The following is a 55,169-nucleotide window of genomic DNA, read 5'->3' as shown; positions in this document are numbered from 1 at the left end:
TGAGGCCGTTCATGTCCTTCGGATTGTGACTGCCGGTGATCATGACGCCGCCGTCGACGCCGAAGCGGAAGAAGCTCCAGTAGAGCATGGGCGTGGTCACCGTGCCGAGGTCGATGACGTCGACGCCGCAGGAGCGCAGGCCTTCGATGGCGGCGGCGCGGATCCGCTCGGTGGACAGGCGTACGTCGCCGCCTACGGTGGCTTTGAGGATACCGGCGCGTTTCAAATACGTGCCGTAGGCGCGCGCGACCGCCCGCACGTTTTCGTCGGTCAGTTCGCTCTCGGCTTCGCCGCGGATGTCGTACTCGCGAAAAATGCGGGAAGGAACCGGGATCATGATGGATTTTTCCTTCTTTCTGGATGGTCTGATCGGGAATGCCGTCTCATATTTCAAGTCCATTATATCGTCTCGGGGAAGCTTCGACAATCGGATCGAAGCGGGGTTCCCTTTTTCCGCCGGAAAATTTATAATGAAAAACATTTTCCGGCGGAGGTGCTGAGGTCATGCTTGGCGGTTTTCTGTTGATCCTGCCCATCATGTGCTGCATCATGACGGGGTGGGGGTTGAAGCGCGTGGGGATCTTGAACGACGAGGGCGGCTCGCAGATGGGGCGCGTTGTTTTTTATGTGGCCGCGCCCTGCCTGGTTTTCCGCATCACGCTGTCGGTCAGCGCCCGCGATCTTGGCGACGTCAATTTCGTCCTTGCGCTGTACGGCGGCTACTTGGGCATGATCTTCTGCGCCTGGCTGAGCGAGCGTTTTCGGCGCGGCGACGCGCGGCGCAAAGCTGCCTCGGTGATGATGGCGATCCGCTCGAACAACATGTTTATGGGCATGCCGGCTGTGGTCATGCTTTGGGGCGAAGGCGCGCTCGAATATTACGGGCGCTTCATGGCGCTTTCCGTGGCGGGTTTTGAAATTTTTTCTGCCGTCAGCGGTCTGATCGTGCTTCACGGCGGGCTGAGAAAGGATTCCCTGCGGCGCGTTTTCCGTTCGCTGAGCCGTAATCCCGTGGTGCTCAGCATCGTGTTGGGAGCGCTTTGGAATGTGGGCGTCGGCCTGCCTCTGCCGCGCTGGCTCGACCTGTCGCTGAAGATTCTCGGCGACCTCGGCACCGGGCTGGCGCTGATAACGCTGGGCATGAAGCTCAAGCCCGGCGAGCTGCGGCGCGATCTGCTTCAGGTCTGGCCCGACATGATCGTACGTCTGATCATTTCGCCGCTGATCCTCGCGCTGGGTTTTAGATTTTTCCCGTCTCAGCCCGAGATGGTGAAAACCTGCATCCTCGTCATGGCCATGCCGGTGGCCATGAACACGTTTCCAATGGCCGAAGCCATGGGCATGGACGGCGATTATACGGCCCGCGCCGTCATGGTCAGCACGATGCTGTCGGTGCTGACGCTGCCGCTGGTGATCCGTTTCCTGTTATGAGTCTAAAAAAAGGCGGCTCCGCGAAAAGGAGGCTGGCGGTTACGCTCCGATTCGGGTAAAATGAGTGACAGCATTCCGAGGAATGAAAGTTCCGGGAAGGAGACCTTCTAAAATGAAAGACATCGAGCACGCGTCGATCAACGGGGTGGAAATCCACAATCTGGCCGAGCGGGACAACGACGAGAGCCTTCTGTATTCCGGCGAGCTGTGGCTTGAAGGGAAACCGGCCGGCAGTTTCAGGGAGCTGAACGAGGACGAGATGCAGCTCGACATCGCCCCCGAGTTCGAACAGACGATGAACGAACGCATCGCTTCCTATCTTCAGGCGCTGACGGAGGACGAGGAAGGCGCGGAGAGCGAAGGCGAACTGTCCAGCGAGATCTTCTTCGAGGACCTGATCGAGCTGGAACTGTACCTCCAGGCTTTCAAGGACGGCGTCAAGGAAGGCTACGGCTGCCTGCTCGTCAATTACACCGACGAGGGCGTGGACGTTTTCAGCGTGGAGAGCGAGGACGAGGTGGAAAACATCGCCCGTGAGAACAACCTCACCGACTTCCAGACCTTTTACGAACCCGAACACTTCATCATCAACTGCTAAGCCGCGGATCGAAAAAGGATCCCCGCTCCGGAGGAAATTTTTATCCTCCGGAGCGGGGATCCTTTCGTTTCGCCGCGGCCGTTTTCCCGCCGCGTTTTTTCTCGGCCGCCCCGATGCGTCGCGGCGCCGGGCGCGGCTTCATGCCGCCGTTGAAATAGGCTTCGCTGCGGTCGCTTTCGAAACCGTCGGCCATGGGTGTTCGCCTCCTTTGCACGAAGATTTCTCACTCGCGCTGCGCCGATTATTGTATGACACGGTATAATAAAAGGCAAAATGCGCGCGGTACGATTTCGCCGCGCAGACCTGTCTGTGAGGAGGCTGGGAGATGTTTAACGTGTTTTTCCCCGACGGAAAGAGCGTGCCGTGCGACGCGCCGACAAGCGGCGAGGAACTGTTGCGCCGCTTGGGCGGCTCGCAAAGCGGCGTGCCGGTGGTGGCGTGGCACGTCAATCATTATCTGCGTCCGCTGAACTGGATCGTGGACAAGAACGCCCGGATCAGCTGGGTCGACTTGGCCTCGGCGGAGGGCGTGAGCGTCTTTCAGAGCTCGCTGAGCTTCGTGCTGACCATTGCCGCCCGTCGCGTGCTGGGGCGCGGGCTGCGCGTTACCCATTCCATTTCCGAAGGCACGTTCTGGGAGCTTATGCCCCGTCCGGGGGAACGGCTTAACGGCGAAGACGAGGAAATCCCCGCGGACAAGGTCAGCGCCATCGCCGCGGAGATGGAACGGATCATCGCCGCCGATTTGCCCATCCGCGCCGAGATGACGCCGATCGACGAAGCGCGGCGTTTTTTCGAAGAACACGAGCGCCCCGACAAGGCGAAACTGCTGGCTCATATGTGGTCCGATCTGCCCGTGGAGATGGCCTGCTGCGACGGCGAGCGCGACCACTTCTATTCGCCGATGGTTCCTTCCACCGGCTATCTTCGTCCTTACAAGCTTTCGAAACTGACGCCGGGCGTCGTGCTGCGCTTCCCGGTCGCGCTGAGCCGCGGCGGGCTGCCCGAATACCGGCCTTCGCACAAGCTTTCGACGGTATTTCTCGACTACGCCGACTGGATGCGCAAGCTCCACGTCGTCAATCTCGTGGAGATCTGCGAAGCGGTGGCGCGCGACGGCGGCAAGGAACTGATCCTCATGTCCGAAGCGCTTCACGCCCAGAAGGTCGCCGAGGTGACGCAGGATTTTTTGAGCGTCCCCGAGCGCCGCGTCATCACCATCGCCGGCCCGTCGGGCTCCGGCAAGACGACCACGTCGCACAAGCTGCGCATCCAGCTGGAAGTGGCCGGCCGGCGCCCCGTGGCGATCTCGCTGGACGACTACTTCGTGGACCGCGACAAGTGCCCGCTCGACGAGGACGGCAAGCGCGACTTCGAGGCGGTCGAGGCGGTGGACACCGAGCTGTTGAACGAGCACATCCATGCGCTGCTGACGGGAAAAACGGTACGGCTGCCGCGCTTCGACTTTTACGAGGGGCGTCGCATGGCCGGAGCCGAACTGAAACTGGAAAAGGACGACGTGCTGATCCTCGAGGGACTCCACGGGCTCAACGACAAAGTGCTGGCGGCGATCCCTCCGCAGGCGCGCTACGGCGTGTTCCTCTCGCCGTTGACCAGCCTCTGCCTCGACCAGCATTCCCGCACCAGTACGACCGACCTGCGCCTGCTGCGGCGCTTGATCCGCGACAACCGCACCCGCGGCAACTCGCCCGAGGCGACGCTGAACCGCTGGCCCTCGGTGGTACGCGGCGCGGCAAGATATATCTTCCCCTATCAGAAGAACGCCGACGTGATGTTCAACTCGTCGCTGATCTACGAGCTGCCGGTGATGAAACCTTATGCCGAAAACTTGCTGCGCTCCGTCGGCGAGGAATCGCCCCAGCGCGGCGAGGCGATGCGGCTGCTGCGCATGCTGCGCTTCGTGCCGGCCATGGATCCCCGTCTGGTGCCCAGCAATTCGCTGCTGCGCGAGTTCATCGGCGGCAGCATCATCGAGATCTGAGGCGCCCGTCATGGCTCGGGTCACGATGGCCGACGTGGCGCTCGAGGCGGGCGTCAACAAAGGCACCGTCAGCCGCGCGCTGAGGGGCGACCGGCGCATTTCCGCGGAGACGCGCGGTCGCGTCTGGAAAGCGGCAAAAAAACTGGGCTACGAACTGGACGCGGTGGCCAGCGGACTTTCCAGCAAACGCACCGGCGTCATCGGCGTGGTGCTGGAATGCATGGACGCGCCGTGGACGGGCGAGTTCCTGAGCGCGGTATCCGGCGTGCTGTCGCGCTGCAAGATGGAGCTGCTCCTTTTTGAGGGCGGCAGCGCCTCGCTGGCCGCCAACGTGCTGCGTCGCGTCGAAGGGCGCAAGGCCGACGGACTGATCTGGTTCGGCGCGCAGGCGCGGGAGCTCGGCGCGTTGGAAATCCCCGTGGTCTGCATCGGACCATCGGCGTGCGCAGGCCAATTCAGCGTGGCGCTGGAGCGCGAGAGCGTCTCGGCGCGGGTCCGCGCGCTGGCGGGGCGTCGTCCCGTGCGCTATCGCGGCGGTCCGGCGGCCGTGATGGAGTTCCTGGCGGAACTGGAAACGGAAATGGGCGACGGCGAACCGTTCGTGATCTGGGACGGGGCGAAGAATTCGCCCGACGGCGAACGCCCCGACCTGCTCTGCGGCGACGAACGGCTGGCGCGTCTGCTGCGCGCCAACTGCTTGCGCGTGCCGGTCAGAGAACTGGGCGTGCTGGCGGCGCGCGTGCTGACCAACGCGATCCGCGGCAGCGGCGTGCGTCCGGCGGTGACGCTGGTCAAAACGACGCTCGTTTCCACGGCTGGCGAGCTGATTCTCGGATAAAACGGCGTAAAAGTGGTATGATGGGGCCGTTGAGTTTTTATTTGGGGAGGCTTGTGTTATGAGCGAGACGTGTAATGGTTCGTGCAGCAGCTGCTCGTCGGCCGGAAACTGCAATAAGATCCCCGGCCCGACGCGGCAGGGCGTCGGCCGCATCATCGCCGTCGGCAGCGGCAAGGGCGGCGTCGGCAAAAGCACCGTGTCGGCGCTGCTGGCGGTGGCGCTGAACCGCGCCGGCTACCGCGTCGGCGTGCTCGACGCCGACGTCACCGGTCCTTCGATCCCGAAACTGCTGGGCATCGATCGGCCGCCGTACGTGGAGAACAACAAGATCCAAATGCCTGCCACGGCCAATGGCATCAAAGTGCTTTCCGTCAATCTGCTGCTCAAGGACGACGGCGCGCCCGTCGTCTGGCGCGGTCCGCTGATCAGCGGCACCATCAAGCAGTTCTGGGAAGACGGCGCTTGGGGCGGGCTCGACTTCGCCGTCATCGATCTGCCGCCGGGGACCGCCGACGCGCCGCTGACGGTCATGCAAAGCATCCAGGTCGACGGCATCCTGGCCGTGACCATGCCGCAGGGGCTGTCGACGATGATCGTGCAGAAGCAGATCAATCTCGGCAAGATGATGAACGTGCCGCTGCTCGGCCTGGTGGAGAACATGTCCTACGCGGTGTGCCCGCACTGCGGCGAGCGCTGGGACCTTTTCGGCTCGTCGCACCGCGAGGAGATCGAGAAGCTTTTCAGCCTCAAGACGTTGGCGCGCATTCCCGTCGATCAGAAGCTGACCGAGCTCGGCGACGCGGGACGTCTCGAGGAATACGAAAACGACGAGCTCATGCAGGCTCTGACCGCCGCAGCCGTCGGCGTGAAGGGCCGCGTGTGACCGATTTTTGAACGGGGAGGCCGGACTTCTTTTTTTGTCGATGAAAAAGAAGCCCGGCCTTTTTTGCCCGCGCGGTTCGGCGCGCGATCGTCGTATTTCCTGAAAGATATCGCCGCGAACGCGGCGGCGCCAAGAAAAAATAGGAAATGTTCCACGTGGAACGTCTTTTCGCCCTCGAAAACGGCGGCGGACGGACCGTTCACGCGGCGCGGATTTTTTTGTTATAATGGGCCGTCTTTCAGAAAAAAACGAGAATTCCGCGCCTGCAAAACGCAGGGAGAGTCATGGATTTTCCCCCTGCGTGAAAAAGGCATTGGAGGGAAGAATTTTGAATCGTGGAGACGTGGTCCTCAGACCGACGCCGGAATGCCGCCTGCCGGCCGAGCGCGAGGGCGCGCCGCGGCTGATCGAGATCGGCTTCGGCAACGGCGATTTTCTCGTCGACCTCGCGCAGAAACGCCCGGAAGCGCTGGTTTACGGCGTGGAAGTTTCCCACATGTGCCTCGAAAAAGCGCTGTCGCGCGTCGCGCGCCTGAAGCTGGGGAACGTGCGCCTGCTGTGCGGCGACGCGCGCTTCCTCGTGCGCGAGTGTTTCGCCGATAACTCGGTGGAGCGCATCTACATGAGTTTTCCCTGCCCCTGGCCGAAGGAGCGCCATGCGCGCCGCCGCGTCACCTCGGAAGGTTTTTCCGCTCTGTTGGCCTCGGTGCTGAAGATCGGCGGCGTCTTTGAGATGGCCACCGACGAAGCCTGGTACGCCGACGAGGTCGAACGGATCCTCGGCTCGCACGCGGCGCTGAAGCTGGCCGAGCGCCGCCTCAATTTCCGGCGCGGCATCACCACCAAGTACGAGCGCAAATGGCTGGACATGGGCAAGGACATTCATCATCTTTACATCGAGAAAACGGCGCCCTGGAGCGTGCCGCGAATGGTGGAAGGGAGCGTGGAGGACATGCACGTAAGAATCGCGCCGGCGGTGCTGGTCGATCTTGAACTTCTCGACCGGACGGTGACCGGCCGGACGGGCAGCGCGCAGGGGCGCCATGGCGAGGATTCGCACTGGGCTTTCCGCGGCGGTTTTTGCGCCGCCGACGGCACGCTGCTGGAGGAGACGATCTGCACCGACTCCGGCTACGAACAGAAGTTCTACGTCAAAATCGTCAGTAAGCCGGAGTGTACGCTGGTCAAGCTGGACGGCGTCTTCGCCCCGTTTCTGACGCCGGCGGTGCGCTTCGCCGTCGAGGATGCGGCGCGGAGGATCCGGGAACAGTGAAAGAGGTCAGGCCGACCGCCGGCAAGACGCTGGGGGCGCTGTTCAGTATCCTCGGGCCGCTGTCGGGCATGAGCTTTCTCGATCTGTTCTCCGGCACCGGGCGGGTGGCGAAGGAGGCGCGCGCCCGCGGCGCGTCGATCGTCACGGTGGAGCTGCTGCGCGACCGGGCGGCGGAGATCCGCCGCGCGCTGGGCGCGGAAAATCATACCGCCCTCTGCATGGACGTGCGCAGGGCGCTGAATTGGCTGGAAAAGCGCGGGCTGAGCTTCGACGTGATCTTCGCCGATCCGCCCTATGAGATGAAGTGGATGAGCGAGCTGCCGCGGCTCCTCGGCGCTCATGCCGGACTGTTGAAGCCCGGCGGCACGGTGATCCTCGAGCGCGCCGGGCGCGAGCCGCTTGACCTGGATGATTCGCCCTGGGAGCTGGCGGACGAGCGGCGCTACGGCGTTTCGGTGCTCGATTTCCTCAAACTGAAGGAGGTCTCCGATGTACAGGCATAAGGCGGTCTATCCCGGTTCCTTCGACCCGATCACGAACGGCCACGTGTTCATCGCCGAACGCGCGGCGGCGCTGTTCGACGAGGTCGAGGTCTCCGTGTTGATCAATCCCGACAAAAAAGGAGCCTTCGCGATCGACGAACGGGTCGACATGGCTCGCGAGGCTCTCAAACACCTTTCCAACGTCACGGTGAATTCCTTCTCCGGGCTGCTGGTGGATTTTCTGCGCCAGCGCAAAAGCAGTATCGTCATCCGCGGTCTGCGGGCGCTGTCCGACTTCGAGTACGAGTTTCAGATGGCGCTGATGAACCGTCAGCTGGCGCCGGAGATCGAAACGCTGTTCATCGTCACCGACGCCAAATATTCGTTTCTTTCCAGCCATACCATCAAGGACGTGTTCCAGCTCGGCGGCGAAGTGCGCAACCTCGTGCCGCCCTATGTGTACCGCCGTCTGGTGGAGCGCTTTCACAGCGGCGCCAAAGCCGGCGCCGGTCTGGTGAGAAGCTAGCCGTTCAGGACCAGCGGCACGGCTTTTTTCTCGCGCTCCCAGTCGGGGCGGGGCACAAGACTTTCCCACAGCGCCGCGCCGCGGAATTCCAGCGTCATGATCTTTTGGGCGTAGTCGTCGCCGCGCAATCCCGCGGGTTTCGTGATCACCGGCAGCGCACTCTTTTTGCGCATCAGGCGCAGCAGCTCGCGGCCGCGGTCGTTCATCGCCAGCGGACGGATGTAGGCGGGGCCGCGGCGCTGAAAGAGCTGGTTGTCCGCTTCGCCGACGTTCAGCAGCAGCCCCATGAGCTGACGGCGGACGCGCGTGCGCGGATAGCGGCGCGTGGCGACTCGTTCGGCCAGTTCTTCGAAACTTTCGCAGCGCGGATACTGGTCGAAAAAACGGTTTTCGATGCCCTCGCTCATGTCGGCGTATCGCGCCAGCTCCGCTTTCGCGGCGCGCATGAGCAGCAGCCGCAGCGCCAGCCAAAGCGGCTTCCAATCGAGGCAGCAGCGTCCGGCGGCGATATTTCCCCGAAGAATCGCCGCGCTTTTGTCCGGCATGGCGCGGTACGCGCGCTCCGTCCGCCCGTCCAGAAGCGCTTCGCGGATCCCCGTAGCGCTCATGATCTCGCCTTCGCTGCGGTCATGGTATCCAGTTCCGACGCGCCGCACCGGCAGCAGTTCGAATTCGGCCTGCTGGCGCAGCGCCGCCTCCGCGTAAGCGAGGGCCAGCGTGTTGTTGGGCTTGCCCAGCAGCGCGCCGGCGCCGGGACAAAGCCGTTCGGCCGCCTCAGCTCTCGCCTGGGCGTAAGAAGAACCTTTTTTTAAGAAATCCTGTAAAACAGCCTTGAAAGCCGGGGGTTCCTGGACTAAAATAGCAGAGATTGCGCCGAGCAGATCCGTTTCGTCTTCCATGCCGAAGGAAATGGCCTCGACGACGCCCGTCGCTTTCAGCAGCGCCACGGCGCCGCCGGCGAAAACGCCGGCGTTGTTGCAGGAAAACGGCAGCGGCAGCTCGATCGCCAGATCGACGCCGCAGTGCACCGCGGCACGGGCGCGTTCCCATTTGTCCTGCAGCGCGGGCACGCCCCGCTGCAGGAAATTCGACGACAAAACGGAGATAACGGCCGCGCCGGCGTTTCTTTTTTTTATCTCCTCGATCTGGTACCGATGGCCCCGATGAAAGGGATTGTATTCGGCGACGATGCCGATGATTTTTCTCATGATGGTGATTCTCCTCTGAATTTGCCCGCGGCGCAGGGGATGAGTGACAGTTTGGATATACGACAGAGCGTCAAAAACGTCAAGGAGGTTTTTTGTAATGAAGATTCTCGTTATTAACTGCGGCAGCTCCTCTCTGAAGTATCAGGTCTTCGACATGGACAACGAGTCCGTGCTTGCCAAAGGTCTGGTCGAGCGCATCGGCATCGACGGTTCCCGCCTCAAGCACACCAAGATCGGCATGGACGCGGTGGTCACCGAGACCGCGATCCCCGATCACAAGGTCGCCGTCGATCTCGTCCTCAAGTCGCTGCTCGACGCCAAAGTCGGCGTGCTCAAGAGCCTTGACGAACTGGGGGCCGTCGGGCACCGCGTCGTCCACGGCGGCGAGGAGTTCGCCGGCTCCGTAAAAATCACGCCCGCTGTGATGGACGCTCTGAAACGTTGTGCCCCCCTTGCGCCTCTTCACAATCCCGCCAACATCATCGGCATCGAGGCGATCACGGCAGCGTTGCCTTCGGTCCCTCAGGTCGGCGTTTTCGACACGGCGTTCCATCAGACCATGCCCGACTACGTTTTCCGCTATGCCGTGCCTGAGAGATATTACAAGGAAGACCACGTGCGCCGTTACGGTTTCCACGGCACCAGCCACCGCTTCGTATCGTCCCGCTGCGCCGAAATTCTCGGCCGTCCCATCGAAGATCTGAAGATCATCACCTGCCATCTCGGCAACGGCAGTTCGCTGGCGGCCGTCGACCACGGCAAGGTCGTCGACACCTCCATGGGCTTCACGCCGCTTCCCGGCGTCGTCATGGGCACTCGCTGCGGCGACCTGGATCCGAGCGTTGTCACCTTTATCGCCCAGAAGGAAGGCGCCGAGAAAACCGACAAGATCCTCAACAAGGAGAGCGGTCTGCTCGGCGTCTCCGGCGTTTCCGCCGACCTTCGCGACGTCGAAGAAGGCATGAACAAGGGCGACGCTAAGTGCGCGCTGGCTTATAAAATGCTGACCTACAGCGTCAAAAAGTACATCGGCGCTTACGCGGCGGCCATGGGCGGCGTTGACGCCATCGTCTTCACGGCCGGTATCGGCGAGAACAGCGCCACGACTCGCCAGATGGTCACCGAAGGACTTGGATTCCTGGGCGTGAAGATGGATTATTCCAAGAATAATTTCCGCGGCGAGGAACGCGTCATCAGCGCTCCCGATTCCAAGGTCAAAGTCATCGTTATTCCCACCAACGAAGAGCTGGTCATCGCCCGCGACACCAAGAAGATGGCTTTCTGAGCGGGGACCAGGAGCGGAGAGAGCAAGACCTATGGCACTGACCGAACGGCCGGCGGACTGGCGTTTCGTTGTGCCTTTGCCGGACGCGAAAGATTCGCAGCTCAGGCTCTCCCAAATCTGGACGTTGGATCTGAAAGAGCCCCTGTCCTGCGGCGCTCAGGAATTCTCCTTCACCGGTCCTGTCAAAGTCACCGTGGAAACGCAGCGGACCCCTGAGGGGGCCGACGTTTTGATCGGAATTAGTGGAGAAGTTGCTACCGAATGCCGTAGATGTTGCGCGCCTTTGACGGTTGCAATTCGGCAGGAATTCATGTATTCTTACGTCTTGCAGTCGGAAGATGTTGGGAAAGTACAGGAAGAAGAGGAATTATTCTACGATTCCAACAGGGTCGTTCTGCCCGTTACGTGGCTCGGCGGCAGCGTTGACGTGACCGATCTCGTGTGGGAATGCCTTGTGGTGGCTTTGCCGCTTTACGCGACGTGCCCTGAGGGATGCATTGAGATCGATTCGCTTCTCCCCGCCGAGGATCGAAGAGATCCGCGTTTCCTGGCTCTGGCGGATTTCGTGGATGAAGAAAAGCAAAAAGGAGGGAAATGACTATGGCAACCCCGAAGATGAAAGTGTCCCACCGCAGGACCCACATGCGTTTTGCCCATTGGCTGGGCGAAAAGACCGCTCCCGGCATGACGGCCTGTTCTCACTGCGGCGAGATGATCCCGACCTACAGCGCCTGCCCTGTCTGCGGCTATTACCGCGGCCGCAAGGTGCTCAAGGTCGCCGCCGACAAGGCCGAAACCGAAGCGAAAGCCGAATAAGCTCGAGCTGCTCACAGAAAACTGAAGAGCCCCCTGCGTAAAAATGCTACGGCAGGGGGCTCTTTGCGTTTCTCTTGGAAGTCAGTGTTCATTGTCAAGAAGAGCCGGTGCGAAGCGATGAAAATCCTTTTCCTGGAGAGAACGTGCCGGCACGGCGGGATATATCATTTCTGCACAGTTTCATACGTAAAAAATATTTGGGGACGGCTGAAAGTGTCTTGACCTTTCACGGTAAAGTCTTTATACTTCGCGTAGTTCGAGAGTAGATATTAGGACTAGGTGTTAAAAGCGAGGGAGGAACATGTCACTGAAAAATGGCAAGTTGAAGCGCCACGAAAAGTTATTCGCGCTGATGGAACAGAATCCTCTCTATACCGATGAAGATCTCGCTCGGCTGCTGAAAGTGAGTCTCAGTACGATCCGGCTTGACCGCGCGCTCATGGGCGTGCCGGAACTGCGCGAACGCACCCGCCAGATGGCCGAGCGGGCCGTCAGTCGCCTGCGTTCTCTGAAGCAGGAGGAATTCATCGGCGAACTTCTGGGGCTGGAGCCAAACGTCTGGGCGCTCTCCATGCTCCAGACCACCAAGGAAATGGCCTTTCGCCACACCGACCAGGTCTGGGATCAATACATCTACGCTCAAGCGAGCACGCTGGCGATCGCCGTGGTAGAAGCCGACATGGTTGTCGTGCAGACGTTCCGCGGCCGCTACAGCGCTCCTGCGGTTGTGGGAGACCGACTGGTGGCCCGGGCAAAAGTGGGCGTCCATGAAGGCGATAAGTACATCGTGAGCGTTCATACCAACGTGGGCGACCGAGAGATTTACGTGGGGCGCTTTATCGTGCGGGCTCTGTCGAGCGGTGAAGAAAGCACGGTTTCAGCCGTGCGGGGGAACGAGGGATAAACATGATCATTGCCGTAGACGCCATGGGCGGCGATCACGGCGCGTCTGCCGTCTGTCCTGGCGTCATTGAAGCATGCAATAAAAACAGCGATCTCGAGATCGCTTTGATTGGGGACAAAACCGTCATCGAACCTTATCTGGACAAAGCTGACAGCAGCGTCCGAAGCCGCATTCGCGTGGTCCATACCGATGAAGTGGTCGATCCGAACGAGTCGCCCGCAAAGGCGATCCGCTGCAAAAAACGTTCCAGCATGCGTATCGCTATGGAAATGGTCCGGTCTGGTGAAGCGAAGGGTTGCGTCTCTTCCGGCAGCACCGGCGCGATCGTGGCCGGCGGCGTGCTTGTAGTCGGCCGTCTGAAGGGGATCGACCGTCCCGGCTTGGGGATCTTGCTGCCGACGAAGAAACCGGTGTTCCTTCTTGACGCCGGAGCTACCGTTCGCTGCAAGCCGCTGAATCTGGTACAATTTTCGCTGATGGGTTCCGTTTACATGAAGGACGTGGAAAAGCTCTCCTCGTCGCCGCGGGTCTGTTTGCTTTCCAATGGTTCCGAAGAAATCAAGGGCGACGACGTGATCGTGGCGGCTCGCGAACGACTGCGCGCCAGCGCCGACCTGAATTTCGGCGGGTATGTCGAAGCCAACCGCGTTCCCATGGGCGACGCGGACGTCGTGGTTTGCGACGGTTTTTCCGGCAACGTCATGCTCAAGTCCTTTGAAGGGTTGATCAAATTCTGCAAAGGACTGGTCAAAGAAACCATCCAGGAATCTTGGCTGGCGAAAGCCGGTGCGCTGTTGCTGTATCCTTCCATGAAGAGACTTGGCGCGCGCGTCGATTATCAGCGCTACGGCGGTTCCGCGCTGATGGGCGTGAACGGCGCGGTGATCAAAGCTCACGGGCGTTCCAAAGCGCCCGCCATCGCCAACGCCATTGGCGTGGCCTACAGCTTCGTGGCACGTAACGCGCTGGAACGTATCCGTGAGGATATTGCACAGGAATTGGAAAAAGTTGCTGCCGAGGAGACGCTGTGCTGACGATCGCGCACCGTTCGCCGGAACGTTTGATGAGGTTTGAGAGGATTGGTGTCAGCAGCGCTCTGACTGCGAAAAACGAAAGGGGTTCGTTTCTTCATGCTCGGTAAGGAAATCACGGAACTTTTGGGAATTAAACATCCTGTGATCCAAGGGGCTATGGCTTGGATCGCCAATGCGGAGCTGGCCGCTGCGGTCAGCAATGCAGGCGGCCTTGGTATCATCGCCGCGGGAGCGACGCCGCCCGAGCTGCTGGAGAAAGAATTGCTCAAGATTCGCGAGTTGACCGACAAGCCCTACGGCATGAACATCATGCTTATGTCGCCGACGGCTCCCGCCGCGGTGGAACTGGCCGCCAAATATCGCATCAAAGTCATTACGACCGGCGCCGGCAGCCCCGGCAAAGTGATCGAGCGGTTAAAACCTCTCGGGGCGATCGTCATGCCCGTCGTCGCTTCCACGGCGGTGGCGATCCGTGCCGTCCGCCAGGGTGCGCAGGCTGTGGTGGCCGAGGGCATGGAAGCCGGCGGACATATCGGCGAGCTGACGACCATGGTGCTCACGCCCCTCGTGGCTCAAGCGGTGAAAGTCCCCGTTGTCTGCGCCGGCGGCATCGTCGACGGCCGCGGCATGGCGGCCGCTTTCTCTCTGGGGGCCAAAGGAGTTCAGGTGGGGACGCGCTTCGTTTGTTCCAAGGAATGCACGGTGCATCCCGATTACAAACAGGAACTTGTCAGGGCAAAAGAGCGCTGCACCGCAGTGACCGGCGCCAGCACGGGGCATCCCGTGCGCTGCATCGCCAATAAACTGACGAAGGAATTCCTCGATCTCGAGTACAACCACGCCCCGGTGGCCGAGATCGAAAAGTTGGGCACAGGCCGTCTTCGTGCCGCCGTCGTCGACGGCGACATGGAACGGGGATCCGTCATGGCCGGCCAGTCGGCTGCGCTCGTGAGTGACATCCGTTCCTGTGCCGATATCATCGAAAGCATGGTCGCCGAGGCCAAAACTATTCTCAAGGACTTGGAAGCCAACGCTTAAAAGGAGTCGAAGCCTATGAAGTATGCGATCGTTTTTCCCGGCCAGGGCTCTCAGGCCGTCGGCATGGGAAAGGAACTTTGCGGCGTTTCCAAGGCGGCAAAGGATACTTTCGCTGAAGCCGACGAGGCCCTTGGATTTTCTCTCAGCGACATCATTTTCAGCGGTCCCGAGGACAAACTGGTCCTGACGGCCTACACTCAGCCGGCTATTCTGACCATGTCCATCGCCGTGTTCCGCGCGCTTCAGGAAAAAGGCGTGACGCTGGCTCCCGCTTTTGTGGCCGGACACAGCCTTGGCGAGTACACGGCTCTCGTCGCCAACGGCGTACTGTCGTTGGCCGACGGCGTGCGTCTCGTGCACAAGCGCGGTTCCTTCATGCAGGAGGCCGTGCCTCGGGGCGTAGGCGCCATGGCGGCGATCCTCGGGCTTGAAGCCGACGCGGTCCGCGCCGTCTGCGCAGAGGCCGCTCAGGGCGAAGTCTGCGAGGCGGCGAACTACAACACGCCCGTGCAGACGGTCATCTCCGGCCATACGACCGCGGTGGAACGCGCCGTCGCGCTGTCTTCCGCAAAAGGCGCCAAGCGTTGCGTGATGCTGAACGTGAGCGCCCCGTTCCACTGCTCGCTGATGCGTCCGGTGGCGGACCGTCTGGCGGCCGAAATGGAAAAGTGCGTCTGGAACGCCGGCGGCTGCCCGCTGGTCGCCAACGTTTCCGCCCAGACGGTCAGCGACGTTTCCGCGATTCGCGACGGACTGTACGCTCAGACCTACAGTCCCATCAGATGGGTCGAAAGCGTGCAGACCATGGCTGCGCAGGGAGTGGAAGGATTCATCGAGATGGGGCCCGGCAAGGTGCTGAGCGGTACGGTCAAGAAGATCGCCCGTCAGGCCGCGGTGCTCAACGTGGAACAGCCGGCCGATCTCGAGCAGGTCGCTCCCTTTACGGAACGGAAGGCGGCGGAATAACGATGGCTCGCGTTGCTTTGGTGACCGGCGCCGGCCGCGGCATCGGCCGCGCCGTGGCGAAACGCCTTGCCGCCGACGGTTGTTCCGTGGCGGTGAACTATCGTTCTTCAGCGGAAGCGGCCCAGTCTCTGGTCGATGAGATCACCGCCGCGGGCGGAAAAGCGATGGCTTTTGCCGGCGACGTCTCCAGCCCCGAAGCGGTGAAGAAACTTTTCGACGACGTCAAGGAATCTCTCGGCTCCGTCGAGATCCTCGTCAACAACGCCGGACGGACGAAAGACGGGCTGCTGATGCGGATGAAGGACGCCGACTGGGACGACGTGCTCGACGCCGATCTCAAGTCCGTGTTCCTCTGCACGCGCGAAGCGGTCAAGTCCATGGTCCGCGCCCGCTGGGGCCGGATCGTCAACATCTCTTCGGTGGTGGGCGTGACGGGCAATCCAGGACAGGCCAATTACGGCGCGGCCAAGGCCGGCGTGATCGGTTTCAGCAAGTGCGTGGCGCGCGAATACGCCGCCAAGGGCGTGACGGTGAACTGCGTCGCTCCCGGTTATATCGCCACCGATATGACTAAAGTCCTGAGCGACGCCGCCAAGGAAGCGATCCTGGCGGGCATCCCGCAAGGGCGTCAGGGCGATCCCGAGGACGTGGCCAATGCCGTGTCCTTCTTCGCTCAGGAAAGCAGTTCTTACATCACAGGTCAGGTTCTCGCCGTTGACGGCGGGATGACAATGGCATAGAGCGGTTCTTTTACAAGGCCGCATATTTTTATGGAGGTGCTTTGAGCTATGACTAAAGCAGATGTTCTCGCTCGCCTGAAGGAAATCATCATCGACCGTCTTGACGTGGAAGAGGAGCAGATCCGCCCCGAGGCTTCTTTCGTGGAAGATCTCGGCGCCGATTCCCTTGACATCGTCGAGCTGATCATGGGCATCGAGGAAGAGTTCGACATCGAGATCCCCGATGAGGATGCCGAAAAGCTGACCACTGTCGGCGAAGCGATCAACTACGCCGCCAGTAAGCTTGGCATCGAGGAGTAACGAAGCTGTATTTGTCGGGAGAGGATACCAGTACGGCGGTTCCTCTCCCCCTTTTCAAAGGACCATCTAGTGTATTCGTCCACCGAGACGCAAGGAGATCTCAAAATGAATCGAAGAGTCGTGATCACCGGGCTCGGCGTGGTCAGCCCCGTTGGCATCGGCAAGGAGAATTACTGGCGCGCTCTTGAAGCGGGAGAAAATGGCGTTCGAAGCATTACTGCCTTCGACACTTCAGACTATAACGTGAAAATCGCGGGAGAGGTCATCGACTTTGACCCTGCCCTTTATATGGCTAAAAAAGAGGCCAAGCGCACCGACCGCGTCATTCAGTTCTCGACGGCGGCGGCGTCAATGGCGATCGAAGACGCGAAGCTCGATCCGGCTTCCGTCGATCCCTGGAAGTTCGGCGTCTACATCGGTTCCGGCACCGGCGGATTGCACACCAGCTGGGAAGGATATCAGGATCTTTCCGAAAAAGGGCCTCGCCATGTCGGGCCTTTCGCCATCCCGATGATGATCAGCAACATGACCTCGGCCTACATCGCCATCAAGTACGGCTGCAAAGGCCCCAACATGTGCATCGTCACCGCCTGCGCTTCGTCGATCAACAGCATCGGCGAGGCATGGTACGCTGTCCAGCGCGGCGATGCCGACGTGATGCTGGCCGGCGGCGCCGAGGCCTGCGTGATGGGACTGACCGTGGCCGGCTTTGCCTCCATGAAGGCGCTGTGCACGACCCACAACGACGATCCGGAGCGTGCGTCCCGTCCCTTCGACAAAGACCGCGCCGGCTTCATCGTCGCGGAGGGAGCCGGCGTCGTCGTCCTTGAGGATCTTGAGCGCGCCCGCGCCCGCGGCGCTCACATTTACGGCGAGCTGACCGGCTACGGCGCCACGTGCGACGCCTATCATCTGACCGCTCCCGATCCCGACGGCGCCGGCGCCATGAAGGCCATGGAGCTGGCCATGAAGCAGTCGGGCTGGGACGGCGTCGATCTGGTCAACGCCCACGGGACGTCCACTCATCTCAACGAGATCATGGAGTCCAAGGCCATCAACGGACTGCTCGGCAACAAGGCGAAGGATACGCTCGTCACCTCCACCAAGTCGATCTTCGGCCACACGCTCGGCGCGGCCGGCGGCGTGGCGATCGTGGCGGCGCTCCAGGCCTTCGAGCAGGGGATCGTCCACAAGACGCGCAACTACGAAACGCCCGATCCCGAATGCGACGTCAACGTCGTCGCCGAAACGCTGTACGACCGGGACGTCAAACGCATCCTCGTCAACAATTTCGGCTTCGGCGGCCATAACGGCGTGCTCGCGCTGCAGAAGTACGAAGGATAATGAACGGAACGGAGCCGGCGCGGGCAAAAGATCTGCTCGAGTTTCAGCGGCGCATCGGCTACGAGTTCAGCGACCCGGCCCTGCTGGAAGAAGCGCTGACTCATTCTTCCTACGCGCATGAACGGGGAGTCCCGTTCTGGAACGAACGCCTCGAGTTTCTCGGCGACGCCGTGCTGGAAGTGCTGATCAGCGAAGAACTGTTCCGCGCCCGCCCCGACGCCAGCGAAGGGCAGATGACCCGCGAGCGCGCTTCGCTGGTTCGCGAAGAGGTGCTTTCCGCCTGGGGACATTCTTTGGGATTGGACGGCCTGCTCCTTTTGGGAATGGGACAGCGCGGCAGCGCCAGCGAGAACATGATCGGCGACGCGGTCGAAGCTCTGATCGGGGCGCTTTATCTCGACGGCGGGCTGGAACAGGCCCGCGCTTTTCTGAACCGTCGTCCGCGGGAAGCGTCGCACGAGCAGCTCGACCCGAAGAGCCGTCTGCAGATCCTCTGTCAAGAACGGAACGGGCCGACGCCTTATTATGAACTGCTTCAGCGTAAAGGGCCGGAGCATGATCCGATTTTCATCGTCCGGGCTCTGCTGGACGGCAAAGAGCTCGCCCGCGGCAGAGGAACCAGCCGCAAGGCAGCTGAGCAGGCAGCGGCGAGAGCCGCCTTGAAACTGGTCGAACCGCCAAAAGAACAGCCCTGAGAAAGATCGCTTGTCCACCTATGGACGAGCGATCTTTTTATGACGGGGCGCGATTTTATTTGTGCCTTCAACTTGATTTTGCTGCGTATTCGATTTAGAATCAATTTCCGTGAGGCGAAGGAAAGGGGAGAACCTGACGTGACGAAAAGCGATGTGCCGCGGCGCTTTCGCGGCGTCATGGAACGACGCGGCTGGCTCGGTCAGACGCCGGTGCTGCTCGGCGTTTCGGGCGGCAGCGACTCGATGAGTCTGCTCTGTCTTTTTTCCCGGCTTTACGAGCCTTCGCAGCTGATCGTGGTCCATATGGACCACGGCATCCGAGGCGCCTCGTGCGGCGACGGCGAGTTCGTGAAAAAGCGCTGCGCCGAATTGAACGTGCGCTGTGTGGACGAACGCCGTCCGGTCCCTGAATTGTCTCGAAAAGGCGAGTCTGAAGAAGCGGCGGGGCGTCGGCTTCGCTATGAGCTCTACGAGGAGACGGCGCAAAGATTCGGATGCCGTCTGGCGGCCTTGGGGCATACGCGCGACGATCTGGCCGAAAACGCGCTCATGAACATGGCCCGCGGCTGCGGGCTTTGGGGCGTGGCGGGGATGCCGGAACAGCGCGGCATCTATATCCGCCCGCTGCTTTCGTTCCGCCGCGAGGAACTGCGCGATTTTCTCCGCGCGCAGGGCTGGAGCTGGGTAGAAGACGAGACGAACGCGTTGAACATTTACCAGCGCAACCGCGTCCGCAACGAAGTGATGCCTCTGCTGGCCCGCGAGGTCAATCCCGGCGTCGTCGAGCATCTGGCCTCTCTGGCCGAAGAGGCGCAGCTTTGGCGAAAGATGCAGGAAGAGCAGTCGGCCGCGCTGTGCCGCGAGGTCTCGCTGCCGCGGCGCGGCTGGCCGTGCCTGAGCCTGAGCAAACTGCGCCGCGTCCACGAGTTCCAGCGCCGTGAACTGCTGCGCTTTGTGGGGCGTCGGCTGGGGCTGGCCGCTCTGACCAGACCCCGCGTCGAAGAGCTGGATCGCCTGACGTGCCGTTCCGGACGCTTTGTGTTCCAATGGGGCTCCGAGGTCGACGTGGAAGCGGGGGACGGCCTGCTGTGCTGGCATCCGGCGGCGGAAAAGCGGCTGGAGGCGCTCCGGCTTTCGCTCGGCGAAACGGCGCGCTGGGGCGGCTGGAAAGTTTCGCTGCGGCTGAAGGGCGCGTCAGCGGAGTCCGATTTCGGCCCCCGCTGCCCACTCGATGAGGCGCGGCCGGTCGTTCTGCAAAAAAATACTGAAAAATATGATGTGACAACGTCTTTTTTTCCGGTGATCTTCCAAAAAAATGTTTTTCGGGCGGAAAAAAAACAAAACCGATGGGAAATCCTCCGCCATAGTGTAAAATATAATATTGTTGCTCAGGTCGTTTTGAGTCCCCTTGTCGGGCGCTGGAGGGAATCTTTATGGAATTGAAAGCAGCGGAAGTCCTGATCGCCAGGGAACAGATCGCCGCGCGCGTTCGCGTGCTGGCGTCGGAGATCAGCAAGAAATACGACGGGCAGAGCCTGACCGTCATCGGCATCCTGCGCGGCGCGGTGATCTTCATGGCCGACCTGGTGCGCGAGATCTCGCCGTCGGTGAACGTCGTCATGGAGTTCATGAAGGCCGCGTCCTACGGCGCTTCGACCACGTCGTCGGGCAAAGTGACCATTTCGCAGGGAACGGGCATCGCGGTGAAGGGACGCCACATTTTGATCGTCGAGGACATCGTGGACACGGGGCTGACGCTGCAGCACCTGCGCGGATACTTCAAGGACGAGGGCGCCGCGTCCGTGGAAGTGTGCGTCCTGCTGGACAAAAGGGAACGGCGCGTCGTCGACGTGCCGGTCGAGTACACGGGATTCGTGATTCCCGATGAGTTCGTGGTCGGCTACGGCATGGATTATGATCAGAAGATGCGCAACCTGCCTTCGATCCACACGGTGCGCTCCGTTTCGGAGTGATGTTATAAATTTTAAGGAGGCGCCATTGTGCAGCGATTAATGAAGAACCTCGGCGTGTATCTGATCCTCGTGGTGCTCGTCGTCAGCGTTGTGAACATGTTTCTCACGCCTCAGACCGCGGGCCCCGAAGTGGCGGAGATCCCCTACAGCCAGTTCAGGACCGATCTGGCCGCGGGGCGGATCAAAAACTTCACGATCAACGATATGAGGGCCCAGGGGCGTTACGCCGACGGCAAAGCGTTCGTCAGCAACATCGTCGGCGTCAAGGACGTGGCCGAAGAAGCCGCCGCCCGGGGCGTGGAAGTAAAGATCGCCGAGCCGCCGGAAACGCCGTGGTGGATGACGCTGGCTTCGTCCGTGTTCCCCACGCTGCTGCTGATCGGCGTGTGGATCTTCTTCCTGCACAACATGCAGGGCGGCGGCGGAAAGGTCATGAGCTTCGCCAAGAGCAAGGCGAAAATGTTCCTCGACAACCGCCCCAAGGTGACCTTCAACGACGTGGCCGGCTGCGACGAGGCCAAGGAGGAGCTCAAGGAAGTGGTAGAGTTCCTCAAATCGCCCGATCGCTTTACCAAGCTGGGAGCCAAAGTGCCCAAGGGCGTGCTGCTGCTCGGCTCGCCCGGAACCGGCAAGACCCTGCTGGCCCGTGCCTGCGCCGGCGAAGCGGACGTGCCGTTTTTCAGCACCAGCGGCTCCGACTTCGTGGAAATGTTCGTCGGCGTCGGCGCTTCGCGCGTGCGCGACCTGTTCGAACAGGCCCGCAAGTATCAGCCCTGCCTCGTCTTCATCGACGAGATCGACGCCGTCGGCCGCCAGAGAGGCACCGGCCTCGGCGGCGGCCACGACGAGCGCGAGCAGACGCTGAACCAGCTGCTCGTCGAGATGGACGGCTTCGACGAGAAGACCGGCATCATCCTGATCGCGGCCACCAACCGCGCCGACGTGCTCGATCCGGCGCTGCTGCGCCCGGGGCGTTTCGACCGCCACGTGGTCGTGGACACGCCCGACGTGAAAGGGCGCGAGGCGATCCTGAAAGTCCACGCCAAGGACAAGAAATTCGCGCCCGACGTCGATTTCAAGGTGCTGGCCAAGCGCACGCCCGGCTTCGTCGGCGCCGATCTAGCCAACGTCATCAACGAAGCGGCGCTGCTGGCCGCTCGCGGCGGCAAAACGGAGATCGGTATGGCCGAGCTGGAAGAGGGCATCGACCGTTCCATCGCCGGCCCCGAGCGCAAGAGCCGCCTGATCGGCCCCCGCGAGAAGAAGATCATCGCCTACCACGAGACGGGGCACGCGATGGTGGCGAAGCTGATCCCCGGCTGCGATCCCGTGCACAAGATCTCGATCATCCCCCGCGGCAGCGCGGCGCTGGGCTACACGCTCCAGCTTCCGGCCGAGGACCGTTTCCTGGCCTCGAAGAACGAGCTGACCAACAACATCTGCGTGTTGCTCGGCGGCCGCGTCACCGAAGAGCTGGTTTTCGGCGACATCACCACCGGCGCCAGCAACGATTTGGAACGCGCCACGCAGGTGGCCCGCAGCATGGTCACGCAGTACGGCATGAGCTCTCTCGGCCCCGTCGTGCTGGGACGCCAGCGCCATGAGGTGTTCCTCGGCCGCGACTTGGGCGAAGACCGCAACTACAGCGACCAGATCGCCTTCGCCATCGACGAGGAAGTCCGCAAGATCGTGGAGGAGTGTTACGTCCGCGTCAAGAATCTGCTGTCGGAGAACAGGGACAAAGTCGACCTCGTCGCCGAAACGTTGCTCGAACGCGAAGTGATGGACGGTCACGACTTGGCGGTGCTGCTCGGCGAGGAAGAGCCCGTCCCCGAGAAGCCCGAGGAAAAGCCCGCCTCCGAAGGCGCCGATGTCCCCGCGCCGGAAGGAACGGCTCCGGCGGGAGAGAAAGCGACAGACGGCTTTATCCCGCGGGCGCCCGTCGTTTCCAACGAGATGGCCCCGATGACGGGAAAAGAACCGCCCTCTGCAAAAGGCGAATAAACTGGTACAATAGAAGGACGGAGTGGATCTTTTCGCTCCGTCCTTTTCTTTTCGCTTTCGTCATCCGTTTTGTCTCGTGGAGGTCCGATCATGGAGACTGAAAAATTCAAATTGTGCGCGCCCTGGCCGCCGTCGGGCGATCAGCCGCAGGCCATCGATTCGCTGCTCGAAGGCCTGGAGCGCGGCGAGAAATGCTCGACGCTGATGGGTGTGACGGGCAGCGGCAAGACGTTCACCGTCGCCAACGTCGTGGCGCAGTATAACCGCCCCACGCTGGTGCTGGCGCACAACAAAACCCTTGCGGCGCAGTTGTTCAGCGAGTTCAAACGATTTTTCCCCGAGAACGCCGTGCACTATTACGTGAGCTATTACGATTACTACCAGCCCGAGGCCTACATCCCGAGCTCGGACACGTTCATCGAAAAAGACGCTTCCATCAACACCCAGATCGAGCGCATGCGGCTCGCCACCACCAAGTCGCTGATCGAACGCCGCGACGTAATCGTGGTGGCGTCGGTCTCCTGCATCTACGGCATGGGCAAGCGCAAGAACTACGAAGACGCGATCGTCAGCTTCGCCGTGGGCGAGCGCTGGAACCGGCGCAACTTCCAGGAAGCGTTGATGAAAGCCTATTACGAGCGCAACGACTTCGACCTGCAGCCCGGCAAATACCGCGTGCGCGGCGACGTGCTGGAAGTCTATCCCGTGTACAGCGACGCCACGCTGCGCTTTTCCTTCTTCGACGACGAGCTGGAATCCATCGAGGAGGTCGATCCCGTCAGCGGGCATTCCATCGCCCGCAAACAGCACGTCTCGGTCTTCCCGGCGCAGCATTACGTCACCAGCGACGGCGCGATCGCCGAATCGATGGACAAGATCAAGCGCGAGCTGGAACTGCAAGTCGGCCGCTTCAAGTCCGAGGGCAAATATCTCGAGGCCGAACGCCTCGGCAGCCGCACCCGCTACGACATGGAAATGCTGGCCGAGGCCGGTTACTGCTCCGGCATCGAAAACTATTCGCGCTATCTCGACGGCCGCGCCGAGGGCGAACAGCCAGGCACGCTGCTTGACTTTTTTCCTCCTGACTTTTTGATGGTCGTGGACGAATCGCATATCACCCTGCCGCAGGTGCGCGGCATGTTCAACGGCGACCGCGCCCGCAAGGAAGTGCTGGTGGAGCACGGCTTCCGCCTGCCGTCGTGCCTCGACAACCGGCCGCTCAAATGGCATGAGTTCGAACATTACATGCAGCGCGTCGTCTGCTGCTCCGCCACGCCCGGCGACTGGGAAGTGGAGCATTCGAAGCGCGTCGTCGAGCAGCTGGTCCGTCCCACCGGCATCGCCGACCCCGAAGTGGAGATCCGCAAAGCGACGGGACAGATCGACGATCTGCTGGCCGAGATCCAGAAAGTCCGGGGCGCGGGCGGACGCTGCCTTGTCACCACGCTCACCAAAAAAGGAGCCGAAGAGCTGGCCGGATACATGAGCACGCTGCGCGTCAAGTCCGAATATATCCATTCCGAACTGAACGCCTTCGAGCGCGCCGAGGAGATCAACCGCCTCCGCAGCGGCGACATCGAGGTGCTGATCGGCGTCAACCTGCTGCGCGAGGGCATCGACATGCCCGAGGTGACGCTCGTGGCGATCCTCGACGCCGACCGCGAGGGGTTTCTGCGCTCCTACCGCTCGCTCGTGCAGGTGATGGGACGCGCGGCGCGCAACGTCGATTCGCGCGTGATCCTCTATGCCGACGAGGTGACCGACAGCATCCGCGAGGCCGTGAGCGAGTCGAGGCGCCGCCGCGAGGCGCAGCTGAAGTACAACGAAGAACATCATATCGTGCCGCGGACGATCCGCAAATCCATCGAACGCATGCTGCCCGAGGTGGAGTTCGAGGCCGCGCCCGAAGCGAAGAACAAGCGGGCGCAGCAGCGCATCGAGCACATGGACAACGAGGCTCTCGAAAAGCTCATGTGGGAGGCCGTGGAAAAGCTCCAGTTCGAAAAGGCCGCCCGGATCCGCGACATGATCCAGGCCATGGAAGAAGGCCGGACTCCCCAAGGCGGGTTCGGCGAAGAAGAAGGAGGAACCGGTCTCCGTGCCGCGTCAGGAAATCGTTATAAGAAACGCAAGAGAGCATAACCTCAAGGGCGTCTCTCTGGAAATCCCCAAGAACAAACTCGTCGTCATCACCGGCCCCTCGGGGTCGGGAAAAAGTTCGCTGGCGTTCGACACGCTCTACGCCGAAGGCCAGCGCCGCTACGTGGAATCGCTGTCGTCCTACGCGCGTCAGTTCCTTGGCGTGCAGAAAAAACCCGACGTGGACGACATCGAAGGGCTGTCGCCCGCCATTTCCATCGAACAGAAGGGGACCTCCCACAACCCCCGCTCCACCGTCGGCACCGTCACCGAGATCTACGACTACCTGCGCCTGCTGTTCGCCCGCGCCGGCACGCCGTACTGCCCCCGGTGCGACAAGCCCGTCCACAAGTATTCCGTGGACGAGATCGTCGACCGCATTTACCGCCAGCACGGCGGCGCCCGGCTCGAAGTGCTCGCCCCGGTCGTGCGCGCCAAGAAGGGCGAGTTCAAGAACGTCTTCGCGGCGCTGCGCAAGAAAGGCTTCATGCGCGTGCGCGTCGACGGCGAAGTCCTCTGGTTGGAAGAAGAGATCCCTCTGGACAAGAACAAAAAACACAACGTCGAAGTGGTCGTCGACCGCATGTCGGTGCAGCCCGACCGCAAAGGCCGCATGGCCGAAGCCGTACAGACGGCCCTGCAGCTCGGCGAGGGCTTTGTGATCATCGCCGCCGACGGATCGGAAGACATGCTGACGGAACGCTTCGTCTGCCCCGACTGCGATATCTCGCTGCCCGACATCCAGCCGGCGCTGTTCTCCTTCAACAACCCGATGGGAGCCTGTCCCGACTGCTCAGGGCTGGGCAGCCACAGCCATTTTTCCGAAGAACTGGCGGTCAATCCCGACCTCTCCGTGCGCGGCGGGGCGCTGCTGCCGTTCCGCGGCAGGCAGTACATGATGTACCGTCTCGAGGAGCTGGCGAAAAAGGTGAAGCTGGATCTCGACGCCCCCTACAAAGAACTTCCGGAAGCGCAGCGACAGATCCTGCTGTACGGCTCCGACGTACGCATGCCGCTGCAGTTCGAGCGCGGCGGCGAGGTGTCGGAGTATCAGGGACGTTACGAAGGGCTGCTGCCGTGGCTGCAGCGCTATTACGACAGCACCGAGTCGGAGGCGACCGCCGAGGAGCTGGAACGCTACCGCACCGAGGACGAATGCCGGACCTGCCACGGCACGCGCCTGCGTCCCGAGGCGCTGTCGGTGCGCTTCTGGGGAAAGAACATCGACGAGCTGACCTCGCTGCCCGTAGGCGATTTTTACGAGATCGTCAAACAGCACCAGAACGATCCCATCCAGAACGAAGTCATCAGCCAGGTCATCGTCGAGCTGGAAAAGCGCCTCAGTTTCCTCGTGGAAGTCGGCGTCGGGTACCTGACGCTGAAGCGCCGCGCCGACACGCTGAGCGGCGGCGAGAGCCAGCGCATCCGGCTGGCGACGCAGATCGGCTCGAAGCTGTCGGGCGTCATGTACGTGCTCGACGAGCCGACCATCGGCCTGCACAGCCGCGATACCGGCAAGCTGATCGGCGCGCTGAAGTCGGTGCGCGACATGGACAACACCGTGATCGTGGTGGAACACGACCGCGACACGATGCTGGCCGCCGATTACATCGTCGAGATCGGCCCCGGAGCGGGCAGCTACGGAGGCGAAGTGGTCCAGCGCGGCGCGGCGGACGAGTTCCGAAAGACGAATTCTCTGACCGGCCCGTATCTGCGAGGCGACCGGTGCGGCATGGTGCGTTCGGAGCGTTTGACGCTCCCTAAAGAGCGTCTTGAAATTCTCGGCGCGGCCGAACACAACTTGAAAGGTGTCGATATTTCTATCCCGCTGAACTCTCTGGTCTGTCTCACCGGCGTCTCCGGCTCGGGCAAAAGCTCGCTGATGTACGACGTGCTGTACCGCGGCCTGCGCCGCAAGCTGGACGCCGATTACCGCGACCGTCCCGGACGGCACAAGGACATCCTCGGCTGGGAACAGCTGAAGAACGTGGCCATGGTCGATCAAAGCCCGATCGGCCGCACGCCGCGCTCCAATCCGGCCACCTATACCGGCGTCTTCTCGGCGATCCGCGAGCTGTATTCGCAGCTGCCCGAGGCAAAACTACGCGGCTACGCCAGCGGGCGCTTCAGCTTCAACGTCAAGGGCGGACGCTGCGAAGCCTGCGGCGGCGCGGGCGAGCGGCGCGTCTCCATGCTCTTCATGCCCGACGTGTACGTGGAGTGCGACGTCTGCCACGGCACGCGCTACAACCGCGAGACGCTGGAAGTGAAGTTCAAGGGGCACAGCATCGCCGACGTGCTCAACCTGTCGGTCGACGAGGCCATGGAGCTTTTCAAGGATCTGCCCAGGATCGCGCGCAAGCTCGAATTCCTGCAGCGCGCCGGTCTGGGCTACATCCATCTTGGCCAGTCGGCGCTGACGCTCAGCGGCGGCGAAGCCCAGCGCGTCAAATTGGCCAAGGAGCTGAGCAAACGCTTCGGCGGCAGCACGCTCTACCTGCTCGACGAGCCGTCGACCGGGCTTTTCTATCCCGACGTGGCCCGTCTGCTGCGCATCCTTCACGCTCTGGTCGAGCAGGGCAACTCGGTGCTGCTCATCGAGCACAACATGGACATCATCTGTTCCAGCGATTATGTGATCGACCTCGGCCCCGAAGGCGGCAGCGCCGGCGGACGGCTGGTCGACTGCGGCACGCCGCGGGAGCTGGCCGAGCGCGGCAGGGGCTACACGGCTGAAGCGATCCGGGAATATCTTCATGATTTTGAGAAGAACGGGAAGGTGAAGAGCGATGGAACGGCCCGCCGAAAAAAATAATCGCGGCAGGAGAGACGGCCGCGGGGGCTTGGGGCGTTCTGCGCGTCCCGGCGGTAAAAAGGACTTCGCGCCCCGTCAGGCATGGGAGAATCCCGGCGGTCGTCCGTTTCCCGAACGCCGGCCCCGGCCGAAGCGCGCCGCGCCGTCCGGTTCCGAAGATCTCTGTTGGGGGCGCAATCCCGTCCTAACGCTGCTGCAAAACCGGCCTGAGCTGTGCCGCAAGGTCTTTTTGCTGGCAGGCGCGCAGGACGAGTTCCGCGACACGGTGACGCGCCTCTGCGCCGACCGGCGGATCCCGCTGGACCTGACGGAGCGGGACGATCTGGAGCGGCTGACCGGCGGCGCGGTCCATCAGGGCGTAGCGGCCCGCGTGGCGCCGATCCCGCCGGCCGATCTCGACGACGTTGTCAACGCGCTGGATCCCCAGGCGCCGGCGCTGGTCGTGCTGCTCGATCACTGCCAGGATCCTCACAACCTCGGCGCGGTGATCCGCACGGCCGAAGTGGCCGGAGCCGCCTGCGTCGTCTGCCAGAACGACCGCTCGGCGACCGTCAACGGCACGGTCGTCAAGACCAGCGCCGGCGCCGCCTTCCGTTTGCCCGTGGCGCGGGTGATCAACGTCGGGCGCACCGTGGAACGCCTCAAGCACAAAGGCTTCTGGGTCGTGGGGCTGGATCACCGTACCGACGAGACCGTGTGGAGCAGCGCGCTGCCCGAACGGCTGGCGCTCGTCGTCGGTTCCGAAGGCGACGGCATCTCGGCGCTGACGGCGAAAAACTGCGACAAGCTCGTCAGTTTCCCCATGGCGGGGCGCACCGGCAGCCTCAACGCCGGCGTCGCGGCGGCGCTGGGCATGTTCGAGTGGGTGCGTCTGTATGGCTGCGGCGCGAGAGCGCCTGAATGAATTTTGCTGGGAGGCGTGTGTCATGAACGTAAAAGAACTTCGCCCGATCGTCATCGGCGGCGGCAATCTGGGCGGCGCCGTAGCGCGCGGGCTGTCCCGCGCCGGCGTCAGGCCCGTGGTGGTCCAGCGCCGGGGAGCGAATTTCGACGCGCTGAGCGGCGACGGCGTCGAAACGGTCGCCGCTTTGGCCGAGGCTGCGCCGCTGGCGCGCGGCCCCGTGTTCGTCGCGTTGAAACCGTGGTTGATCGAAAGCTACTGCGCGGAAAACGCGGCCGTGCTGGCCGGGCGCGCGCTGGTTTCCTGCGCGGCGCTGGTCAGCCTGGAATTGCTGAAAAAAGCGGCGCCGAACGCCCGCTGGGGGCGCGTGATGCCGAACATCGCTTCCGCCGTCGGGGCCGGATTTACCGGCATCGTCCGCGGCGACTGGAGCGACGGCGACTTCGAGGAAGTTCGCGGGCTCTGCGCGCTCTTCGGCGACGTCGTAGAAGTGTCCGAAAAGGATCTGGACGGCGTCGTCTGCCTTTCCGGCTCGGCGATCGCCTATGTGCTGGAACTGCTGGAAGGATTTATCCAGGGCGGTCTGGCCGTGGGCATGAAAAGCGATCTGTCGCTGCGCGCCGGCGCGGCGACGCTGATCGGCGCCGCCGAACTGGCGCGGCAGAAGAACGTTCATCCCGCCGCGCTCAAGGATTCCGTCTGCACTCCCGGCGGCACGACCATCGCCGGGCTGCGCGCCCTCCAGCGCGCGGGATTCAAAAGCGCCTTCGTCGAGGCGCTCGCGGCCACGGTCGAAAAGGCCAGGGAAGGCGCCGCCGCGTTCGAGAAATCGCGCCGATAAAAACGCCGGAGGGCGGAGAACATGCGACGTTCTCCGCCCTCCGGCGTTTTTTTGCGACGCGGTTTTCCGGCGCGCTGCGGGCTAGCGTTTGTCGTAGCTTTCGCAAAGATGCTTGAACTCGCCGTAGCCTTCTTCGTCCAGCTTGTCGTAGGGGATGAAACGCAGCGCCGCGCTGTTGATGCAGTAGCGCAGCCCGCCTTTTTCCTTGGGACCGTCGTCGAAAACGTGCCCCAGATGGCTGTCGCCGCTTTGGCTGCGCACCTCGGTCCGGCTCATGCCGTAACTGCCGTCGTGACGTTCGACGACGACAGCCAGCTCGATCGGTTTCGAAAAGCTGGGCCAGCCGCAGCCGGAATCGAACTTCGCTTCGGACGAGAAGAGCGGTTCGCCGGTGACGACGTCGACGTACAGCCCCGGTTCGCGGTTGTCGAAATATTCGTTGGCGAACGGGCGTTCCGTGGCGGCTTCCTGCGTCACGGCGTACTGGGCCGGCGTCAGTTTTTTCCTGAGCTCGGCGGCGGACGGCTTGGCGTATTTCCTTTCGGGCGCGGGCGGCGCTTTCGCTTTCAGTCCGTTGAGTGTGCTGAAGTCGACGTGGCAATATCCGCCGGGGTTCTTTTTCAGATAATCCTGATGATACTCCTCGGCCGCGGAGAAGTTTTCCAGCGGCAGCAGTTCCGTAGCGAGTTTTTGTTCGTGCTTCTTTTGCTCGGCGGCGAAAAGACGCTCGAGGATCTCGCGGTCTGCGGCGTCGGCGTAATACACGCCCGTGCGGTACTGGCGGCCGACGTCGTTTCCCTGCCGGTCGCGAACGGTCGGGTCGATGATCGCGAAAAACTGTTCCGTCAGCGTTTCCAGACTGACGAGCCGCGGGTCGTAACTGACGCGCACGGTCTCGGCGTGCCCGGTGTTCCCGGAGCAGACTTCCCGGTAGGTCGGATTTGCCGTGTGCCCGTTGGCGTATCCCGACACGGCGTCGCTCACGCCGGGAATGCGCGAAAAATATTCTTCAACGCCCCAAAAACAGCCGCCTGCGAAGTAGATCTCTTTCAGATTTTTCATGTCCGCTCCTTCGTTTTTCGTCGCGAGAGCTCCCGCTCGTGTTCCGCCTGTCGCAAAAGGCATGGCCGAAAACAACGCCGCCAGCACTACGAGAATCGTTCTTTTCATAAGTGTCTCCCTTCCGATGTCAGGTCGTTCGCCTCGCGTTTCATGCGGGCGCTGATCTTTGTGCCGAGGCTATTATACTTTATGGAGGCGAGAATAGGCGAGCCCTGCGGGGCAAGACGCTTTTCAGGGTTGACAGACGCGGGCGGAGAGAGTAGAATTCCTCATGTTCGGCGTCATCGGGTGATTAGCTCAGAGGAAGAGCGCTTCCCTGACACGGAAGAGGTCACAAGTTCGATTCTTGTATCACCCACCATGGTTTCGAGAGCATCTTTTCAAGGTGCTCTTTTTTTGTAGAGAAAAATATAGATTGAATTTCTGTCTTGATGATTCTAATACAGTTCCAATTTGATTTTTTTTAAGTTGAAACTGTTGTAAAATAGTGCGGAGCGGTATAGTATAAGGCGGTGAAAACATGATTGCCGGTGTCGGAATGGATCTCTGCGGCGTGGAGCGCATGCGGGAAGCCTGCGAGAGCGAAGCTTTTTGTCGAAGAGTTTTTACCGAAGCGGAGTTGTTTTACGCGGCGGGGAAAAAATCGCGCGCCTGTCATCTTGCCGCGGCGTACGCGGCGAAGGAGGCCTTTGCCAAAGCGACCGGTTTGGGCTTGGCAAAGCTGGGGCTTCACAGCGTGAGCGTGCGTCACGACGCGGAAGGGCGGCCTTTTCTTGTTCTCGATCCGCAGACGCCGGCGCTGGAGCCGTACCGCCGGGCGCGTTTTCATCTTTCGCTCAGCCATGACGGCGGCATCGCGGCCGCCGTGGTGATCTACGAGACGGAAGGAGTCTGATGGCCGTGATCCCGTGGTACGCGAACGGAAAAGTGAGAGTCCTTGACGCGCGGCTGATCGAATCCGGCCTGTCGGGCCTGGAACTGATGGAGCGCGTCGGCCGCGGCATTGTCGATTTTATCCTGAAACAGACGCTCGCTCATTCAGCGTTGATTTTGGCGGGCGCCGGGAACAACGGCGGCGACGGCTTCGTGGTCGCCCGGCTTTTGATGGAACGAGGCTGGAAAGCGACGGTGCTTCTCAGCCACGAGGCCTCCCGTTCCCAGGGCGATGCCGCCGTCAATCTGACGAGGCTCGGGAAGATGGCGGTGCCGGTCGTTGAAAGCCGCACCCTTGACGAAACGGCGCTGACGGAGCTGTTGAATTCGCACGATCTTGTCGTCGACGCGCTTCTGGGCACCGGCGCGGCGGGCGCGCCCCGCGGCGAGACCGCCCGTCTGATCGCGGCGCTCAATCGCTGCCGCTTTGGCCGTCGTGTGCTGGCGGTAGACATCCCCAGCGGCGCGGAAGGCGGCGAGGGCGTCGAAGCGCAGTGGACCTGCACGGCCGGCGGCCGGAAACTGTCGATGGCGACGGGGCGCGGCGCGGCCTTGGCGGGGGAGACGATCCTGATCCCTCTGGACGAGAACGCCGCGCCGCTGCTGGGAGTTCCCGATGCGCTGGAGCTGGAAGAGAGCGACGTGCGAAATTTCCTTCCCCGCCGCCGGATCGACGACCACAAAGGCCGCCGCGGCGGCGTGCTGATCGTCGCCGGATCGGAGCGCTATCGCGGCGCGGCCCTTCTGGCGGCGCGCGGTGCACTGCGCGCCGGCGCGGGGCTGGCGGTGCTGGCCTCGGTTCCGGAAGTTCTGGACGTCCTCGCGGCCTCGCTTCCGGAGGCAATCGCCGAACCTCTGGAAGACGCGGCGGCGCTTGAACGGATCATGGCGAAATGGCGCTCCCGCTGTTCTGTGCTGCTGATCGGTTCGGGGCTTGATCGCGACAGCCGCGCCCGCGAACTGTGCCGGATCGGCTCGCAGTGGGACGGCCCCTCTCTGTGGGACGGCGACGGCCTGTACTGGCTGGGCGAAGATGACATAAAACCTGTGCGGTGCTGTCTGACGCCTCACGAGGGCGAAGCGGCGGCGCTCCTCGGCGAGCCATTGCCCGTGCGGGATCGCTTCGAGGCGGCCGCGGCTTTGGCGCGGCAGTATGGCTTCGTACTTTTGAAAGGGTACCGCTCGCTTGTCGCCGGTCCGGAGCAAACGCCGTGGATCGTGCCGCGCGGGGACCGAACCTTGTCCGTGCCGGGGTCGGGCGACGTGCTGTCGGGGGCCTGCGCGGCCCTGCTGGCCGCGGGGGTTCCCGCGGAAAAGGCGCTGGCGCTGGGGGCTTGGTGCCACGGCGCGGCCGGAGAGACCTTGGGCCGCATGCAAGGGCAGGACGGCATGCTGGCTCACGAAGTGGCCGATCGTCTGCCGGCGGTTTTGAAGGAGCTGAGCGGAGCGTGCTGACGGTAAAAAAAGAACCGGACGGGCGAAGCTGTTTTTCGCTCGACGGGCTTGACGATACGCGGGCGCTGGGGGAAAACATCGCCGCCGTCCTGCGTCCCGGCATGACGCTGTTGATGAAAGGCGAGCTGGGCGCCGGCAAAACCACGCTGGTGCGCGAACTGTGCCGCGCGCTGGGCTGGAAGCGGACCTGCAGTCCGTCTTTCGCGCTGGTCAACGAGTACGCGCGGGCGCGGATCTCCGTCGCGCATGCCGACCTGTACCGTCTTGAGCGCGTCGACGGCCGGGACCTTGGCTTCGATGAGTATCTTGACGACGGCTGGGTGCTGATTATCGAGTGGCCCGAGCGCCTTGCCCGCGATGATTTCGAAGACGTCTGGCACTGCGAGATGTCTGCCGCGGGCGAGAAACGCCGCTTCCGCGTCGCCGCTGTAGGCGAAACGGCGCGGAGCGCTTTGGCGCAGCTGGAGAAGGCATGTTCATGAGTGACGTCCTCTTGTCCATAGATTGTTCCAACCGCTGGTCCTGTCTGGGACTGGCCGTCGGCGGAAAGATTGCCGGCGAGCGCAATCTCGACCTTGGGCGCGAACAGGCGGCCCGCCTGCCCCTGCTGGCGGCGGAACTGCTGGCCGGACACGGGCTGAAAGTTCGGGACGTGGCGTGCGTCGCAGTGACGGTCGGCCCCGGCTATTTTACCGGTATCCGCATCGGCATGGCCTACGCCGCCGGCCTGGCCTTCGCCCTTGGCGTCAGAATTGTGCCGCTGAGCAGCTTGGAGGCGGTGCTCCGTTCCTGCCCTGGCTGGGATTGCGGCGTGAAGGCGCCGCTGATCGCCGCGTCGCGCGAGCTGGCTTTTTCCAGCGTTTACAGGGACGGTTGCCTTGTACTGCCCGAAAAAGAGCGCTCATACGAGGAACTTTTATCGAAACTGCATGAGATTTCGAGTGATTTTGAAATGTGGTCGGTGAAAGATGCGCGCTTGTTTGCCTCGTCGCCTCGCGAGGGGGTACAATACATCGCAAACCCGAGCGGCGCGGCGCATGCGGCGCTGGCCTTGGAGCGTCTTCATGCAAGTATAAAGCCGGACGAGCTGAGAGCTCGCTATCTGCGCGAGCCCGGCCTCGGCCGTTCTTTATAGAGTTTGTTTTTTTGTTGTAAATGGGGGAAGCTTTTTATTTTTTCTGGAGGTGAAGGTGTTGGCCAAGAAGTTCGATGTATCCATCAACAAAACTTGGTGCAAAGGATGCAGTTTATGCGTTTCCGTTTGCCCCAAGAAGGTTCTTGCCCTGAACGACAGAGTGAAGTCCGAGGCTGTACATCCGGAAGAGTGCATCGGTTGCAGATCGTGCGAAAATATCTGCCCCGATCTTGCGATCACTGTGCGAGAGGATGGGACGAAATAATGGCTGAGATCAAATTCTGGCAGGGCAACGAGGCCGTCGCGTTTGGCGCGCTGGCGGCGGGATGCAAATTCTACGCGGGGTATCCGATTACTCCCTCGACGGAAGTCATGGAGACGATGGCTGTCGAACTGCCCAAGGTCGGCGGCGTCTTCCAGCAGATGGAAGACGAGCTTGGCGCCTGCGGCTGCGCTATCGGCGCTTCCATTGCCGGCGTCAAGTCGATGACGGCCAGTTCCGGCCCGGGCTTCACGCTGAAACAGGAAAACCTGGGCCTGGCGTATGAAGCCGAAATTCCCCTGGTTGTCGTCGACGTCATGCGCGGCGGCCCTTCCACGGGACTTCCCACGCAGGGCGCCCAGCAGGACGTCATGCAGGCCCGCTGGGGTACGCATGGCGATCACGGCACGATCGCCCTGGCGCCCGCTTCAGTGGAAGAGTGCTATACGTTGACGGTCGAGGCGTTCAACCTGGCGGAGCGTTTTCGCCAGCCAGTTCTTATCATGAGCGACGCCGAGATCGGCCACATGAGGGAAAAGTTCGTTGTCCCCGATCCCGAAAGTCTGAGGGTCGTCGATCGCAAGAGACCTTCTGTCGATGCGGAGCACTTCGTGCCCTATCAGGCCGATCCCGAAGACGACGTTCCGCCCATGGCCGGCTTTGGCGACGGGTACCGTTGGCATGTGACGGGGCTGACCCATAACGATTGGGGATTCCCCACGACCGATCCCGGCGATATCGACAAGAAGATGCACCGTTTGATGCGCAAAGTCGACCGTTTCCGCGACGACATCGTCAAATTCGATACCGTCGAAGTGGAAGATGCCGAGATCCTGGTGGTGTCCTACGGCAGCGTTTCCCGTTCCAGCGTCCGCGCCGTGCGCGACGCACGCGCTCAAGGCGTCAAAGTCGGGCATTTCCGTCCCATCACCCTGTGGCCTTTCGCCGATAAGGAACTGGAGCGCCTGGCCCGCCGCGTCAAGACCATCATCGTGCCCGAACTGAACTGCGGCCAAATGGTGCTTGAAGTCGAGCGCGCCGTTCACGGCAAGGCCCGCGTCGTGCCGCTGAACCGTGTGGACGGCGAGCTCTTCCAGCCCACCGAAATTTTCAACAAGATTGTCGAGGAGGCCAAGTAAGATGCCCAGCAAAGAAGTCTTCGAATGGATGCGCCCTCGCTTTTTCCCTCATATGTGGTGTCCCGGCTGCGGCCACGGGATCATTCTCAACGCGCTCCTGCGGGCCGTCGTCGATCTGAAGCTTGATCCTACCCAGACCGTTTTCGCGTCCGGCATCGGCTGCTCCAGCCGCCTTCCCGGCTACGTCAACGCCTGCACGCTGCACACCACTCACGGCCGTTCGCTGGCCTACGCCACCGGCATCAAGATGGCCAAGCCGCAGCTCACCGTGATCGACGTCATGGGCGACGGCGACTGCAGCGCCATCGGCGGAAACCATTTTATCCACGCCTGCCGCCGCAACATCGACATCACCGCCATCGTCATGAACAACAACATCTACGGCATGACCGGCGGCCAGATGTCGCCGACGACGCCGGTCGGCGCCATCGCCAAGACGGCCCCTTACGGCGTCACCGATCCCTCTTTCGACATCTGCAAGCTGGCGGCCGGCGCCGGCGCGACCTTCGTGGCCCGCACCTGCGTGGCCAATCCGCGCGACGTCGAAAAGACGATCACTCTGGCCGTGAAACATCACGGCTTCTCCGTGGTCGAAGTGTCCGGTTTCTGCCATACCCAGTACGGGCGCTACAACAAACTGAAAACTCCCATCGTCAACATCGAGTACCTCAAGCAGCATCTCGTGCCCGCCAAGAAAGCCGCTGAGATGCCGCCCGAAGAACTCCAGGGCAAGATCGTGACGGGCGTGTTCGTCGACACCGAGCGTGCCGAGTACACCGATCAGTACAAGGCTCTTCTTGAGCGCGTTATGGCTAAGTAGGAGGCGCTTCCATGTCCAAACGTTTTGAAATCTGTCTGGCCGGTTCCGGCGGCCAAGGCGTTATCACCGCGGCCATCATGGCCGGCGAAGCCGCTTCTATCTTCTGCGACGGCCTTTACGCCGTGCAGACGCAGAGCTACGGCCCCGCGGCCCGCGGCGGCTCGGCGAAGGCCGAAGTCGTGATCTCCGACGAACCCATCGATTACCCCAAGCCCATCAATCCCGATCTGATGATCTGTTTGACCGGCGGCGCCGCCGACAAGTACGCCGGCGACGTGAAGCACGGCGGCCGTTTGATTCTCGACAGCTTTGCCGTCGAAGAGGTGCCGGTGGTGGACGCGAACATCTATCAGCTTCCCATCATCCAGACGGCCCGCGACAAGATCGGCCGCGAGATCGTCACCAACATGGTCGCTCTCGGCATGGTCGCCCGCGTGCTTGAGCTCGAAGGCATGATGAAGCCCGAAGCCGTCCGCAAGGCCATGCTCGACCGCGTCCCCAGGGGCACGGAGGAATTGAATTGCAAGGCCTTCGACGAAGGCTACAGCATGTTCAAGGACGCTCCCGCCCATATGCAGTAAGTTCCGGGCGCAGAAATAGAAAATCCTCCGCTCTGTTTCGGGCGGAGGATTTTTTTGTACCGTGCGCGCGTCGGCCGGGAGAATATTCCCAACGGAACGAGTATAATGGGCGAAAGAGAAGAGGACGAGGGAGGTCCAACGATGGAACAACTTTATATCGACAGAATGAACTCCGCCGGTCAGGGGATCGGGCGGGCCGCCGACGGGCGGACCGTGTTTGTGGAGGGGGCGCTGCCGGGGGAGACGGCGGTCGTCGCCGTGCGGCAGGAAAAGAAAAGCTACATTCAGGCGCGCGTCGAGCGCGTCGTGGAAGCCAGTCCGGAGCGCCGCGAACCGCCCTGCCGCTGGTACCGCAGCTGCGGCGGCTGCCAGCTCCAGCACGCCGAATATACGCTGCAGTGCCAGATCAAAGCGATGCTTGCCGCCGACGCGCTGCGCCGCATCGGCGGCTTCGAGATCGACGGCGAGATCCCCTGCGTGCCGTCCCGCAGCGAATGGCGCTACCGCAACAAAGCGTCCTTTCCCGTGCGCGCTCGCGGACGCGCCGGCGACATCGGCTTTTTCAAACGCGGCTCGCACGAGATCGTTCCCGTCGACCGCTGCCCCGTTATCTGCGACCGCGCCAACAAGCTGTACGCTGTTATCAAGAACATGATCAACTACGGCCGCTTCTGCTGTTACGACGAAAAAAGCAACAGCGGCTGGCTGCGGCACGTCGTCATCCGCAGCGCCCGTGACGGCGAAGAACTCCTGCTGATCCTCGTCGCCGCCGCCCGCCCCGAGGGCGGCGCGCGCGAGTCGCTCGAACGGCTCTACGATCATCTCAAAGAGCGCTTTCCGGAACTGCGCGGGCTTGTCGTCAACGTCAATCCCGACGAGGGCAACGTCATCATTGGCACGGAGTCCGTGCTCGTCAAAGGCGAAGACCGCCTGACGGAGCGGCTGGGAAACTTCAGGCTGGATTACGACGGCACGTCGTTCTTTCAGGCGAACTCGGAGCAGGCGGAACAGCTCTTTGCGTATGCCGCCAGCCTGGTAGAGGGGCAGAATCTGCTCGAACTCTACTGCGGCGTCGGCGCGCTGACGGCGTTCCTGTCCCGGAAAGCGAAGACTATCACGGCGGTCGAAGTATGGCCCTCCGCCGTCGCGCTGGCTAGGGAAAACGGCGAGTTCAACCGGATCGAAGGGCTGACCGTGGTTCAGGGCGCGGCGGAAAACGTCGTCGCTCCCGCCGATCTCGAAGGCATCGACTGCGTCGTCGTCGATCCGCCCCGCGCCGGCTGCGACAAAAGCCTGATCGAGACCATCGCCACCAGCCGCGTGCCGCGCGTCCTCTACATCTCCTGCAACCCCGCCACCCTCGCCCGCGACGCCGCCCTCCTGCGCGACGCCGGCTACGCCCTCGACATGGACAGCCTCAGAGTCTTCGACATGTTCCCGCAGACCTGCCACGTGGAGACTGTGGCGCTGCTGCAAAGACAGAAGTCCTAAAGAGGCTTTGTTTTAAGCACTTTTGAGAACATTTTACCTTCGGTGAGACCGACTGCCTACAGCGTGAAGGACGTCTTGAAAAGTGCGTAGGGGCGGTCGTCGCGGTTGAAGATTTTGCGGTAGGTACGAAATCGGGAGAATGAAACAGACAAAAAGTGATCCTTAAGGAGAAAACGCCGATTTACTGCGTTTCCAGTAAACCGGCGTCCTTTTATTGTAAACGGGAAGAGGCTGCCTCGATCGGCTTTTGAGACAGCCTCTTCCCAAAGCTGTAGTTTACGCTCCGTGATACCGGATCATACGGCTCAGAACGGTATCACGGAGCGTACTCTGTATGGATATTCTGCGTACTTGATCGCTGTATCAGATATAGTATGATTGATGTGCTGAAAGGACGCATAAAGGTTTGCGGACGCGAACGTCGTTTTGCTTATAAAATGGAGGCAATGTCATGGGGAAAGCGGTGAAAGTGTTGCCGCGCTGTATGGAAGTGCGCGGTGCGAAGGTGCATAATCTGAAAAATATCGATGTGGATATTCCGCTGAACAAGATCGTAGGCATCGCCGGCGTTTCCGGTTCCGGCAAGTCGTCCCTTGCCCTCGGCATTCTGTACGCGGAAGGTTCCAGACGATATCTTGAATCGCTTTCCACTTATACAAGAAGACGGATGACGCAGGGAGAGCGTGCCGATGTCGACGAGGTCCGATATGTGCCGGCGGCGCTCGCGCTGCATCAGAGGCCCGGAGTCCCCGGAATCCGCAGCACTTTCGGGACCATGACAGAGTTGTCGAACAGTCTTCGCCTCATGTTCTCGAGACTTGCCAGCCATAGATGCCCGAACGGACATTATGTGGAACCGTCCTTTGCCGTGGCGGCTATGCAGGAAATCACCTGCCCCGTCTGCGGGGAAAAATTTTACGGACCGGGAGCGGAGGATCTTGCATTCAACAGTCGAGGCGCCTGCCCGACCTGCGGGGGGACCGGCGTGGTTCGCACGGTAAACGAGGCGGCGCTGGTTCCGAATGAAGATTTGACGATCGATGAAGGGGCTGTCGCGGTATGGGGGACGCTGATGTGGGCCCTGATGAAGGATGTCTGTCGGGAAATGGGCGTTCGCACGGATGTGCCGTTTAAGGATCTCACCGACAAAGAGAAAGAAATTGTCTATCACGGACCGGCGGAAAAGAAGCATATCCTGTATGTGAATCCCAAAACGCAGCAGACGGCGGAGATGGATTTTACCTATTACAATGCGGTCTACACGGTAGAAAATGCCCTGTCCAAGGTCAAGGATGATACGGGGATGAAACGGCTCGAGCGGTTCCTGAAGGAGGGCGTCTGTCCTGACTGCCATGGCACCCGCATGTCTGAAGCGACCAGAGCCCCTTGCCTTCGCGGGATCGGGGTGGACGAAGCTTCCAAAATGACGCTGGATGATCTGATCCGCTGGGTGAAGGCTGTGCCGGATTCCCTCCCGGAAGAGATGCGTCCCATGGCGAGGAATATCTGCGAATCTTTCCTGGACACGGCGAAGCGCTTGATCGATCTGGGCCTCGGCTATCTGTCGCTGGACCGTGCGTCTTCCACGCTGTCCACGGGGGAACGGCAGCGGGTGCAGCTGGCCCGATCCGTCAGGAACCGGACGACCGGAGTCCTCTACGTTCTGGACGAGCCGTCGATCGGCCTGCACCCGTACAATCTGAAGGGACTGACCGGTGTCGTGGATGACCTGATCGCGGACGGGAATTCGGTCGTCCTGGTGGACCATGACACCCAGGTGCTGAGGCACAGTGACTATATGGTAGAAATGGGAAAGGGCGCCGGAGCGGAGGGCGGGACTGTCATTGCCGAAGGAACGGTGGATGAGCTTGAAAATAATGAGAACTCTCTTATCGGCCCGTATCTGACGGCGGAGGCTCAGAGAAAAACCGTTAGGGGCCGCGGGAAGAAGATCGGCGGGGGACCGTACCGCAGGACGAGACCTGAGGTGCCGAAAGAAGATCTGTTTTCGAATGGTAGGATTCACATGTCCACTGACCAGATTCATACCGTACATCCGCTCGAGGTCGATATCCCGATGAGCCGGCTGACAGTCGTCACCGGTGTTTCCGGCTCGAAAAACGACCATGGTGCTGGAGAGTCTGATCCCCGGCCTCGAGGCGGATATAAAGGCCGAAAAGCTTCCGGCTCATGTGAAGAGTATCGAGGCAAAAGGGATCCGCCAGGTGAAGCTGATCGATGCAGCTCCCATCGGCATCAACGTGCGATCGACCGTGGCGACTTATGCCGGCGTTCACGATGAGCTTCGCAAAGTATATGCCAGAACGGAAAGCGCAAAGCGGCATGGATACAAAGCGGGAGATTTTTCCTACAACACGGGAACGCTTCGCTGCCCCAGTTGCGATGGGACGGGGCAGATTTCTCTCGACGTGCAGTTCCTTCCGGATGTGGATGTCACATGCCCCGACTGCAGAGGTTCCCGCTACGGCAAAGAGGCGCACAGGATTCTGCGAAGAGCGAAAGACGGCAACGACTACAGTCTTCCCGACCTGATGAACATGAGCGTGGATGAAGTGCTCGCCGCCTGCAAGAGGCTCTCCCTTTTGCAAAAGAGGCTTCAGGTCCTGCACGATCTGGGGCTTGGTTATCTGACCCTGGGAGAAGAGACGCCCGGCCTTTCCGGCGGTGAAGCGCAGAGATTGAAGCTTGCCAGCGAGATGGGGAAGGGACAGAAGGATTCGGTCTTCGTATTTGACGAGCCGACCATCGGCCTGCATCCGCAGGACGTCCGCACGCTCTTGGATGTCTTCCAAAGCCTGATCGATCTTGGCGCTACGGTGATCGTGATCGAGCATGATCTTGATGTCATTCGGAACGCCGATTACATTATCGACATGGGACCGGGAGGCGGACTTTCCGGAGGAAGGATCATTGCAGAGGGAACGCCGGAGGATATCCGCGGATCCAAAGAGAGTCTGACGGGACGATTTATCTAAAGAGACGGGGAGACCGCGTGATGGCAGAAAATAAACCAAAAGGATATATGACCTACGATGAATACCTTGCAATTTGTATATGAGATGTGCACTTATGATACGGCCCGTTTCGGCCAGCTCAAGAAGAATATTTCCGTCATCATCGATACCATAAAAAACTTAACGGAGGTGCCTCATGAACATAACGGACCAAAGAGAAAAAACAGTCGAACGCTGGTTTGCTATGTGGCTTCGACAGGACGATTCCGGGATCGGCGCGGTATTCGAGGAAGACGCCCTTTACATCGAAAGCTGGGGGCCTCAGTATGAAGGCATCGAAAAGATCGGAAAATGGTTCCGCGAGTGGAACACGCGCGGGCGCGTCCTGCGGTGGGATATCAAGCGATATTTTCACAGCGGCGCCACAACGGTCGTCGAATGGGATTTCAAGGATGAAATGGCCGGCGGCAAGGTCGAAGAATTTGAGGGAATGTCTCTCATCGAGTGGTCGCCGGGGAACAAAATCGCTTTTTTGAAGGAGTTCGGCTGCAACAAAAAACGTTACGATCCTTATCGAAACGGAGAAAAACCGGTCTTTCCCGACGAAGAGGCGAAATGGTTTTGACTGCCGCACGTCCTGAACGCAATGGAGATGAGCATATGATCAACGGGGGCGAGAAAACGCAAAATCGAGTTCTTTTTTGCACGTGTACGGACGTGAAATGTCCGAACCATCCTAACAACCACAGCGGAGGGTGCGAGCCGTGTATCGCCAAAAATCTTGCGCTGGGCGAGATCCCGACCTGCTTCTTTAAGAAAGTTGACCCGGAATACAGGGGACCGGGGTACTTTATGAAGGATTTTGCTGCATTGGTCATGCGTAAGAACGAAACCGAAAATGAACGCCAAGGGCCTCATACTATTTCTTGATAAAAAGCATTAACAGAGTTTGCAGGGCGCTGCGAGGGAGATCCACAAAGCGGGCTGCGCAGACCGCGCAACGGTCGAGGGAGTCCTGAGCGACTGAACTCCCTCGCAGCGCCCTTGCGTTCATCCTTTTAATTGAAAAATAATATTAAGAATGATTGGAAATGAACGATGAAACAAATCAATGTCCGCAAGGATCGATAGCAAGAGCGGGACTTTCGCTTGATCCGGTGAAAGTCCCGCTCTTGCTATTGTTCCTCGTGTCGGTAGGGCAGAATATCGGTGCGGTAAAATCCCCATAGGCGTTCCATCGCCTTTTGGGGGGTGAAGAAGTTTTCTTCGAGGATGTGCGCCCAAGCTTTATCGCTGACGCCGTCGACGTAATCCAGAAACGCGGGATTGTTTTTCGAGCGCGCCAGTTCAAATGTCTCCTGGCGGAGAACTTTCCAGTCTTTGAGATCGTCGTTGGCGTTGTAACCGGTTTCACCGTAGCAACTCATGGAATCGGCTCCTTTGTAGAGAAAAAGCGAGGGCGCGAAGAGCGCTCTCGCTACGACAGGCGGAAAAGAACTAATTAGCGGCCTTAGCGGTCAGGTATTCGTCGATCGCCTTGGCGGCCGTTTTGCCCGCGCCCATGGCGAGAATGACGGTGGCCGCACCGGTGACGATATCGCCGCCGGCGTAGACTCCTTCGATGGAGGTGGCACCGCCGGTGGCTTCGTCGGCCTCAATGTAACCGTACTTGTTAGTCTTCAATTCGGGCCAGGCGTTCAGCAGGACCTTGTTGGAGCTCTGGCCGATGGCTTCGATCACGGTGTCGATCTCCAGCGTGAACTCGCTGTTCGCGATCGGCTTGGGGCTTCTGCGGCCGGAAGCGTCGGGCTCGCCCAGTTCCATGCGCTGGCACTTGACGCCGACCAGTTTGCCCATTTCGTTCTTGTCGTCGCCGCTGTAGGCGATGTATTCCACGGGCGCGGTCAAAAACTCGAACTTGACGCCTTCTTCAACGGCGTGGTGATACTCTTCAATACGGGCAGGCAGCTCGTCCACGGAGCGGCGGTAGAGCACGGTGACGCTCTCGGCGCCAAGGCGCAGAGCCGAACGGGCGGCGTCCATGGCGACGTTGCCGCCGCCGATGACGGCCACGTGCTTGGAGTTCTTGGCGGGCGTGTCGTAGGCGGGAAACTCGTAACCGTGCATCAGGTTGATGCGGGTCAGATATTCACTGGCGGAAAAGACGCCGTTAAGGTTGGTGCCGGGCGTGCCGGCGAACTTGGGCGTGCCGGCGCCGGTGGCGATGTACACGGCGTCGAAATTCTTCTGGATCTCGTCGACGGTGACGGTGCGGCTGGCGACGACGTTGACTTCGATGTCGACACCGAGCGCCCGGATGTTGTCGATCTCGTGCTGCACGATCGCTTTTGGCAGACGGAACTCGGGGATGCCGTACATCAGAACGCCGCCGGGCAGGTGCAGGGCTTCGAAAATGGTGACCTTGTAACCAAGCTTGGCCAGATCGCCGGCCACGGTGAGGCTGGAGGGGCCGGAACCGATGACAGCCACTTTGCCTTTGCCATTGTAGGGAACGGGAGTGGGCTTGACGGCCGGTTGCGAGGCCTTCCAGTCGGCGGCGAAACGCTCAAGTTTACCAATGGCGACGGGCTCGTTGTTCAGGCCCGTAGAGCGGTCCTTCATGCGCCCTACGGTGCAGACGCCTTCGCACTGCTTTTCCTGAGGGCAGACGCGGCCGCAGACGGCGGGCAGAGCGGTGGACTGGCTGAGAATGTCGAAAGACTTCTCGAAATCACCTTCCTTGATGGCGGCGATAAAATCGGGAATACGAATGGCGACGGGACAGCCCTTAATGCAGGGGGCGTTCTTGCAGTGCAGGCAGCGCGCGGCTTCCTGCATCGCCTCTTCGGGCGTGTAGCCGAGGCAGACTTCTTTGAAGTTATGGGCGCGGACCTTTGGATCCTGCTCAGATATAGGGGTCTTTTTCGGAGAAATGGCCATGTTATTCACCAACCTCGCTTTTGTACTTTTCGAGAGAGATTTTCTCTTCATCCTTGTACTGGCGCAGACGGGTCATGAATTCGTTCCAGTTTACGCCCCAGCCGTCGAACTCGGGGCCGTCGACGCAGGCGAAACGGATCTTGTCGTTGACGGTAACGCGGCAGCCGCCGCACATGCCCGTGCCGTCGATCATAATGGGATTGAGCGAGACCCAGCAGGGGATCTGCAGTTCCTTCGCCTTCAGAGAAGCGAACTTCATCATGATGGAAGGTCCGATAGCCCAGCAGTAGTCGATCTTTTCACCGCGCTGCGCGAGCATGTCCATGGCCGTGGTGACGACGCCCTTGACGCCGTAGGAACCGTCGTCGGTGGTGACGATCAGTTCGTCGGAATACTTGGCGCACTCGTCCATCATGATGACGAGGTCCTTGGTGCGTCCGCCGAGGATGGTGATAACTTTGTTGCCGGCTTCCTTCAAAGCCTTGATGATGGGGAACAGCGCCGCGATGCCGACGCCGCCGCCGATCATGAGAACCGTGCCGTATTTCTTGATCTCGCTGGGCGTGCCCAGAGGCCCGAGGATGTCGTGAATGCAGTCGCCTTCGTTGAGCTTGCCAAGCGCCGTGGTCGTCTTGCCTACGGTCTGGAAGATCATGCGAATGCGTCCGCCCTCGCGGTCATATTCGGCGACGGTCAAAGGAATACGCTCCCCCGTCTCGTTCACACGCAGGACGCAGAACTGTCCGGCATGTCCGTTGCGAGCGATCTGCGGCGCGTCGATCCAGATGTCGAATTCGTTGGCCGCAAGGGCGCTCTTGGAAAGAATCTTGAACATGTAATGTCCCCCTATCAATATTGATATTCAAGATGGATTCAGGAAATTCCCTATAGCTGAAACAGGCCGAAGTGTGTAAAATAAAAACACGCCCCCGGATGGGCGGCCTGAAACAGCTATTCCCTTGTGAAAGATTATACAACTGCGAATATGTTTTACAAGCAGAGCGAACGCGAAATACAAATCCCCATTATGCTGAAAAACACAGCAAAAGATCAGAAACATAACGCTTCGCAAGAAAAAAGAGACTCATTTTTAAACTAATTCGTGAGGGTATCCTGTTAATTTTAGAGAGGGAGGCGCAAGATCATGCTGAAAATTCGACTTACGGAAGCACAAAGGGACGGAACTGTTTCGCCGGAGTTGAAAGCCCGAATTGGCGCCGCCTGGGGAAAGCTTCTCGACGGCGCTTCCCGGGGGAAAAACGGTTACGGTTGGATGAACCTGCCCGGCCGGGACATTGCCGCGCTGAAGGAAACGGGGCGCGAGCTGGCGCGGTTCGGGCAGATCGTGCTGATCGGTATCGGCGGCTCGGCGCTGGGCGCGCAGATGCTGATGAACGCTTTTCTCGATCCTCTGTATCCTTTTGTCCGCGCGGACGGTCAGCCGCAGCTTTTTGTCGCGGACAACGCGGACGCCCGCAGCAACGAATCGATCTGGGCGCGGCTGGAACCGCGGAAAACGGCGCTGCTGGCGGTCAGCAAATCGGGCCGCACGCTGGAGACGCTCGGCAACTTCCTCTTTTTTAGGCAGAGATTGTCCGCGGCGCTTGGGGACGAAGTCGAAAAGCATATTTTTGCCGTCACGGATCCCGCAAAAGGCTTCCTTCATGATTACGCGGTCGCGAAAGGCACGCGCTGTCTTGATTTTCCCGGGGACACAGGCGGGCGCTATTCGGTGCTTTCGTCCTGCGGGCTGGCGGCCGCCGGCGCGCTGGGCATCGACGCGGAACGACTGCTGGCCGGCGCGGCGGCGATGAAGAAAGCGCTGCTGAGGGACACGGCCGGCAGCGCAGCGACGGCGATCGCGCGCGAGGTGCTGCGCGGCGAGGCGGCCGGCCGCAACGTGACGGTGTTCTGGTCCTACGGCGACCGGCTCAAGTCGGTGAGCGAGTGGTTCGCGCAGCTCTGGGGCGAAAGCCTCGGCAAGAACGGTCTCGGCCTGACGCCGCAGGCGGCGCTGGGTTCCATCGACCAGCACTCGCAGCTGCAGCTCTACACCTCGGGGCCGGACGACAAGTTCTTCTTCTTCCTCAGCGAAAAGCCCGGCACGGAAGGCCGTCTGGCGATCCCCGCCGGCAAGCTTTTCGACGAGGCGCGCTATCTCGACGGCACGTCGCAGGAACGCGTTTTGGACTGCGAACGCCGCGGCGTTGTCGCTTCCCTGAAACGCCGCGGGCTGCCGCTGTGCGAGATCGAGCTGGAACGGACGGACGAGTTCTGTCTTGGCGGCCTGATCTTCCTGCTCGAAACGGTGACGGCCCTGGTCGGCCTGGCGCTCGGCGTCGATCCCTTCGACCAGCCCGGCGTGGAAGAGGGAAAGAATTACGCTCTGGCACTGTGCGGCAGCACGGATTACGCCGGTTACCTGAAAACGCTTGAAGACATCGAAGCCGGCTCGAAGAGCGCGGTCTTTTCGATAGAATGATATATTGTATTTTCAAGAAAGACGGACCGTCGCGAAAATTTTTCGCGACGGTCCGTCTTTTATGAAAAAATATCAGAGATCGGGCTGCCGCTCCGAATCCGAAACGGGACGATCCGACTCGTACACGCCCGCGTAGAGCCGCGGCGTCGCCGTCCAATGGTCGGTGAGGGCGTGGTTCTCCAGCGCGTGGAGGATACTCTGCTTGAGGTCCGGGAAACGCGGCTTGAGCTCGGCGATCAGCGACTTGGTACGCGAGCGCTCGGTGTCGGCGCCGTATTTGCAGCAGTGCTGGAAGGTGGCGACGCCGAGACGGTTCAGCTCGTTTCGGATCTGAAACTCGCTGAGATAGATCATGGGGCGGATCAGCCACATCTCGGCGCGGTCGTGCCAGAGTTTGGGCTGAAAGCTGCGGAAGCGCCCGTTGCGCAGCAGGTTCATCAGCCCCGTTTCGACAACGTCGTCGAGATTGTGCCCGAGCGCCAGCTTGTTGCAGCCGGCCTTTTTGGCGGCGGCGTTGAGGATGCCACGGCGCAGGTTGGCGCAGAGGCTGCATGGGGATTCTTCCCGCTTGACGTCGATGATGTGCTCGATGGCGTAAGGGATCACGTGCAGGGGCACCTGCAGCGAATCACAGAGAGTCTGGAGCGGCATTGGGTCCCATTGGCCGTTGGTCATGTCGACGCTGAAAGCCTGCAGATCGTATTTGACCGGGCTGTAAGTCTTGATGAATTTGAGGATGCAAAGCAGCAGCAGACTGTCCTTGCCTCCGGAAACGCCGACGGCGATGCGGTCGCCGGGCGTGATCATGTCGTACCGGTAGATGGCTCTTCCCGTCAGCCGGCGGATTTTCGCGCTGATCCGCAGCGGTTCGGGACGATTTTTCCCTTCGATTTCGTCCATGGAAACTCTCCCCCTTGTGCAGGCCAGAAAATTCTAGCATATATTTTTTGATTTTTCCCGTCGGAGTTGATATGTGTGCTAAAATTGCTACGATGTAGAGTCCATTCCTGTAGGGGGATATTATGAGATTTTTGATCGATGGAACTGAGTGGGCCTTTCCGCATATGGAATCGCTGTCGCGGGAGGAACAGCTCGAAGCGCTGCGGGAAAAGGTATCCGCCGAAGGGCACGTGATCGTCGACATGCTTTCGGACGGCGAATCGCTGGATGACGGGGATTTGCTGACGGTCCCGGACGGCATCGACGTGGACGTTCTGACCAACACGCCCTGGGGACTGGGAGTCGAGCTCCTTGAAGAGATCAAAGATTCCCTGCTTGAAGTCTTCAAAGGATTGCAGGAGATCCTTGACGGCGCCGAAGTCTTCGCCGCCTCCATGCTGGATGGGATTTACGCTTCTCTGGACTGGGTCGGCGAGGTGGCGGAAGGCTTTCGCGACGCGTATCCCGAATACGGCGGCGCGCTTCCCGACGCGGCGCCGCTGCGCCGGAGCGTGGAAACCTTCCATGCTCTTATGGCCGACGGCCGTTTTGCGGAAGCTCAGGCTTGGCATGAGAATGAGTGGAAGCGCGAGGTCCTGCCGCCCTTCCTGGGCGATTTGAAGCGGCTTCGCGGCTGGTTCGAGTCGGAGGACGCCAGAGATTCCGAGACGCCGGGGGAGGACAAAGAATGAGCTTGCGAAAAGGGCTGGCGGTCTTTCTGTTCCTGACGCTGGGCGTCGGCGCGCTGATCATCTGTGTCAGCGTGGACAAGCACGCGCTTCACGCGTTTATGCACATGAGGAAGATCAACATTCTGTACGTGCTGATGATGGTCTTTCTGGCCTGGAGCTGCGACGCTTCGCGTTTTTGCCTGACAGCGCGGGCCATGGGTTACAAGATCCGTTTTGTCCGCGGTCTGGTGCTGACCTGGCTGCACTATTTCGGCTGCGCGCTGACGCCCATGCAGGTCGGCGGCGGCCCGTTCCAGGTCTACGTGCTGTACAGGTCGGGCGTGCCGGTCGGCTCGGGCATCGCCATCACGCTGATCCGCACGCTGTTCAGCACCTTTCTGCTGAGCATTGCGGCGCCAGTGGCCTTTCTGACGGTGCCTCAGCTGGCGGGCGGCGGCGTGCTGGTCAAAGGCGTGTTCTTTTACGTGGGGATCCTGTCGGTGGTCATGTGGGTCGTTTTTATCCTCAGCATCCTCAAGGCCGACGTGATCAAACGCTTCTGCTGCGCCATGTTCCTCTGGCTGAAGAAGTTCAGATGGTTCAGCCGGCTGCGCGTGCTGCGCGCCTACCGCGTCACCTGTTCCGAGATCGACAGCTATTCAGAAAACGTGAAGCGCATGGTGGGGGAGGGGCTGCCGTATTTTATCGGCGCGTTCGCGCTCTCCGTCTGCCATCTGGTGGCGCTTTTTTCCGTGCTGCCGCTGCTGATGCACGCGGTGAGACTGACGGTCAATTATCTGCATGCCGTGCTGGCGCAGGCCATGTTCATGTTCATCCTCTACTTTATCCCCACGCCCGGCGCCAGCGGCGTGGCCGAGGGCGGCGGCGCCGCGATCTTCAGCCTGCTGATGCCCGAGAACATGGCGGGGATCATGGCCGTCATCTGCCGTTTCTTCACGGAATACCTGGCCATCTTCATGGGCTGCGTCGTCGCCATCCGCATGATCGGCTGGGGCACGGCGGAGAAGATCATCAGCGGTTCCGGTGGCGAACTGATCGAAGAGGAGCGCAGAAATGGAGAATGACGCTTTGCAGAAGCTTCGCGTCTGGGCGTTCAGGCAGCGCGGCGGCATTTGGACGGCGCTGTTCGTCGTGATCCTCGCCCTGGCGCGCCCGCTGCCCGGGCGCATCGTCCCCGGGCTGATCCTGGTGATCCTCGGGCAGCTGCTGCGCTTTTGGGGCGTGGGGTGCATCGCGCTCTACCGCGGCGAGGAAGTCAAGGCGCAGCGCTTGGCGACGTGGGGCCCCTACGCGCTGGTCCGCAATCCGCTGTACGTGGCCAACGGTCTGCTGGGGCTGGGCTGGGCCTGGATGTCGGGCAACGTCCCCACGGTCGTGTTCCTGGCGGCGTTCTACGTGCTCTATGGCGTGCTGATCGTGCCTCACGAGGAGGCGTTCCTGGCGCGGAAGTTCGGCCGGGAGTACGAGGATTACAAAAAGCGCGTCGGGCGCTTCGTGCCGAAGAATTTTTCCCGCGAGGCCCTGTCCCATGTCCGCGCCGGCGGGTACGACGCTTCGATCCTGCTGAAAAGCGAGATCCATTCGCTGCTGGTCACGGTCGTCGGCACGGCGCTGATCCTTTCGCGTCTGTGGTGGTAAAAAAACGGCATACAAAAAATCCGCTCTTTCCGACGTGCCGGGAGAGCGGATTTTTTGTATGCCGGTCGCGGCTCAGCGGGGCAGCAGGCCGAGTTTTTTCTTGACCTTGCCCAGCGTCCGCTCGGCGATATGGGCGGCTGTTTCCGCCCCCTTGCGGTAAAGCGCTTCCAACGCCGCCTTGTCGGCCGTCAGCGCGGCGAATTTTTCGCGGATCGGACGCAGCTCTTCCGCGACGGCTTCGCCGACGGCAAGCTTGAAACCGCCGTAGCCCTTGCCGGCGAAGTCGCGTTCGATCCGGTCGTAGCTTTCGCCGGTGACGACCGAATAAATGCTCATCAGGTTGTTGATACCGTCCTTGCCTTCGCGGTAACAGACGACGGTCTCGCTGTCGGTGACGGCGCGCTTGAACTTGTTGACGATGGCGTTCGGCTCGTCGAGGATGGAGATGAACGCGTTGACGTTCGTGTCCGACTTGGACATTTTTTTCGTCGGCTCCTGCAGCGACATGATGCGCGCGCCGGCCTCGGGAATGTAAGCGTCGGGCATGCGGAACACCTCGCCGTAGATGTTGTTGAAGCGGGTCACCACGTCGCGGGTGAACTCCAGATGCTGGCGCTGATCTTCCCCGACGGGGACGTAGTCGGCCTGATACAGCAGAATGTCGGCCGCCATCAACGCGGGATAGGTGAACAGTCCGGCGTTGACATTGTCGACGTGCTTGGCCGACTTGTCCTTGAACTGGGTCATGCGCGACAACTCGCCGAACATGGAATAGCAGGACAGGATCCAGCTCAGTTCGGCGTGAGCATGGACGTGGCTCTGGATGAAAACCAGGCTCTTTTCGGGATCGATGCCGCAGGCCAGCAGCAGCGCAAAGGCGTCCAGCGTCTGCTTGCGCAGTTTGGCCGGCTCCTGGCGCACCGTCAGCGAGTGCAGGTCGGCGATGAAATAGGCGCAGTCGTAGTCCTCCTGCATCTTGCCCCAGTTGCGCACCGCGCCGATATAGTTGCCCAGCGTGAAAATCCCCGTCGGCTGGATGCCGCTGAGGATCACTTTTTTCCGTTCCGTCCGCGTCGCTTCGTTCACTGTCATATCCTCCTTGACTTCATGGGCCTGCTTGAAAACGAGGCCATACAGCATAGAATTGTATTGCCCTTTTGATGAAGAATCAAGGATGGATTTGTATTTGTATGAGATCGTATTGCGAAATTACCGGGAAATGGTGCATAAATCCAGCAACGTCGGGGAGACCCTCCATTGTTGCTTTTCGCGACCTGATTTCATATAATGAAAAAATGCCGGTAATTGTTGAAATGAGTGCGGTGCGATGGTATTCTCAAAGGAGTGGGGAAAATGGCGGATTCAACGAAAAGCGAGTCGACGTCGAGAACTTTGGAACATGGGCTCGACGTGCTCATGTGCTTTTTGAAAAATCATCGGGAGCTTTCTCTGACGGAGATCGCCAGGACGGTCGGGCGCAACACGACAAGCACCTATCGGCTGATCCAGACGCTGGCGGAAAAAGGATTCCTGGCGAGGAATCCCGAGAACCGCAAGTATTTTCTCGGCATGACGGTGAAAATGCTCGGCGAACTTGTGGACGATAAAGAGGAACTGCGCCTTGCGGCGCATCCTTATCTGGTCAAAGTGCACCGGGAATTCAACGAGAACGTTTCCGTGTATATTTACCATAACTTCAAGCGTCTCTGCATCGACCGCATCGAGAGCACGCATCCGCTGCGCCAGACCGTGCTGGTCGGAGAGGAACTGCCGCTGACGCTGGGCGGCGGCGGGACGGCGTTGCTGGCGTTTTTGCCGCCCAAGGTGCAGGTGGCGGTGATGAAGTCCGAACCCGGCATTTCGCCGGAGAAGCTGCGGGAAATTCGCAAAAAGGGGTACGCCGTCTCCTACGATGAAATGGGGCAGGGGAGCGTGGGGATCGGCGTCCCCATTTTCGACAAAAACGGACGGGTCCTTGCGGCGCTGAATCTCTCCGGACCGACCAACCGTTTGACGGACGACGTCGTCACACGCGGCGTGGCCCGTTTGCAGGAGATCGCGGCGCAGGTCACTTCGGAGCTGGCATCGTGAAAGGACGGCCCATTGGCCGAAAAATCTGCGATCCCTCGGGGCAAAGCGCAGGACGAGCGGGAAAATTTTCCCGCTCGTCCTGCGCTTGTTTTCGTCTACAAATCATACCCGCCGGCCGTGCCGGCGGCTATGATTCCCGATGTTCTCATACTATTTCTCAATTAAAATACCGAACGCAGAGGCGCTGAGAGGAAGATTCATAAGGCGAGCTGCGCAGCAGTCGAGCTCCTTCTGAGCGACTGAACTCCCTCGCAGCGCCCTGCAAACTATATTAGTGCTTTTTATCAAGAAATAGTATTACGGCACTATTCGTTGAGGCAATTATAAAAGCAAAGGGCGCCCTCGCGAGAGGGCGCCCTTTGCTTTTATCCGAACAGATCGCTGTGCGAACCGGTGCGGCTGAGGACCAAGACCAAGTCATTATGGTCGATGGTGTAGACGAGCAGCCAGTCCGGCTCGATATGGCACTCGCGGAACCCCGACCAATTGCCGCCCAAATCGTGGTCGCGGCACTCTTTGGGGAGCGCCTGCTTTTTTACGAGCATCTCGATGATGTTTTCCAGCCGCCGAATATCGTACCCCCGTTTGCGGATACGCTTGTAGTCGCGCTTGAAGGCAGACTGATATCTGAGATTAAGCATCGAGATCGGCCATCAGGTCTTTCACGGACGAGAAGGTCTTGCTCAGGCCGCGACGCGCGCGGGTGTCTTCCATGGCCGCGCGTGTCACGGCGTTGGGGCGGTCGCGCGCGATGGCGAACGGGATTCGTCGCTCGTACACAACCTGGCGCGCGAAGATGTTAATGGCCACCGACGTATTCAGCCCGAAGTCGGCGAGCATTTCTTCGAAATCGGCTTTCAGGTTTTCGTCCATTCTTACGGTGACGTTGGTTGTCGCCATGATCATCAGCTCCTTTTTGTCTCAAATTATAGTGTACTGAATGTGCACTGTCAATACAACGCACTATTTAGTCTCGACTTCTTTTGAAGATGTATCTCAACGTTAGGGGGGGTATGGCCGGGAAATTTTATCGCCGCATTTTGCGAAAGACAAATGCGTGTGCTGCTGCGGATGCGGACTGTGCAACGTGACACCGCGGCTGTTGGCGCTGGCGATGATCGCCGTGCTGCTGATCGTATGGCTTGCGGCTTTCCGGTGGTACTCGGGCGATATCGAAGCTTGGGGAGACATAAAAGATGTCTCCGGCCAAATCGTCCGGGACGTCGAGAGCATCGCCGAAGAGGCGGAGAGGCGGGAGGGATCGATCCGTGATCGGCAAAAACGGGAAGCGAAAACTCTGCCTGGCAACAACGTGGCTGTCGGCCTTGATGCTCTGCTGCGCGATTACCGTCGGAGCCGTTGAGACTCCGCACGTTTCCCACGTTGTGCCCGGCTGGAACGCGAACGTGTCCGGCTACTTCATGGACGAACCGGCCGGGCGCGATATGCTGAGCGGCTGGACGGCGGATCGCGAGGCATTGGAGGTCTCTAGGGCCGCTCTCGAAGAAGCCCGGGAGAAGTCGTCGCGGCGGACGCTCGAATCGCTGTGTTGAGTCGGCGTGCGAAGGCCCAGGCGCGAAGATGGCCTATCGGTTTTGGCCTCTTCGAGGGCATAAACCGGCACGGCCGGTGGGTATGATTCTATACTATTTCTCAATTAAAAAGCCGAACGCGAAGACGCTGCGGGGGAGATTCACAAAGCGAGCCGCGCAGACCGCGCAGCGGTTGAGTTCCTTCTGAGCGACTGAACTCCCCTGCAGCGCCTTGAAAACTATGTTAATACTTTCTATCAAGAATTAGTATTACAACAACAAGGCCGGACGATGTCCGGCCTTGTCTCTATGTGACTCTTCGCGAAATTTTGTTCTGGTGGAGGCGCGGGGAATCGCACCCCGGTCCTGACATGGTGTGTATGAATGAGCGGCTACAGGCTTAGTCGATTTCTTTACTGCGCAGAAGCGGGACTGTGACCGACAAAACAGCCGCCGCCTCTCTACGTTCCGAGACCATACGCCGCTCGCAGTGATTGACCCTCACAACCTTGCGGGCGCTCTCAGTTGCTCGGGCGGTTGCTTGGTTAAGCAGCCAGTGCGTAGTTGTTGTCGTTTCTTTTTTGTGACAGGTAACGCCTGTCGCTCGGCCTGCTCTCAGACTTCCACCATACCAGTCGAACCTGATCGCCCCCAATGAATGTGGAACATCGGACGACACACAACCGGCTAATGCTCTTTGCCGCGGTTGCGCAGCTCCCGTGCGATGGCTCGCTTGGCGTCGCGCGCGATGATCGCGTCGCGGCGGTCGTGCGCGCTCTTTCCCTGCGCGAGGGCCAGCGCGACTTTCGCCAGCCGTCCCTCTTTCAGGTACATGGAAAGGGGAACGAGCGTGAAGCCTTTCTCTTTGACCTTGGCGCCGAGCCGTCGCAGTTCCGACTTGTGGAGCAGCAGCTTGCGGTTTTGGCGCGGATCGTGCTGGGCCCAGCTCGCTTTTTCGTACGGGGAGATGTGGACGTTCATCAGCCACAGCTCGCCGCGTTCGAACTTGGCGTAGCCGTCTTTCAAGTTGACTTTGCCGGCGCGCACCGACTTGATCTCCGTGCCGGTCAGCACGACGCCGCATTCGAAGGTATCGACGACGAAGTAGTCGTGGCGCGCCTTGCGGTTCAGCGCGACCACATGGTCTTTCTTCTTCTGTTCCATCGCCGTCACTCCTTTGCGCGTTTATTTTAATCGGAAGGTCAATTTTAGTCAATCGAATCTTTGCGGACAAAAAAAGTCCCGGCCAAGGCCGGGGCTTGTGCATCCGAAAATGGTCGGGGTGAGAGGATTCGAACCTCCGACCTCCTCGTCCCGAACGAGGCGCGCTAACCAGACTGCGCTACACCCCGGACACGACGGGAATTGTACAACATTGTTCCCGTTTCGTCAATGAGGCAATTCGGCGGTGTCGTTGTTCAGTGATAAAGTCACCCATAACTGTTCCAAGAAAATGTCACTCTGAGATAATACCGTTCATGAAACAGGAGCGAATGACATTGTCACAAAAGGAACTGGATCGTATCAGGATTATCGGAGCGCTTGTCGAGGGACGCATGACGAACAGGGAGGCGGCGGAGAAGCTGGGGCTCTGTCAACGGCAAATCATCAGGATCAAGAAGAGGTTCGTCGCTCAAGGGGCGGCGGGGCTTGTTCACGGCAACCGCGGCAGAACGTCTCGGCGCAGGATCGGAGATGAGGTTCGGGAGTCGGTGCTGAAGGCGTATGAGGAGGTCTATTACGATTTCAACTTCTCTCACTTTGCGGAATGCCTGAACGAACGGGAGGGGATCGGGATCAGTCGTTCGAGTGTCGTCCGCATTCTGAAGGACGAGGGGATCAGGAGCAAGAAGAGTGTGCGGCGGCGGCCGAAGCTTCACCGTTCCCGACCGCGGAAGGTGGCCGCGGGGATGTTGTGGCAGACTGACGCCACGTCGTTTGAATGGTTTGGCAGGGGGAACGGGCG

The 55,169-nt window shown here is 60.8% G+C and carries 59 protein-coding genes, 2 tRNA genes and 1 other RNA gene (1 of these 62 running past the window's edge); 48 read left to right on the top strand and 14 right to left on the bottom strand.

Going from position 1 to position 55,169, the window contains the following annotated elements; genetic code table 11:
* A protein-coding gene (locus tag B0D78_RS00950) for a phosphomannomutase/phosphoglucomutase (protein WP_078015116.1) crosses the window boundary here: on the bottom strand, window positions 1-337 show its beginning. Its footprint begins 1,046 nt before the window's first position; 337 of the gene's 1,383 nt are visible here — the first part of the coding sequence; the start codon lies at window positions 335-337; its stop codon lies beyond the left edge, outside the window.
* 167 nt (window positions 338-504) lie between these two features.
* On the opposite strand from B0D78_RS00950, the gene B0D78_RS00945 reads away from it, so the two are divergent.
* Window positions 505-1,431 carry an AEC family transporter gene (locus tag B0D78_RS00945; RefSeq protein ID WP_078015115.1) on the top strand — a complete coding sequence of 309 codons (927 nt, stop codon included), beginning with the start codon at window positions 505-507 and terminating at the stop codon, window positions 1,429-1,431.
* 112 nt (window positions 1,432-1,543) lie between these two features.
* Window positions 1,544-2,029 carry a hypothetical protein gene (locus tag B0D78_RS00940; RefSeq protein WP_078015114.1) on the top strand — a complete coding sequence of 162 codons (486 nt, stop codon included), beginning with the start codon at window positions 1,544-1,546 and terminating at the stop codon, window positions 2,027-2,029.
* A gap of 40 nt (window positions 2,030-2,069) precedes the next feature.
* Here the strand turns inward: B0D78_RS00940 and B0D78_RS12695 are convergent, their stop codons facing one another.
* Window positions 2,070-2,222, bottom strand: coding sequence for a hypothetical protein (locus tag B0D78_RS12695; RefSeq protein WP_158606209.1), 153 nt, complete (start codon window positions 2,220-2,222; stop codon window positions 2,070-2,072).
* Window positions 2,223-2,354: 132 nt separating this feature from the next.
* On the opposite strand from B0D78_RS12695, the gene B0D78_RS00935 reads away from it, so the two are divergent.
* From B0D78_RS00935 to coaD, 6 genes are all read left to right on the top strand, one after another.
* Window positions 2,355-4,031, top strand: coding sequence for a nucleoside kinase (locus B0D78_RS00935; protein WP_078015113.1), 1,677 nt, complete (start codon window positions 2,355-2,357; stop codon window positions 4,029-4,031).
* A 10-nt stretch (window positions 4,032-4,041) separates the two neighbouring features.
* The gene (locus B0D78_RS00930) at window positions 4,042-4,869 is read left to right on the top strand and encodes a LacI family DNA-binding transcriptional regulator (RefSeq protein ID WP_078015112.1); all 828 of its coding nucleotides are present in this window, start codon (window positions 4,042-4,044) and stop codon (window positions 4,867-4,869) included.
* A gap of 58 nt (window positions 4,870-4,927) precedes the next feature.
* Complete coding sequence (locus B0D78_RS00925; RefSeq protein ID WP_078015111.1) at window positions 4,928-5,752, top strand: Mrp/NBP35 family ATP-binding protein; 825 nt, start codon at window positions 4,928-4,930, stop codon at window positions 5,750-5,752.
* A gap of 328 nt (window positions 5,753-6,080) precedes the next feature.
* Window positions 6,081-7,025 carry a tRNA (guanosine(46)-N7)-methyltransferase TrmB gene (gene trmB / locus B0D78_RS00920; protein WP_078015188.1) on the top strand — a complete coding sequence of 315 codons (945 nt, stop codon included), beginning with the start codon at window positions 6,081-6,083 and terminating at the stop codon, window positions 7,023-7,025.
* Window positions 7,022-7,528 (top strand): RsmD family RNA methyltransferase, encoded by a 507-nt coding sequence (locus B0D78_RS00915; RefSeq protein WP_078015110.1) that lies wholly within the window; start codon window positions 7,022-7,024, stop codon window positions 7,526-7,528. Before trmB ends, B0D78_RS00915 begins: the two co-directional genes overlap by 4 nt.
* On the top strand, window positions 7,515-8,033 hold the full coding sequence (coaD, locus tag B0D78_RS00910; RefSeq protein WP_078015109.1) for a pantetheine-phosphate adenylyltransferase: 519 nt from the start codon (window positions 7,515-7,517) through the stop codon (window positions 8,031-8,033). The genes B0D78_RS00915 and coaD overlap by 14 nt, the downstream gene beginning before the upstream one ends.
* Here the strand turns inward: coaD and B0D78_RS00905 are convergent.
* Window positions 8,030-9,241: a tRNA(Met) cytidine acetate ligase gene (locus B0D78_RS00905; RefSeq protein WP_078015108.1), complete on the bottom strand. Its 1,212-nt coding sequence runs from the start codon at window positions 9,239-9,241 to the stop codon at window positions 8,030-8,032. The genes coaD and B0D78_RS00905 overlap by 4 nt on opposite strands.
* Window positions 9,242-9,338: 97 nt before the next feature.
* Here B0D78_RS00905 and B0D78_RS00900 point away from each other — a divergent pair, with 97 nt between their 5' ends.
* The 18 genes from B0D78_RS00900 to B0D78_RS00815 all read left to right on the top strand — a co-directional run bounded on the left by B0D78_RS00900 (window position 9,339) and on the right by B0D78_RS00815 (window position 29,036).
* A complete protein-coding gene (locus tag B0D78_RS00900) occupies window positions 9,339-10,526 on the top strand; it encodes an acetate/propionate family kinase (RefSeq protein ID WP_078015107.1) in 1,188 nt (395 codons plus the stop codon).
* Window positions 10,527-10,557: 31 nt separating this feature from the next.
* Window positions 10,558-11,124 (top strand): YceD family protein, encoded by a 567-nt coding sequence (locus B0D78_RS00895; RefSeq protein WP_078015106.1) that lies wholly within the window; start codon window positions 10,558-10,560, stop codon window positions 11,122-11,124.
* 2 nt (window positions 11,125-11,126) lie between these two features.
* A complete protein-coding gene (gene rpmF / locus B0D78_RS00890) occupies window positions 11,127-11,342 on the top strand; it encodes a 50S ribosomal protein L32 (protein WP_078015105.1) in 216 nt (71 codons plus the stop codon).
* Between the two features lie 301 nt (window positions 11,343-11,643).
* The gene (gene fapR / locus B0D78_RS00885) at window positions 11,644-12,246 is read left to right on the top strand and encodes a transcription factor FapR (protein ID WP_078015104.1); all 603 of its coding nucleotides are present in this window, start codon (window positions 11,644-11,646) and stop codon (window positions 12,244-12,246) included.
* A 2-nt stretch (window positions 12,247-12,248) separates the two neighbouring features.
* The gene (gene plsX, locus B0D78_RS00880; RefSeq protein WP_078015103.1) at window positions 12,249-13,280 is read left to right on the top strand and encodes a phosphate acyltransferase PlsX; all 1,032 of its coding nucleotides are present in this window, start codon (window positions 12,249-12,251) and stop codon (window positions 13,278-13,280) included.
* Window positions 13,281-13,376: 96 nt separating this feature from the next.
* Window positions 13,377-14,318 (top strand): nitronate monooxygenase, encoded by a 942-nt coding sequence (locus tag B0D78_RS00875; protein ID WP_078015102.1) that lies wholly within the window; start codon window positions 13,377-13,379, stop codon window positions 14,316-14,318.
* A gap of 15 nt (window positions 14,319-14,333) precedes the next feature.
* Window positions 14,334-15,284, top strand: coding sequence for an ACP S-malonyltransferase (fabD, locus tag B0D78_RS00870; protein ID WP_078015101.1), 951 nt, complete (start codon window positions 14,334-14,336; stop codon window positions 15,282-15,284).
* Between the two features lie 2 nt (window positions 15,285-15,286).
* A complete protein-coding gene (gene fabG, locus B0D78_RS00865) occupies window positions 15,287-16,024 on the top strand; it encodes a 3-oxoacyl-[acyl-carrier-protein] reductase (protein WP_078015100.1) in 738 nt (245 codons plus the stop codon).
* Window positions 16,025-16,072: 48 nt separating this feature from the next.
* Window positions 16,073-16,324, top strand: a complete 252-nt coding sequence (gene acpP, locus B0D78_RS00860) for an acyl carrier protein (RefSeq protein ID WP_009164755.1) — start codon at window positions 16,073-16,075, stop codon at window positions 16,322-16,324.
* 105 nt (window positions 16,325-16,429) lie between these two features.
* Window positions 16,430-17,668: a beta-ketoacyl-ACP synthase II gene (gene fabF / locus B0D78_RS00855; RefSeq protein WP_078015099.1), complete on the top strand. Its 1,239-nt coding sequence runs from the start codon at window positions 16,430-16,432 to the stop codon at window positions 17,666-17,668.
* Window positions 17,668-18,363 (top strand): ribonuclease III, encoded by a 696-nt coding sequence (rnc, locus tag B0D78_RS00850; RefSeq protein ID WP_078015098.1) that lies wholly within the window; start codon window positions 17,668-17,670, stop codon window positions 18,361-18,363. Before fabF ends, rnc begins: the two co-directional genes overlap by 1 nt.
* Window positions 18,364-18,501: 138 nt before the next feature.
* Window positions 18,502-19,806 (top strand): tRNA lysidine(34) synthetase TilS, encoded by a 1,305-nt coding sequence (gene tilS / locus B0D78_RS00845; protein WP_168169947.1) that lies wholly within the window; start codon window positions 18,502-18,504, stop codon window positions 19,804-19,806.
* Window positions 19,797-20,336: a hypoxanthine phosphoribosyltransferase gene (hpt, locus tag B0D78_RS00840; protein WP_078015096.1), complete on the top strand. Its 540-nt coding sequence runs from the start codon at window positions 19,797-19,799 to the stop codon at window positions 20,334-20,336. The genes tilS and hpt overlap by 10 nt, the downstream gene beginning before the upstream one ends.
* Window positions 20,337-20,363: 27 nt before the next feature.
* Entirely contained in the window at window positions 20,364-22,340 is a 1,977-nt protein-coding gene (gene ftsH, locus B0D78_RS00835) for an ATP-dependent zinc metalloprotease FtsH (protein ID WP_078015095.1), read from the top strand.
* Window positions 22,341-22,430: 90 nt separating this feature from the next.
* Complete coding sequence (gene uvrB, locus B0D78_RS00830; protein WP_078015094.1) at window positions 22,431-24,482, top strand: excinuclease ABC subunit UvrB; 2,052 nt, start codon at window positions 22,431-22,433, stop codon at window positions 24,480-24,482.
* Window positions 24,439-27,294 carry an excinuclease ABC subunit UvrA gene (gene uvrA, locus B0D78_RS00825; protein ID WP_078015093.1) on the top strand — a complete coding sequence of 952 codons (2,856 nt, stop codon included), beginning with the start codon at window positions 24,439-24,441 and terminating at the stop codon, window positions 27,292-27,294. Before uvrB ends, uvrA begins: the two co-directional genes overlap by 44 nt.
* 28 nt (window positions 27,295-27,322) lie before the next feature.
* Window positions 27,323-28,198 (top strand): 23S rRNA (guanosine(2251)-2'-O)-methyltransferase RlmB, encoded by an 876-nt coding sequence (gene rlmB, locus B0D78_RS00820; RefSeq protein ID WP_240496074.1) that lies wholly within the window; start codon window positions 27,323-27,325, stop codon window positions 28,196-28,198.
* A 22-nt stretch (window positions 28,199-28,220) separates the two neighbouring features.
* Window positions 28,221-29,036 carry a pyrroline-5-carboxylate reductase family protein gene (locus B0D78_RS00815; RefSeq protein ID WP_078015091.1) on the top strand — a complete coding sequence of 272 codons (816 nt, stop codon included), beginning with the start codon at window positions 28,221-28,223 and terminating at the stop codon, window positions 29,034-29,036.
* An 81-nt stretch (window positions 29,037-29,117) separates the two neighbouring features.
* Here the strand turns inward: B0D78_RS00815 and msrA are convergent, their stop codons facing one another.
* A complete protein-coding gene (gene msrA, locus B0D78_RS13530) occupies window positions 29,118-30,206 on the bottom strand; it encodes a peptide-methionine (S)-S-oxide reductase MsrA (RefSeq protein ID WP_078015090.1) in 1,089 nt (362 codons plus the stop codon).
* A gap of 178 nt (window positions 30,207-30,384) precedes the next feature.
* Between msrA and B0D78_RS00805 the strand changes: the two genes are divergently transcribed.
* From B0D78_RS00805 to B0D78_RS13360, 14 genes are all read left to right on the top strand, one after another.
* Window positions 30,385-30,459 (top strand) — tRNA-Val (locus tag B0D78_RS00805).
* A 159-nt stretch (window positions 30,460-30,618) separates the two neighbouring features.
* Entirely contained in the window at window positions 30,619-30,993 is a 375-nt protein-coding gene (acpS, locus tag B0D78_RS00800; RefSeq protein ID WP_078015089.1) for a holo-ACP synthase, read from the top strand.
* Window positions 30,993-32,486 (top strand): NAD(P)H-hydrate dehydratase, encoded by a 1,494-nt coding sequence (locus B0D78_RS00795; protein ID WP_078015088.1) that lies wholly within the window; start codon window positions 30,993-30,995, stop codon window positions 32,484-32,486. Before acpS ends, B0D78_RS00795 begins: the two co-directional genes overlap by 1 nt.
* Window positions 32,480-32,968 carry a tRNA (adenosine(37)-N6)-threonylcarbamoyltransferase complex ATPase subunit type 1 TsaE gene (gene tsaE / locus B0D78_RS00790; protein ID WP_078015087.1) on the top strand — a complete coding sequence of 163 codons (489 nt, stop codon included), beginning with the start codon at window positions 32,480-32,482 and terminating at the stop codon, window positions 32,966-32,968. Before B0D78_RS00795 ends, tsaE begins: the two co-directional genes overlap by 7 nt.
* Window positions 32,965-33,621 carry a tRNA (adenosine(37)-N6)-threonylcarbamoyltransferase complex dimerization subunit type 1 TsaB gene (gene tsaB, locus B0D78_RS00785; RefSeq protein WP_168169946.1) on the top strand — a complete coding sequence of 219 codons (657 nt, stop codon included), beginning with the start codon at window positions 32,965-32,967 and terminating at the stop codon, window positions 33,619-33,621. The genes tsaE and tsaB overlap by 4 nt, the downstream gene beginning before the upstream one ends.
* Before the next feature lie 58 nt (window positions 33,622-33,679).
* Window positions 33,680-33,886 (top strand): 4Fe-4S binding protein, encoded by a 207-nt coding sequence (locus B0D78_RS00780; protein ID WP_120371662.1) that lies wholly within the window; start codon window positions 33,680-33,682, stop codon window positions 33,884-33,886.
* Window positions 33,886-35,022, top strand: a complete 1,137-nt coding sequence (locus B0D78_RS00775; protein ID WP_078015084.1) for a 2-oxoacid:acceptor oxidoreductase subunit alpha — start codon at window positions 33,886-33,888, stop codon at window positions 35,020-35,022. Before B0D78_RS00780 ends, B0D78_RS00775 begins: the two co-directional genes overlap by 1 nt.
* Window position 35,023: 1 nt before the next feature.
* Entirely contained in the window at window positions 35,024-35,842 is an 819-nt protein-coding gene (locus B0D78_RS00770; RefSeq protein WP_078015083.1) for a 2-oxoacid:ferredoxin oxidoreductase subunit beta, read from the top strand.
* An 11-nt stretch (window positions 35,843-35,853) separates the two neighbouring features.
* On the top strand, window positions 35,854-36,423 hold the full coding sequence (locus tag B0D78_RS00765; RefSeq protein ID WP_078015082.1) for a 2-oxoacid:acceptor oxidoreductase family protein: 570 nt from the start codon (window positions 35,854-35,856) through the stop codon (window positions 36,421-36,423).
* Window positions 36,424-36,564: 141 nt separating this feature from the next.
* Window positions 36,565-37,914, top strand: a complete 1,350-nt coding sequence (gene rlmD, locus B0D78_RS00760; RefSeq protein WP_078015081.1) for a 23S rRNA (uracil(1939)-C(5))-methyltransferase RlmD — start codon at window positions 36,565-36,567, stop codon at window positions 37,912-37,914.
* A 451-nt stretch (window positions 37,915-38,365) separates the two neighbouring features.
* Window positions 38,366-40,216: a hypothetical protein gene (locus B0D78_RS00755; RefSeq protein WP_240496073.1), complete on the top strand. Its 1,851-nt coding sequence runs from the start codon at window positions 38,366-38,368 to the stop codon at window positions 40,214-40,216.
* Window positions 40,140-40,910, top strand: coding sequence for a hypothetical protein (locus B0D78_RS13365; RefSeq protein ID WP_240496072.1), 771 nt, complete (start codon window positions 40,140-40,142; stop codon window positions 40,908-40,910). Before B0D78_RS00755 ends, B0D78_RS13365 begins: the two co-directional genes overlap by 77 nt.
* 175 nt (window positions 40,911-41,085) lie before the next feature.
* Entirely contained in the window at window positions 41,086-41,514 is a 429-nt protein-coding gene (locus tag B0D78_RS00750; protein ID WP_078015080.1) for a nuclear transport factor 2 family protein, read from the top strand.
* Window positions 41,505-41,819, top strand: a complete 315-nt coding sequence (locus tag B0D78_RS13360; RefSeq protein WP_143521664.1) for a DUF6485 family protein — start codon at window positions 41,505-41,507, stop codon at window positions 41,817-41,819. The genes B0D78_RS00750 and B0D78_RS13360 overlap by 10 nt, the downstream gene beginning before the upstream one ends.
* Before the next feature lie 245 nt (window positions 41,820-42,064).
* Here B0D78_RS13360 and B0D78_RS00740 read toward each other — a convergent pair whose 3' ends face one another.
* From B0D78_RS00740 to B0D78_RS00730, 3 genes are all read right to left on the bottom strand, one after another.
* On the bottom strand, window positions 42,065-42,316 hold the full coding sequence (locus B0D78_RS00740) for a DUF255 domain-containing protein (RefSeq protein ID WP_078015078.1): 252 nt from the start codon (window positions 42,314-42,316) through the stop codon (window positions 42,065-42,067).
* A gap of 70 nt (window positions 42,317-42,386) precedes the next feature.
* Window positions 42,387-43,829 carry an NADPH-dependent glutamate synthase gene (gene gltA, locus B0D78_RS00735; protein WP_078015077.1) on the bottom strand — a complete coding sequence of 481 codons (1,443 nt, stop codon included), beginning with the start codon at window positions 43,827-43,829 and terminating at the stop codon, window positions 42,387-42,389.
* 1 nt (window position 43,830) lies between these two features.
* The gene (locus B0D78_RS00730) at window positions 43,831-44,664 is read right to left on the bottom strand and encodes a sulfide/dihydroorotate dehydrogenase-like FAD/NAD-binding protein (protein WP_078015076.1); all 834 of its coding nucleotides are present in this window, start codon (window positions 44,662-44,664) and stop codon (window positions 43,831-43,833) included.
* A 309-nt stretch (window positions 44,665-44,973) separates the two neighbouring features.
* Between B0D78_RS00730 and B0D78_RS00725 the strand changes: the two genes are divergently transcribed.
* Window positions 44,974-46,311: a hypothetical protein gene (locus tag B0D78_RS00725; RefSeq protein WP_078015075.1), complete on the top strand. Its 1,338-nt coding sequence runs from the start codon at window positions 44,974-44,976 to the stop codon at window positions 46,309-46,311.
* A 72-nt stretch (window positions 46,312-46,383) separates the two neighbouring features.
* Here B0D78_RS00725 and B0D78_RS00720 read toward each other — a convergent pair whose 3' ends face one another.
* A complete protein-coding gene (locus tag B0D78_RS00720) occupies window positions 46,384-47,211 on the bottom strand; it encodes a tRNA 2-thiocytidine biosynthesis TtcA family protein (RefSeq protein ID WP_078015074.1) in 828 nt (275 codons plus the stop codon).
* A 122-nt stretch (window positions 47,212-47,333) separates the two neighbouring features.
* Here B0D78_RS00720 and B0D78_RS00715 point away from each other — a divergent pair, with 122 nt between their 5' ends.
* From B0D78_RS00715 to B0D78_RS00705, 3 genes are read left to right on the top strand one after another with little or no spacing between them, the layout of a single operon-like run.
* On the top strand, window positions 47,334-47,942 hold the full coding sequence (locus B0D78_RS00715) for a hypothetical protein (RefSeq protein WP_143521663.1): 609 nt from the start codon (window positions 47,334-47,336) through the stop codon (window positions 47,940-47,942).
* Window positions 47,939-49,006, top strand: a complete 1,068-nt coding sequence (locus tag B0D78_RS00710) for a lysylphosphatidylglycerol synthase transmembrane domain-containing protein (protein ID WP_078015072.1) — start codon at window positions 47,939-47,941, stop codon at window positions 49,004-49,006. Before B0D78_RS00715 ends, B0D78_RS00710 begins: the two co-directional genes overlap by 4 nt.
* Window positions 48,996-49,580, top strand: a complete 585-nt coding sequence (locus tag B0D78_RS00705; protein WP_078015071.1) for a methyltransferase family protein — start codon at window positions 48,996-48,998, stop codon at window positions 49,578-49,580. The genes B0D78_RS00710 and B0D78_RS00705 overlap by 11 nt, the downstream gene beginning before the upstream one ends.
* Before the next feature lie 72 nt (window positions 49,581-49,652).
* On the opposite strand, the gene trpS is transcribed toward B0D78_RS00705, so the two are convergent.
* Entirely contained in the window at window positions 49,653-50,672 is a 1,020-nt protein-coding gene (gene trpS / locus B0D78_RS00700) for a tryptophan--tRNA ligase (RefSeq protein WP_078015187.1), read from the bottom strand.
* 261 nt (window positions 50,673-50,933) lie between these two features.
* Here trpS and B0D78_RS00695 point away from each other — a divergent pair, with 261 nt between their 5' ends.
* Window positions 50,934-51,671: an IclR family transcriptional regulator gene (locus B0D78_RS00695; RefSeq protein ID WP_078015070.1), complete on the top strand. Its 738-nt coding sequence runs from the start codon at window positions 50,934-50,936 to the stop codon at window positions 51,669-51,671.
* A 365-nt stretch (window positions 51,672-52,036) separates the two neighbouring features.
* Here the strand turns inward: B0D78_RS00695 and B0D78_RS00690 are convergent, their stop codons facing one another.
* The gene (locus B0D78_RS00690) at window positions 52,037-52,312 is read right to left on the bottom strand and encodes a type II toxin-antitoxin system YafQ family toxin (RefSeq protein WP_078015069.1); all 276 of its coding nucleotides are present in this window, start codon (window positions 52,310-52,312) and stop codon (window positions 52,037-52,039) included.
* The gene (locus B0D78_RS00685) at window positions 52,305-52,571 is read right to left on the bottom strand and encodes a type II toxin-antitoxin system RelB/DinJ family antitoxin (RefSeq protein WP_078015068.1); all 267 of its coding nucleotides are present in this window, start codon (window positions 52,569-52,571) and stop codon (window positions 52,305-52,307) included. Before B0D78_RS00685 ends, B0D78_RS00690 begins: the two co-directional genes overlap by 8 nt.
* Before the next feature lie 187 nt (window positions 52,572-52,758).
* On the opposite strand from B0D78_RS00685, the gene B0D78_RS13170 reads away from it, so the two are divergent.
* Window positions 52,759-53,034, top strand: a complete 276-nt coding sequence (locus B0D78_RS13170) for a hypothetical protein (protein ID WP_205948234.1) — start codon at window positions 52,759-52,761, stop codon at window positions 53,032-53,034.
* 22 nt (window positions 53,035-53,056) lie between these two features.
* Window positions 53,057-53,224: a hypothetical protein gene (locus tag B0D78_RS12690; protein ID WP_168169945.1), complete on the top strand. Its 168-nt coding sequence runs from the start codon at window positions 53,057-53,059 to the stop codon at window positions 53,222-53,224.
* 314 nt (window positions 53,225-53,538) lie between these two features.
* On the opposite strand, the gene ssrA is transcribed toward B0D78_RS12690, so the two are convergent.
* The 3 genes from ssrA to B0D78_RS00665 all read right to left on the bottom strand — a co-directional run bounded on the left by ssrA (window position 53,539) and on the right by B0D78_RS00665 (window position 54,555).
* Window positions 53,539-53,856, bottom strand: a transfer-messenger RNA (tmRNA) gene (gene ssrA, locus B0D78_RS00675).
* 34 nt (window positions 53,857-53,890) lie between these two features.
* A complete protein-coding gene (gene smpB, locus B0D78_RS00670) occupies window positions 53,891-54,367 on the bottom strand; it encodes an SsrA-binding protein SmpB (protein WP_078015067.1) in 477 nt (158 codons plus the stop codon).
* A gap of 110 nt (window positions 54,368-54,477) precedes the next feature.
* Window positions 54,478-54,555, bottom strand: a tRNA-Pro gene (locus tag B0D78_RS00665).
* Between the two features lie 126 nt (window positions 54,556-54,681).
* Here B0D78_RS00665 and B0D78_RS12515 point away from each other — a divergent pair.
* The coding region (locus tag B0D78_RS12515; protein WP_143521661.1) for a helix-turn-helix domain-containing protein at window positions 54,682-55,169 on the top strand (488 nt) is incomplete at its 3' end.

Source organism: Pyramidobacter sp. C12-8 (assembly GCF_002007215.1).
GTDB lineage: Bacteria > Synergistota > Synergistia > Synergistales > Dethiosulfovibrionaceae > Pyramidobacter.
This window is presented reverse-complemented; position numbering and strand designations above follow the sequence as displayed.

Bases quoted from the DNA above. Each gene is read 5' to 3' on its own strand.
- B0D78_RS00900 (WP_078015107.1), top strand. From the start codon at position 9,339: ATGAAGATTCTCGTTATTAACTGCGGCAGCTCCTCTCTGAAGTATCAG.
- uvrB (WP_078015094.1), top strand. From the start codon at position 22,431: ATGGAGACTGAAAAATTCAAATTGTGCGCGCCCTGGCCGCCGTCGGGC.
- rpmF (WP_078015105.1), top strand. From the start codon at position 11,127: ATGGCAACCCCGAAGATGAAAGTGTCCCACCGCAGGACCCACATGCGT.
- B0D78_RS00795 (WP_078015088.1), top strand. From the start codon at position 30,993: ATGGCCGTGATCCCGTGGTACGCGAACGGAAAAGTGAGAGTCCTTGAC.
- acpP (WP_009164755.1), top strand. From the start codon at position 16,073: ATGACTAAAGCAGATGTTCTCGCTCGCCTGAAGGAAATCATCATCGAC.
- B0D78_RS00925 (WP_078015111.1), top strand. From the start codon at position 4,928: ATGAGCGAGACGTGTAATGGTTCGTGCAGCAGCTGCTCGTCGGCCGGA.
- B0D78_RS00695 (WP_078015070.1), top strand. From the start codon at position 50,934: ATGGCGGATTCAACGAAAAGCGAGTCGACGTCGAGAACTTTGGAACAT.
- B0D78_RS00720 (WP_078015074.1), bottom strand. From the start codon at position 47,211: ATGGACGAAATCGAAGGGAAAAATCGTCCCGAACCGCTGCGGATCAGC.
- hpt (WP_078015096.1), top strand. From the start codon at position 19,797: ATGGAATTGAAAGCAGCGGAAGTCCTGATCGCCAGGGAACAGATCGCC.
- rnc (WP_078015098.1), top strand. From the start codon at position 17,668: ATGAACGGAACGGAGCCGGCGCGGGCAAAAGATCTGCTCGAGTTTCAG.
- tsaB (WP_168169946.1), top strand. From the start codon at position 32,965: ATGAGTGACGTCCTCTTGTCCATAGATTGTTCCAACCGCTGGTCCTGT.
- fabD (WP_078015101.1), top strand. From the start codon at position 14,334: ATGAAGTATGCGATCGTTTTTCCCGGCCAGGGCTCTCAGGCCGTCGGC.
- rlmD (WP_078015081.1), top strand. From the start codon at position 36,565: ATGGAACAACTTTATATCGACAGAATGAACTCCGCCGGTCAGGGGATC.
- B0D78_RS00770 (WP_078015083.1), top strand. From the start codon at position 35,024: ATGCCCAGCAAAGAAGTCTTCGAATGGATGCGCCCTCGCTTTTTCCCT.
- B0D78_RS00895 (WP_078015106.1), top strand. From the start codon at position 10,558: ATGGCACTGACCGAACGGCCGGCGGACTGGCGTTTCGTTGTGCCTTTG.
- fabG (WP_078015100.1), top strand. From the start codon at position 15,287: ATGGCTCGCGTTGCTTTGGTGACCGGCGCCGGCCGCGGCATCGGCCGC.
- B0D78_RS00710 (WP_078015072.1), top strand. From the start codon at position 47,939: ATGAGCTTGCGAAAAGGGCTGGCGGTCTTTCTGTTCCTGACGCTGGGC.
- B0D78_RS00930 (WP_078015112.1), top strand. From the start codon at position 4,042: ATGGCTCGGGTCACGATGGCCGACGTGGCGCTCGAGGCGGGCGTCAAC.
- B0D78_RS00705 (WP_078015071.1), top strand. From the start codon at position 48,996: ATGGAGAATGACGCTTTGCAGAAGCTTCGCGTCTGGGCGTTCAGGCAG.
- B0D78_RS00690 (WP_078015069.1), bottom strand. From the start codon at position 52,312: ATGCTTAATCTCAGATATCAGTCTGCCTTCAAGCGCGACTACAAGCGT.
- smpB (WP_078015067.1), bottom strand. From the start codon at position 54,367: ATGGAACAGAAGAAGAAAGACCATGTGGTCGCGCTGAACCGCAAGGCG.
- B0D78_RS00935 (WP_078015113.1), top strand. From the start codon at position 2,355: ATGTTTAACGTGTTTTTCCCCGACGGAAAGAGCGTGCCGTGCGACGCG.
- B0D78_RS00875 (WP_078015102.1), top strand. From the start codon at position 13,377: ATGCTCGGTAAGGAAATCACGGAACTTTTGGGAATTAAACATCCTGTG.
- plsX (WP_078015103.1), top strand. From the start codon at position 12,249: ATGATCATTGCCGTAGACGCCATGGGCGGCGATCACGGCGCGTCTGCC.
- B0D78_RS00715 (WP_143521663.1), top strand. From the start codon at position 47,334: ATGAGATTTTTGATCGATGGAACTGAGTGGGCCTTTCCGCATATGGAA.
- B0D78_RS00775 (WP_078015084.1), top strand. From the start codon at position 33,886: ATGGCTGAGATCAAATTCTGGCAGGGCAACGAGGCCGTCGCGTTTGGC.
- fabF (WP_078015099.1), top strand. From the start codon at position 16,430: ATGAATCGAAGAGTCGTGATCACCGGGCTCGGCGTGGTCAGCCCCGTT.
- msrA (WP_078015090.1), bottom strand. From the start codon at position 30,206: ATGAAAAGAACGATTCTCGTAGTGCTGGCGGCGTTGTTTTCGGCCATG.
- B0D78_RS00740 (WP_078015078.1), bottom strand. From the start codon at position 42,316: ATGAGTTGCTACGGTGAAACCGGTTACAACGCCAACGACGATCTCAAA.
- fapR (WP_078015104.1), top strand. From the start codon at position 11,644: ATGTCACTGAAAAATGGCAAGTTGAAGCGCCACGAAAAGTTATTCGCG.
- B0D78_RS00940 (WP_078015114.1), top strand. From the start codon at position 1,544: ATGAAAGACATCGAGCACGCGTCGATCAACGGGGTGGAAATCCACAAT.
- B0D78_RS00905 (WP_078015108.1), bottom strand. From the start codon at position 9,241: ATGAGAAAAATCATCGGCATCGTCGCCGAATACAATCCCTTTCATCGG.
- B0D78_RS00750 (WP_078015080.1), top strand. From the start codon at position 41,086: ATGAACATAACGGACCAAAGAGAAAAAACAGTCGAACGCTGGTTTGCT.
- trpS (WP_078015187.1), bottom strand. From the start codon at position 50,672: ATGACAGTGAACGAAGCGACGCGGACGGAACGGAAAAAAGTGATCCTC.
- B0D78_RS00755 (WP_240496073.1), top strand. From the start codon at position 38,366: ATGGGGAAAGCGGTGAAAGTGTTGCCGCGCTGTATGGAAGTGCGCGGT.
- coaD (WP_078015109.1), top strand. From the start codon at position 7,515: ATGTACAGGCATAAGGCGGTCTATCCCGGTTCCTTCGACCCGATCACG.
- B0D78_RS00730 (WP_078015076.1), bottom strand. From the start codon at position 44,664: ATGTTCAAGATTCTTTCCAAGAGCGCCCTTGCGGCCAACGAATTCGAC.
- B0D78_RS00815 (WP_078015091.1), top strand. From the start codon at position 28,221: ATGAACGTAAAAGAACTTCGCCCGATCGTCATCGGCGGCGGCAATCTG.
- gltA (WP_078015077.1), bottom strand. From the start codon at position 43,829: ATGGCCATTTCTCCGAAAAAGACCCCTATATCTGAGCAGGATCCAAAG.
- B0D78_RS13360 (WP_143521664.1), top strand. From the start codon at position 41,505: ATGGTTTTGACTGCCGCACGTCCTGAACGCAATGGAGATGAGCATATG.
- B0D78_RS00685 (WP_078015068.1), bottom strand. From the start codon at position 52,571: ATGGCGACAACCAACGTCACCGTAAGAATGGACGAAAACCTGAAAGCC.
- acpS (WP_078015089.1), top strand. From the start codon at position 30,619: ATGATTGCCGGTGTCGGAATGGATCTCTGCGGCGTGGAGCGCATGCGG.
- B0D78_RS00725 (WP_078015075.1), top strand. From the start codon at position 44,974: ATGCTGAAAATTCGACTTACGGAAGCACAAAGGGACGGAACTGTTTCG.
- B0D78_RS00945 (WP_078015115.1), top strand. From the start codon at position 505: ATGCTTGGCGGTTTTCTGTTGATCCTGCCCATCATGTGCTGCATCATG.
- B0D78_RS12695 (WP_158606209.1), bottom strand. From the start codon at position 2,222: ATGGCCGACGGTTTCGAAAGCGACCGCAGCGAAGCCTATTTCAACGGC.
- B0D78_RS00765 (WP_078015082.1), top strand. From the start codon at position 35,854: ATGTCCAAACGTTTTGAAATCTGTCTGGCCGGTTCCGGCGGCCAAGGC.